The sequence below is a fragment of the Streptomyces sp. NPDC045431 genome, assembly GCF_040646655.1.
Classification (GTDB): domain Bacteria; phylum Actinomycetota; class Actinomycetes; order Streptomycetales; family Streptomycetaceae; genus Streptomyces.
Genome location: NZ_JBEZAQ010000006.1, coordinates 1 through 55,447 on the forward strand (window position 1 = coordinate 1; position 55,447 = coordinate 55,447).

General features: G+C 72.0%; 56 protein-coding genes and 3 pseudogenes (1 of these 59 cut by a window edge). 20 read left to right on the plus strand and 39 right to left on the minus strand.

Annotated features, from left to right (window positions below; genetic code table 11):
* Positions 1–43: 43 nt before the first annotated feature.
* A complete protein-coding gene (locus AB0A69_RS15395) occupies positions 44–1,414 on the minus strand; it encodes a hypothetical protein (RefSeq protein ID WP_361420827.1) in 1,371 nt (456 codons plus the stop codon).
* 261 nt (positions 1,415–1,675) lie between these two features.
* Here AB0A69_RS15395 and deoC point away from each other — a divergent pair, with 261 nt between their 5' ends.
* The 4 genes and pseudogenes from deoC to AB0A69_RS15415 all read left to right on the plus strand — a co-directional run.
* A complete protein-coding gene (gene deoC, locus AB0A69_RS15400) occupies positions 1,676–2,626 on the plus strand; it encodes a deoxyribose-phosphate aldolase (RefSeq protein WP_361421637.1) in 951 nt (316 codons plus the stop codon).
* Positions 2,626–4,065 (plus strand): aldehyde dehydrogenase family protein, encoded by a 1,440-nt coding sequence (locus AB0A69_RS15405; RefSeq protein WP_361420830.1) that lies wholly within the window; start codon positions 2,626–2,628, stop codon positions 4,063–4,065. The genes deoC and AB0A69_RS15405 overlap by 1 nt, the downstream gene beginning before the upstream one ends.
* Positions 4,058–4,966: an aldehyde dehydrogenase family protein gene (locus AB0A69_RS15410; protein WP_361420833.1), complete on the plus strand. Its 909-nt coding sequence runs from the start codon at positions 4,058–4,060 to the stop codon at positions 4,964–4,966. Before AB0A69_RS15405 ends, AB0A69_RS15410 begins: the two co-directional genes overlap by 8 nt.
* Before the next feature lie 134 nt (positions 4,967–5,100).
* A pseudogene (locus AB0A69_RS15415) lies at positions 5,101–5,322 on the plus strand (transposase); the annotation flags it as partial.
* Between the two features lie 252 nt (positions 5,323–5,574).
* Here the strand turns inward: AB0A69_RS15415 and AB0A69_RS15420 are convergent.
* The 4 genes and pseudogenes from AB0A69_RS15420 to AB0A69_RS15435 form a co-directional block, all read right to left on the minus strand.
* Positions 5,575–7,692 carry a GAF domain-containing SpoIIE family protein phosphatase gene (locus AB0A69_RS15420; protein ID WP_361420836.1) on the minus strand — a complete coding sequence of 706 codons (2,118 nt, stop codon included), beginning with the start codon at positions 7,690–7,692 and terminating at the stop codon, positions 5,575–5,577.
* 221 nt (positions 7,693–7,913) lie between these two features.
* Positions 7,914–8,126 (minus strand): annotated as a pseudogene (locus tag AB0A69_RS15425) (IS5/IS1182 family transposase); the annotation flags it as partial.
* Positions 8,111–8,318, minus strand: a pseudogene (locus AB0A69_RS15430) (transposase); the annotation flags it as partial. The pseudogenes AB0A69_RS15430 and AB0A69_RS15425, both read right to left, overlap by 16 nt.
* 275 nt (positions 8,319–8,593) lie before the next feature.
* On the minus strand, positions 8,594–8,941 hold the full coding sequence (locus AB0A69_RS15435) for a hypothetical protein (RefSeq protein WP_361420839.1): 348 nt from the start codon (positions 8,939–8,941) through the stop codon (positions 8,594–8,596).
* Positions 8,942–9,007: 66 nt separating this feature from the next.
* On the opposite strand from AB0A69_RS15435, the gene AB0A69_RS15440 reads away from it, so the two are divergent.
* On the plus strand, positions 9,008–9,712 hold the full coding sequence (locus AB0A69_RS15440) for a uridine kinase (RefSeq protein WP_361420841.1): 705 nt from the start codon (positions 9,008–9,010) through the stop codon (positions 9,710–9,712).
* A gap of 155 nt (positions 9,713–9,867) precedes the next feature.
* On the opposite strand, the gene AB0A69_RS15445 is transcribed toward AB0A69_RS15440, so the two are convergent.
* Complete coding sequence (locus AB0A69_RS15445; protein ID WP_361420844.1) at positions 9,868–10,611, minus strand: SigE family RNA polymerase sigma factor; 744 nt, start codon at positions 10,609–10,611, stop codon at positions 9,868–9,870.
* A 169-nt stretch (positions 10,612–10,780) separates the two neighbouring features.
* On the opposite strand from AB0A69_RS15445, the gene afsQ1 reads away from it, so the two are divergent.
* The 5 genes from afsQ1 (at position 10,781) to AB0A69_RS15470 (ending at position 14,531) form a co-directional block, all read left to right on the plus strand.
* Positions 10,781–11,458, plus strand: coding sequence for a two-component system response regulator AfsQ1 (gene afsQ1 / locus AB0A69_RS15450; protein WP_361420847.1), 678 nt, complete (start codon positions 10,781–10,783; stop codon positions 11,456–11,458).
* Positions 11,459–11,490: 32 nt separating this feature from the next.
* On the plus strand, positions 11,491–12,969 hold the full coding sequence (locus AB0A69_RS15455) for a HAMP domain-containing sensor histidine kinase (RefSeq protein ID WP_361421640.1): 1,479 nt from the start codon (positions 11,491–11,493) through the stop codon (positions 12,967–12,969).
* On the plus strand, positions 12,956–13,618 hold the full coding sequence (locus tag AB0A69_RS15460) for a hypothetical protein (RefSeq protein ID WP_361420850.1): 663 nt from the start codon (positions 12,956–12,958) through the stop codon (positions 13,616–13,618). The genes AB0A69_RS15455 and AB0A69_RS15460 overlap by 14 nt, the downstream gene beginning before the upstream one ends.
* A gap of 80 nt (positions 13,619–13,698) precedes the next feature.
* The gene (locus AB0A69_RS15465; RefSeq protein ID WP_361420853.1) at positions 13,699–14,253 is read left to right on the plus strand and encodes a VanZ family protein; all 555 of its coding nucleotides are present in this window, start codon (positions 13,699–13,701) and stop codon (positions 14,251–14,253) included.
* Positions 14,254–14,330: 77 nt separating this feature from the next.
* Entirely contained in the window at positions 14,331–14,531 is a 201-nt protein-coding gene (locus AB0A69_RS15470; RefSeq protein WP_361420856.1) for a PspC domain-containing protein, read from the plus strand.
* Positions 14,532–14,637: 106 nt separating this feature from the next.
* Here the strand turns inward: AB0A69_RS15470 and AB0A69_RS15475 are convergent, their stop codons facing one another.
* Both AB0A69_RS15475 and AB0A69_RS15480 read right to left on the minus strand, forming a co-directional pair.
* Positions 14,638–14,967, minus strand: a complete 330-nt coding sequence (locus AB0A69_RS15475; RefSeq protein WP_361420859.1) for an ATP-binding protein — start codon at positions 14,965–14,967, stop codon at positions 14,638–14,640.
* Positions 14,968–15,104: 137 nt separating this feature from the next.
* Complete coding sequence (locus tag AB0A69_RS15480) at positions 15,105–16,250, minus strand: adenosine deaminase (RefSeq protein WP_361420861.1); 1,146 nt, start codon at positions 16,248–16,250, stop codon at positions 15,105–15,107.
* A 110-nt stretch (positions 16,251–16,360) separates the two neighbouring features.
* Between AB0A69_RS15480 and AB0A69_RS15485 the strand changes: the two genes are divergently transcribed.
* The gene (locus AB0A69_RS15485) at positions 16,361–17,131 is read left to right on the plus strand and encodes an alpha/beta hydrolase (RefSeq protein ID WP_361420864.1); all 771 of its coding nucleotides are present in this window, start codon (positions 16,361–16,363) and stop codon (positions 17,129–17,131) included.
* Between the two features lie 54 nt (positions 17,132–17,185).
* Here the strand turns inward: AB0A69_RS15485 and AB0A69_RS15490 are convergent, their stop codons facing one another.
* Complete coding sequence (locus AB0A69_RS15490) at positions 17,186–18,145, minus strand: LysR family transcriptional regulator (protein ID WP_361420867.1); 960 nt, start codon at positions 18,143–18,145, stop codon at positions 17,186–17,188.
* A 62-nt stretch (positions 18,146–18,207) separates the two neighbouring features.
* Between AB0A69_RS15490 and AB0A69_RS15495 the strand changes: the two genes are divergently transcribed.
* The 3 genes from AB0A69_RS15495 (at position 18,208) to AB0A69_RS15505 (ending at position 21,266) form a co-directional block, all read left to right on the plus strand.
* Positions 18,208–19,497, plus strand: coding sequence for an MFS transporter (locus AB0A69_RS15495; protein WP_361420870.1), 1,290 nt, complete (start codon positions 18,208–18,210; stop codon positions 19,495–19,497).
* An 87-nt stretch (positions 19,498–19,584) separates the two neighbouring features.
* Entirely contained in the window at positions 19,585–20,232 is a 648-nt protein-coding gene (locus tag AB0A69_RS15500; RefSeq protein ID WP_361421643.1) for a L,D-transpeptidase family protein, read from the plus strand.
* A gap of 68 nt (positions 20,233–20,300) precedes the next feature.
* Positions 20,301–21,266 (plus strand): sigma-70 family RNA polymerase sigma factor, encoded by a 966-nt coding sequence (locus AB0A69_RS15505; protein WP_361420873.1) that lies wholly within the window; start codon positions 20,301–20,303, stop codon positions 21,264–21,266.
* Here the strand turns inward: AB0A69_RS15505 and AB0A69_RS15510 are convergent.
* On the minus strand, positions 21,199–21,546 hold the full coding sequence (locus tag AB0A69_RS15510) for an STAS domain-containing protein (protein ID WP_361420876.1): 348 nt from the start codon (positions 21,544–21,546) through the stop codon (positions 21,199–21,201). The two genes, AB0A69_RS15505 and AB0A69_RS15510, sit on opposite strands and share 68 nt — an antisense overlap.
* 57 nt (positions 21,547–21,603) lie before the next feature.
* Between AB0A69_RS15510 and AB0A69_RS15515 the strand changes: the two genes are divergently transcribed.
* Positions 21,604–22,263: an HAD family hydrolase gene (locus AB0A69_RS15515; RefSeq protein WP_361420879.1), complete on the plus strand. Its 660-nt coding sequence runs from the start codon at positions 21,604–21,606 to the stop codon at positions 22,261–22,263.
* 81 nt (positions 22,264–22,344) lie between these two features.
* Here AB0A69_RS15515 and AB0A69_RS15520 read toward each other — a convergent pair whose 3' ends face one another.
* The 14 genes from AB0A69_RS15520 to AB0A69_RS15585 all read right to left on the minus strand — a co-directional run bounded on the left by AB0A69_RS15520 (position 22,345) and on the right by AB0A69_RS15585 (position 36,764).
* Positions 22,345–22,641 carry a hypothetical protein gene (locus AB0A69_RS15520; RefSeq protein WP_361421694.1) on the minus strand — a complete coding sequence of 99 codons (297 nt, stop codon included), beginning with the start codon at positions 22,639–22,641 and terminating at the stop codon, positions 22,345–22,347.
* On the minus strand, positions 22,584–22,913 hold the full coding sequence (locus tag AB0A69_RS15525) for a hypothetical protein (RefSeq protein ID WP_361420882.1): 330 nt from the start codon (positions 22,911–22,913) through the stop codon (positions 22,584–22,586). The genes AB0A69_RS15520 and AB0A69_RS15525 overlap by 58 nt, the downstream gene beginning before the upstream one ends.
* 155 nt (positions 22,914–23,068) lie before the next feature.
* Positions 23,069–23,560, minus strand: coding sequence for a Uma2 family endonuclease (locus AB0A69_RS15530; protein WP_361420885.1), 492 nt, complete (start codon positions 23,558–23,560; stop codon positions 23,069–23,071).
* A 159-nt stretch (positions 23,561–23,719) separates the two neighbouring features.
* Positions 23,720–24,997, minus strand: a complete 1,278-nt coding sequence (locus AB0A69_RS15535; protein WP_361420888.1) for a thymidine phosphorylase — start codon at positions 24,995–24,997, stop codon at positions 23,720–23,722.
* Between the two features lie 80 nt (positions 24,998–25,077).
* Positions 25,078–25,470, minus strand: a complete 393-nt coding sequence (locus tag AB0A69_RS15540; RefSeq protein ID WP_361420891.1) for a cytidine deaminase — start codon at positions 25,468–25,470, stop codon at positions 25,078–25,080.
* The gene (locus tag AB0A69_RS15545) at positions 25,467–26,738 is read right to left on the minus strand and encodes an ABC transporter permease (protein WP_361420894.1); all 1,272 of its coding nucleotides are present in this window, start codon (positions 26,736–26,738) and stop codon (positions 25,467–25,469) included. The genes AB0A69_RS15540 and AB0A69_RS15545 overlap by 4 nt, the downstream gene beginning before the upstream one ends.
* Positions 26,735–27,844, minus strand: a complete 1,110-nt coding sequence (locus AB0A69_RS15550; protein WP_361420897.1) for an ABC transporter permease — start codon at positions 27,842–27,844, stop codon at positions 26,735–26,737. Before AB0A69_RS15550 ends, AB0A69_RS15545 begins: the two co-directional genes overlap by 4 nt.
* On the minus strand, positions 27,841–29,433 hold the full coding sequence (locus tag AB0A69_RS15555) for an ABC transporter ATP-binding protein (protein ID WP_361421646.1): 1,593 nt from the start codon (positions 29,431–29,433) through the stop codon (positions 27,841–27,843). Before AB0A69_RS15555 ends, AB0A69_RS15550 begins: the two co-directional genes overlap by 4 nt.
* Before the next feature lie 193 nt (positions 29,434–29,626).
* On the minus strand, positions 29,627–30,670 hold the full coding sequence (locus AB0A69_RS15560; protein WP_361420899.1) for a BMP family ABC transporter substrate-binding protein: 1,044 nt from the start codon (positions 30,668–30,670) through the stop codon (positions 29,627–29,629).
* Positions 30,671–30,942: 272 nt separating this feature from the next.
* On the minus strand, positions 30,943–32,169 hold the full coding sequence (locus AB0A69_RS15565) for an amidohydrolase (protein ID WP_361421649.1): 1,227 nt from the start codon (positions 32,167–32,169) through the stop codon (positions 30,943–30,945).
* 171 nt (positions 32,170–32,340) lie between these two features.
* Positions 32,341–33,387, minus strand: a complete 1,047-nt coding sequence (locus tag AB0A69_RS15570; RefSeq protein ID WP_361420902.1) for a hypothetical protein — start codon at positions 33,385–33,387, stop codon at positions 32,341–32,343.
* Entirely contained in the window at positions 33,384–34,271 is an 888-nt protein-coding gene (locus AB0A69_RS15575; RefSeq protein WP_361420905.1) for an N-acetylneuraminate synthase family protein, read from the minus strand. The genes AB0A69_RS15570 and AB0A69_RS15575 overlap by 4 nt, the downstream gene beginning before the upstream one ends.
* A 13-nt stretch (positions 34,272–34,284) precedes the next feature.
* Positions 34,285–35,478, minus strand: a complete 1,194-nt coding sequence (locus AB0A69_RS15580) for an acylneuraminate cytidylyltransferase (protein ID WP_361420908.1) — start codon at positions 35,476–35,478, stop codon at positions 34,285–34,287.
* Entirely contained in the window at positions 35,475–36,764 is a 1,290-nt protein-coding gene (locus tag AB0A69_RS15585; protein ID WP_361420911.1) for a DUF6716 putative glycosyltransferase, read from the minus strand. Before AB0A69_RS15585 ends, AB0A69_RS15580 begins: the two co-directional genes overlap by 4 nt.
* A 176-nt stretch (positions 36,765–36,940) precedes the next feature.
* Between AB0A69_RS15585 and AB0A69_RS15590 the strand changes: the two genes are divergently transcribed.
* Positions 36,941–37,924, plus strand: coding sequence for a glycosyltransferase family 2 protein (locus AB0A69_RS15590; protein WP_361420914.1), 984 nt, complete (start codon positions 36,941–36,943; stop codon positions 37,922–37,924).
* A complete protein-coding gene (locus AB0A69_RS15595; RefSeq protein WP_361420917.1) occupies positions 37,921–39,246 on the plus strand; it encodes a polysialyltransferase family glycosyltransferase in 1,326 nt (441 codons plus the stop codon). The genes AB0A69_RS15590 and AB0A69_RS15595 overlap by 4 nt, the downstream gene beginning before the upstream one ends.
* 37 nt (positions 39,247–39,283) lie before the next feature.
* Here AB0A69_RS15595 and AB0A69_RS15600 read toward each other — a convergent pair whose 3' ends face one another.
* Together AB0A69_RS15600 and AB0A69_RS15605 are read right to left on the minus strand one after the other, a co-directional pair.
* Complete coding sequence (locus tag AB0A69_RS15600; protein ID WP_361420920.1) at positions 39,284–39,982, minus strand: DUF2637 domain-containing protein; 699 nt, start codon at positions 39,980–39,982, stop codon at positions 39,284–39,286.
* 663 nt (positions 39,983–40,645) lie between these two features.
* Positions 40,646–42,226, minus strand: a complete 1,581-nt coding sequence (locus tag AB0A69_RS15605; RefSeq protein ID WP_361420923.1) for a methylmalonyl-CoA mutase family protein — start codon at positions 42,224–42,226, stop codon at positions 40,646–40,648.
* A gap of 187 nt (positions 42,227–42,413) precedes the next feature.
* On the opposite strand from AB0A69_RS15605, the gene AB0A69_RS15610 reads away from it, so the two are divergent.
* Positions 42,414–43,283, plus strand: coding sequence for a L,D-transpeptidase family protein (locus tag AB0A69_RS15610; RefSeq protein ID WP_361420926.1), 870 nt, complete (start codon positions 42,414–42,416; stop codon positions 43,281–43,283).
* A gap of 207 nt (positions 43,284–43,490) precedes the next feature.
* On the opposite strand, the gene AB0A69_RS15615 is transcribed toward AB0A69_RS15610, so the two are convergent.
* From AB0A69_RS15615 to AB0A69_RS15675, 13 genes are all read right to left on the minus strand, one after another.
* Positions 43,491–44,687 (minus strand): hypothetical protein, encoded by a 1,197-nt coding sequence (locus tag AB0A69_RS15615; protein ID WP_361420929.1) that lies wholly within the window; start codon positions 44,685–44,687, stop codon positions 43,491–43,493.
* Positions 44,687–45,349: an RNA polymerase sigma factor gene (locus AB0A69_RS15620; protein WP_361421652.1), complete on the minus strand. Its 663-nt coding sequence runs from the start codon at positions 45,347–45,349 to the stop codon at positions 44,687–44,689. Before AB0A69_RS15620 ends, AB0A69_RS15615 begins: the two co-directional genes overlap by 1 nt.
* Before the next feature lie 268 nt (positions 45,350–45,617).
* Positions 45,618–46,139 (minus strand): hypothetical protein, encoded by a 522-nt coding sequence (locus tag AB0A69_RS15625; protein ID WP_361420932.1) that lies wholly within the window; start codon positions 46,137–46,139, stop codon positions 45,618–45,620.
* 162 nt (positions 46,140–46,301) lie between these two features.
* On the minus strand, positions 46,302–47,066 hold the full coding sequence (locus tag AB0A69_RS15630) for a hypothetical protein (RefSeq protein ID WP_361420935.1): 765 nt from the start codon (positions 47,064–47,066) through the stop codon (positions 46,302–46,304).
* Complete coding sequence (locus tag AB0A69_RS15635) at positions 47,063–47,632, minus strand: RNA polymerase sigma factor (protein WP_361420937.1); 570 nt, start codon at positions 47,630–47,632, stop codon at positions 47,063–47,065. Before AB0A69_RS15635 ends, AB0A69_RS15630 begins: the two co-directional genes overlap by 4 nt.
* Positions 47,633–47,663: 31 nt before the next feature.
* Positions 47,664–48,131, minus strand: a complete 468-nt coding sequence (locus AB0A69_RS15640; RefSeq protein WP_361420940.1) for a hypothetical protein — start codon at positions 48,129–48,131, stop codon at positions 47,664–47,666.
* Positions 48,132–48,250: 119 nt separating this feature from the next.
* Complete coding sequence (locus tag AB0A69_RS15645; RefSeq protein WP_361420943.1) at positions 48,251–48,496, minus strand: DUF397 domain-containing protein; 246 nt, start codon at positions 48,494–48,496, stop codon at positions 48,251–48,253.
* The gene (locus AB0A69_RS15650; protein WP_361420946.1) at positions 48,493–49,317 is read right to left on the minus strand and encodes a helix-turn-helix transcriptional regulator; all 825 of its coding nucleotides are present in this window, start codon (positions 49,315–49,317) and stop codon (positions 48,493–48,495) included. Before AB0A69_RS15650 ends, AB0A69_RS15645 begins: the two co-directional genes overlap by 4 nt.
* Positions 49,318–49,433: 116 nt before the next feature.
* On the minus strand, positions 49,434–49,742 hold the full coding sequence (locus AB0A69_RS15655; RefSeq protein ID WP_361420949.1) for a hypothetical protein: 309 nt from the start codon (positions 49,740–49,742) through the stop codon (positions 49,434–49,436).
* A 67-nt stretch (positions 49,743–49,809) separates the two neighbouring features.
* Positions 49,810–50,877, minus strand: a complete 1,068-nt coding sequence (locus tag AB0A69_RS15660) for a hypothetical protein (protein WP_361420952.1) — start codon at positions 50,875–50,877, stop codon at positions 49,810–49,812.
* Positions 50,878–51,010: 133 nt separating this feature from the next.
* Positions 51,011–51,589, minus strand: a complete 579-nt coding sequence (locus AB0A69_RS15665) for a hypothetical protein (RefSeq protein WP_361420955.1) — start codon at positions 51,587–51,589, stop codon at positions 51,011–51,013.
* 102 nt (positions 51,590–51,691) lie between these two features.
* Positions 51,692–52,366: a DUF4328 domain-containing protein gene (locus AB0A69_RS15670; RefSeq protein WP_361420957.1), complete on the minus strand. Its 675-nt coding sequence runs from the start codon at positions 52,364–52,366 to the stop codon at positions 51,692–51,694.
* A 63-nt stretch (positions 52,367–52,429) separates the two neighbouring features.
* The gene (locus tag AB0A69_RS15675; RefSeq protein WP_361421655.1) at positions 52,430–54,022 is read right to left on the minus strand and encodes a glycoside hydrolase family 20 protein; all 1,593 of its coding nucleotides are present in this window, start codon (positions 54,020–54,022) and stop codon (positions 52,430–52,432) included.
* 376 nt (positions 54,023–54,398) lie between these two features.
* Here AB0A69_RS15675 and AB0A69_RS15680 point away from each other — a divergent pair, with 376 nt between their 5' ends.
* Entirely contained in the window at positions 54,399–54,956 is a 558-nt protein-coding gene (locus AB0A69_RS15680) for a 2-oxo-4-hydroxy-4-carboxy-5-ureidoimidazoline decarboxylase (RefSeq protein ID WP_361420960.1), read from the plus strand.
* A 146-nt stretch (positions 54,957–55,102) separates the two neighbouring features.
* Positions 55,103–55,447, plus strand: partial view of a succinate dehydrogenase, cytochrome b556 subunit gene (sdhC, locus tag AB0A69_RS15685; RefSeq protein WP_361420963.1) — the 5' portion only. It continues 36 nt past the right edge of the window; only the first 345 of its 381 coding nucleotides appear in the window; its start codon is at positions 55,103–55,105; its stop codon lies off the right edge, out of view.

Sequence of the window (55,447 nt, forward strand, 5' to 3'; positions counted from 1 at the left end):
GCCGCCGCGGGGTGCGGCGGCCCGCCCGGTGGGGGTGGGGTGGTCAGGCGCGGGTGCCGGCGCCGGTGCGGCGGCGCAGGGCGACGAAGCCGAGCCCGGCGGCGGTGACGGCGGCGGCGCCCGCACCGGCGACGACCAGCAGGTGCTCGCCCTCCTCGACCTCGGCGCCGGCGGCGACGCCGCCCCTGGGCACGATGGTGGTCTGGGTGGTGGCGGAGGTCTGCTGCGTGGACGCCTTGCCGGTGGTGCCGCCCTGCGGCTTGGCGCCGCCGGTGGTCTGGGCGGCGCCCTTGCCGAGGAAGACGGGCGCACCCTGCTTGCCGCCCTTGAGGTGGTAGGCCGCGATGCCGCCGTCCTGCTCCAGTACGAGGACGGAGGCGCCGTAGAAGAAGACCCGGCGGGCCTCGCCGTTGGTGTAGGTGAAGCCGCGGCCCTTGCCGTTCTCGACCAGCTGGAGGCCGTACATGCCGTCCTTCTTGCCGAGCTCCAGGACGGTGCCGTCGGCGAGCTGGTACTGGCCGGGCTTGCCGCCGGTGGTGAGGTTGCCGACCCAGTGGTGGGTGGTGCCGTCCGGGTTCAGGACGAAGAAGCTGCCGTTGTTGTTGCCGGCGGCCGAGCGGGCGTTGGCGTCGACGACGCCGATGGAACGGCCGTTGACGAAGGACTCGCCGCGGTAGTGCCGGACGGCCACCTTGTAGATCTTGACGAGGGTGCCGTCGGAGAGGGTCTCGTCGCGGACGAAGGTGCCCTTGGCGGCGTCGCCCTTGCCGTCCTCGCCCTTGCCGCTGTCGCCCTTGCCGCCCTCGTCGAGCAGGCTCCAGGTGAGGGTGCCGTCCCCCTTCAGGGTCACCTTGACGCCGTCGAAGACCTTCCAGTCCTGCGGCATGAGGAAGTCCGCCGTGCCGGCCTTGAGGGCGCCCACGGAGTCGGCGCCCTTGAGGATCTCCGCGGAGTAGACCTCCTCGTTGACCTTGTAGACGTGGGCGACCATCTCCTTGGGGAGGATGTGGGTCTTGATCAGCTCGCCCTGGGAGCCCGGGGTGGTCAGGAAGGCCGGCAGGTGGCCGTTCGGGCTGAGCTCGACGCCCACGTTGGCGAACCGGCCCCTGACGACCTTGTCGCCGCTGGTGAGGCTGCCGAGGAGCTTGCCGTCCTTGAAGAACTCGGCGACGAAGCGGCCGTCGCCCTTCTTGTAGACCTCGGCGACCACACCGGCCAGCAGCGGCTCGGTCCGCACGTGCACGCGGTCGGCGCCGGCGGTCTTGGTGTCACCCGTCTTGGTCTCGGCGGTCTTGGCGCCGGCGGCCGGCCCGGTGCCGTCCGCCGCGAAGGCGGCGCCGGCGGTAACGGCCGGGGTCAGAGCGATGCCGGCGAGGACGGCGGTGGCAAGGGCGGTGCGAAGGGCGGAACGCATAACGACTCCTGTGAACAGGTCGGTTTTCGGAGGGAAGAGCCGCATGCCTGCCTTGCCTCGTCGGTGTGGCCGTTGAGTGTGGGGCGGGGCTGCACGAACAAAGTTATGGATCTTGTGTGGGGGAGTCGTCCGCTCCCCGTCACAGGCGTGTGACAGCACTCACGCTCCCCGTGTCCACCACTGCCACCAGGGGTTTTCCACAGCCCCGGAAACGGGGGCTGTACAGGCCGCTACGCGCGTAGATATGCTCCAGTGGTGACCATGCCCACCACCCTCTCCGCATTCGCTGACGTGACCGCGTCCGACAGCACACTGCGCCGCTTCCTCCACGGGCTGCCCGGTGTGGACCCCGTCGGCCTCGAAGCGCGCGCCGCGTCACTCGGTACCCGTTCGATCAAGACCACGGCCAAGGCGTACGCCATCGACCTGGCCATCTCGATGATCGACCTGACGACGCTCGAAGGCGCGGACACCCCGGGCAAGGTCCGGGCGCTCGCCGCCAAGGCCGTCCACCCCGACCCGACCGACCGCACCACCCCGCGCACCGCCGCGGTGTGCGTGTACCCCGACATGGTGGCCACCGCCAAGGCCGTCCTGACCGGCACGGACGTCAAGGTCGCCTCCGTCGCGACCGCCTTCCCGGCCGGCCGCGCCGCCCTCGACGTCAAGCTCGCGGACACGCGGGACGCCGTCGAGGCCGGGGCGGACGAGATCGACATGGTGATCGACCGCGGCGCGTTCCTCGCGGGCGACTACCTGAAGGTCTACGAGGAGATCCGGGCCGTGAAGGAGGCCTGCGGCGAGCGGGCGCGCCTGAAGGTCATCTTCGAGACCGGCGAGCTGTCGACGTACGACAACATCCGCCGCGCCTCCTGGCTCGGCATGATCGCCGGGGCCGACTTCATCAAGACCTCGACGGGCAAGGTGGGCGTCAACGCCACCCCCGCCAACACGCTGCTCATGCTGGAGGCGGTGCGCGACTTCCGCGCGCAGACCGGGGTCCAGGTCGGGGTGAAGCCCGCGGGCGGCATCCGCACGACCAAGGACGCCATCAAGTTCCTGGTCCTGGTCAACGAGACCGTGGGCGAGGACTGGCTGGACAACCACTGGTTCCGGTTCGGCGCCTCGAGCCTGCTCAACGACCTGCTGATGCAGCGTCAGAAGCTGGCCACCGGACGTTACTCCGGTCCCGACTACGTGACGGTGGACTGATGACCATGACCAAGTTCGAGTACGCACCCGCACCCGAGTCCCGCTCGGTCGTCGACATCGCGCCGTCCTACGGCCTGTTCATCGACGGCGAGTTCACCGAGGCCGCGGACGGCAAGGTCTTCAAGACGATCTCGCCCTCCTCCGAGGAGGTCCTCTCCGAGGTCGCCCAGGCCGGGACCGAGGACGTCGACCGGGCCGTGAAGGCCGCCCGCAAGGCGTTCGAGAAGTGGTCGGCGCTGCCGGGCGCCGAGCGCGCGAAGTACCTCTTCCGCATCGCCCGGATCATCCAGGAGCGCAGCCGCGAGCTCGCCGTCCTGGAGACCCTGGACAACGGCAAGCCGATCAAGGAGACCCGCGACGCGGACCTCCCGCTGGTCGCCGCGCACTTCTTCTACTACGCGGGCTGGGCCGACAAGCTCGACCACGCGGGCTACGGCGCGAACCCGCGCCCCCTCGGCGTCGCGGGCCAGGTCATCCCGTGGAACTTCCCGCTGCTGATGCTCGCGTGGAAGATCGCCCCGGCGCTCGCCGCCGGCAACACGGTCGTCCTCAAGCCGGCCGAGACCACCCCGCTCTCCGCGCTCTTCTTCGCGGACATCTGCCGCCAGGCGGGCCTGCCGAAGGGTGTCGTCAACATCCTGCCGGGTTACGGGGACGCCGGCGCCGCGCTCGTCGAGCACCCGGACGTGAACAAGGTCGCCTTCACCGGCTCCACCGCCGTCGGCAAGGCCATCGCCCGCCAGGTCGCGGGCACCAGCAAGAAGCTCACCCTGGAGCTGGGCGGCAAGGGCGCCAACATCGTCTTCGACGACGCGCCCATCGACCAGGCCGTCGAGGGCATCGTCACCGGCATCTTCTTCAACCAGGGCCAGGTCTGCTGCGCGGGCTCCCGCCTCCTCGTCCAGGAGTCCATCCAGGACGAGCTGCTGGACGCCCTCAAGCGCCGGCTGTCCACGCTGCGCCTCGGCGACCCGCTGGACAAGAACACCGACATCGGCGCGATCAACTCCGCCGAGCAGCTGGCCCGCATCAAGGCCCTCGCCGACACCGGCGAGGCGGAGGGCGCCGAGCGCTGGTCGCCCGCCTGCGAGCTGCCCGCGCACGGCTACTGGTTCGCACCGACGCTCTTCACGGGCGTCACGCAGGCGCACACCATCGCCCGTGACGAGATCTTCGGCCCGGTCCTGTCGGTGCTGACCTTCCGCACCCCCGACGAGGCCGTCGCGAAGGCCAACAACAGCCAGTACGGCCTGTCCGCCGGCATCTGGACGGAGAAGGGCTCCCGCATCCTCGCGGTGGCGAACAAGCTCCGCGCGGGCGTCGTCTGGGCCAACACGTTCAACAAGTTCGACCCGACCTCGCCCTTCGGCGGCTACAAGGAGTCGGGCTTCGGCCGCGAGGGCGGCCGCCACGGCCTGGAGGCGTACCTCGATGTCTGACAAGACCGAACAGAACCGTCTGAGCGTCTTCAAGACCTACAAGCTGTACGTCGGGGGCAAGTTCCCCCGCAGCGAGAGCGGCCGGGTGTACGAAGTGCAGGACCACAAGGGCAAGTGGCTGGCCAACGCGCCGCTCTCCTCCCGCAAGGACGCGCGGGACGCGGTCGTCGCGGCGCGCAAGGCGTTCGGCGGCTGGTCGGGCGCGACGGCGTACAACCGTGGCCAGATCCTCTACCGCGTCGCCGAGATGCTGGAGGGCCGCAAGGGCCAGTTCGTCCGCGAGGTCGCGCACGCGGAGGGCCTGTCGAAGGCGCAGGCGGCCGAGGCCGTCGAGGCGGCCGTCGACCGCTGGGTCTGGTACGCGGGCTGGACGGACAAGATCGCGCAGATCGTGGGCGGGGCGAACCCGGTCGCGGGCCCGTTCTTCAACCTGTCGACGCCGGAGCCGACGGGCGTGGTCGCGGTCGTCGCCCCCCAGGAGTCGTCGTTCCTGGGCCTGGTGTCGGTCGTCGCGCCCGTCATCGCCACCGGGAACACCGCGGTCGTCATCGCCTCCGAGAAGGCCCCGCTGCCCGCCCTGTCGCTGGGCGAGGTCCTGGCCACCTCGGACCTGCCGGGCGGTGTCGTCAACGTCCTGTCGGGCCGTACGGCCGAGATCGCCGGGCCGCTCGCCGCGCACCAGGACGTCAACGCCATGGACCTGACGGGCGCGGACGCGGAGCTGGCGCGGGAGCTGGAGATCGCCGCCGCGGACAACCTCAAGCGGGTGCTGCGCCCCGCGGCCGTGGACGGCGAGGACTTCACGGCCGACCCGGGCACGCGCCGCCTGACCGCGTTCCTGGAGACCAAGACGGTCTGGCACCCCACGGGTTCGCTGGGCGCCTCGGGCTCCTCGTACTGACGGGTCCCCCTGTCCGACGGGTCCCCCTGTGCGAACGGCCCCGCCTCCCCTCCGTCCGGGGGAGCGCGGGGCCGTTCTCGTACGGAGGCGCCGTCCTAGGGGGGCGTCTTTCCGATCATCGGATCGTTGGTCCGGTGGTGAGGGATGGGGAGATTTCTGACGCTGCGTGGGCGGTGATCGAACCGCTGCTGCCGCCTGTGGGCCGTGCTCGTGGCCGGTGGCGGGATCACCGCCAGGTCCTTGAGGGCATCGTGTTCAAGTTCCGCACCGGACTGCGCTGGGGGGACCTGCCCGAGCGGTTCGGCCCGTGGCAGACCGTCCACGGACGTTTCGCCCGCTGGGCCGCCGACGGCACCCGCAATGACTGCACCCAGGCCGAAGTCGTCATGGTCCAGAAACTCCCGAGCGGGCCCGCAGCCCCCACCTGCTGAGCTGTCGAGCGACCACGTACCCGTAAGAGGCGTCTTGACCCATTGATCGGCCTCGTTTCTGCGTACTTGATCTGTTTCACGCCTCGCCAGGTTGGTCTGGATTCATGGGTGTGCGCGGAGCCCGAGCCGCACGGGCACGGTGGCCGGATGTGGCCGGCTGCTGCATGCCTCGGCAGCTCAGGTGATACGCAAGGCCAGGATGGCGAAGTCGTCGCCTGGCGGTGTCGAACCGTAGCCGAGGACTTCCTTCTCGAGCGCGGCGACGGTGGCGGCGGCGGAAGAGTGGCACGTACGGGCGAGAGTGCTGCGGACGCCGTCCTCGCCGAGCATGACGGAGCCCGAACGGCGTTCGGTGACACCATCGGTGTACAGCAGGAGCAGGTCCCCGGGCTGGAGGTCGTCTTCGGTGGTGTGCAGAGGGGGGTCGTTCATGACGCCAAGGAGGGTGCCTGCTCTGCCCAGGCGGGTGATCGTTCCGTCGGCCCGGCGCAGCAGCGGGTGCGGATGCCCACCAAGGGTCAGGCGCAGGCTGGCCGGTGATGCGTTGAGGTCGAGGTCGGCGTAGGCGGCCGTGCAGAAGCGGTGAGCAGGCCGGTCCGCGATGATGGCGCTGTTGACGGCCTTCAGCACCGTGTGCGGACCGGTCTCCAGGCGTCCAGCGGCGCGCGCCGTGTGGCGTACCAGGCCGGTCAGCGCGGCCGCTTCAGGGCCTTTGCCGCACACGTCACCGATGGTGAGGGCCCAGCTGCGGGGTCCCGTCGGGACGATGTCGTAGAAGTCGCCGCCGACCAGGCTGCCCCGGGCTCCGGGGTGATAGCACGCGGCGAGCTCCACCCCGGGAATGTCCGGCAGGCTGGCCGGCATCAGGCTTTTCTGCAGGGCGTTGGCGACCTGGCTCTGTTCCGTAAAGCGCCGTGCGTTGTCAACCGCCTGTGCGGCGCGTTGTGCGAGTTCTTGGGCGAAGGGGATGTCACGTTCGGTGAACAGGCTCTGCGCAGGGGCGGCCTGGATCAGGACCATGGCGCCGATGACGGCCCCGGTCTGCGTCATGGGAACCGCAAGCCAGGACGCCGCCGGTATGAGACCGCGCAGGGCTGATCGATGTTCCGGACTGCGTGCCAGGCGGTCCAGAGTGCGAGCGACATCGGTGATCAGTTCATAGCGGCCGGTACGGGCCACAGCTCCGACTCCGCCTTCGGCGTCCAGCCGCGGAGGGAAATCGCGCAACAGAGCGCGCAGGGATTGCTCTTGCGCGGGGTCGCGGTGGGCCAGAGCGACTAGGGCCGGCTGGCCGGCTTCGTCGATGACATGGATAAGGCATCCGTCGGCGAGTTGTGGCACCACAGTGGCTGCGATGTTGGCGAAGGTTGTCTCCGGGTCCAGGGATGTGGCCAGAACACGGCTGACGTCAGACAGAGCCTGGAGCTGGGCCTGTTTGTCAGCAGACTCGCGCAGCAGCCGGGCACGGTCTATGGCCTGAGCGCACTGCCCTACCAGAGCACGGAGGAAGCCACGCTCGGACTCGGCAAAGAGGTGGCGCACGGAGAAGTGAAAACTGACCGCGCCGAAGAGGCGTTCCTCCACGCGCATGGGCAGTACCGCCGTCGACTGGAATCGGTCAGTGAAGAAATGGGCGGCTTCGGGGAAGGCCTGCGCCCGCTCGGCCGGGTCGGCGAAGAACAGGGCCTGCCCGGTTCGGGCCGTGTGGGCCATGGGGTAGGGCGCGTGGACGCTGAATGGAGCGGGAGGCTTGAGCGTCTGATCGGCGTCATGGAGGTGCCGCACCGTGTAGCAGTCACTGCCCGGCTCGCTCAGGACGGCGCCACCGACCACGGCTCCGACGGCCGGCATGATACGCGTGGTGAGAACGGTCATGACAGCGGCGACGGTATCCGCCGCGGCCAGCGCTGCGGTGACCTCGGCCAGCAGCTCGGCTCTCAGCACACGTTCGCTGTTGTCGCGCAGCACCCACAGCAGATGATCCGGTCCGACCCGCACGGCCTGATACTCGTAGTCCGCCGCCCGATACGCATTCACCTGAGTCCAGGTGAACGCTCCCTGCGCAGGCTCGCCGGTGTCCAGGACGCGCATGCAAGCGGCGAAGGAGCCGTTGTCGACCATCTGCGGCCACAGCTCGCTGCACAATCCCCCGATGGGCGCCGCCTGGCCGGGCTGCCCGGCCCGAGCGGCTGCGTTCATGGATTCCAGCCGCATATCCACCGCACGCCCATCGCCATCCCGCACGGCAACGGAGACAGTGACAGCGTCCGGCAGACACTCGAACACCTCGGGCATGATCCCTGCTGGTAGACCAGTCGGGCGAGCCCCCTCCGAGGCCTCACCCGCTCCAGCGGCTGTCGCGGTCATCGCTGCACATCCCCCACTGTCCCTGCGCCGGCAGGCCAGCGGATACTTTGCCCGTGGTGTCCGCCCGTGAGCAACTTTTGCCTCATGACAAGTGTCGCCGATCCGGCTTGGGTGCCGAAAGAGACACGCGCAGTCTTTGCCCACTCGTGTTACTGGGCGACACAGCACCAAGTGATGGCGGGCTTGCCGTATCGGGTGGCAAGGCCGCGCCACTGCTTGAGCTTGTTGATGCGCCGCTCGACGGTGTTGCGCTGCTTGTATGCCTCGCGGTCGAAGGCAGGCGGGCGGCCGCCGGATCGGCCTCGCTTCTTGCGCTTGGCGACCTGATCGGAAGGCTGGGGGATCACCGCCGGAAGCGTTCGTAGACCGTCTTCCACGGCCCCGTAACGCTCCGGCAGGTCACGCCGGGCAGCCCCGGTGGACAGCTTCCACGAGATCCCGTTGACGACCTGGCGCCGGTCCCGCACGGGCCGGCCCATCCGGCCCGACGCCAGCAACGGAGCGATCAACGCCCACGACTCATCCGTCAGTTCATGTCGACGCACCACGAACAGAGCAACAAGCGATCGACTTTCCGGACACGGCCTAGAGGGGCGTCTTGCCGACCTTGCCGGGCTCGCGACGCCTGGCACCGCTCCCCCAGAGCTTCGCCTGGGAGTGCCCCCCACGCCGCGTTGTCGTCGGTCGCCAAGGGCCCCCGTAGCCCTTCGGGCACGGGGGAGGCTCCCTCCTCCGCCTTGCGATACGCCCCCTCGGCCCCATAGGGGCCTGGGGAGACCCCATGCACCAGACGCCGCTCTCTGATCCGGCCTGATTGACGACACACCCCCTAGCCCGGCAGCGCGCCGCCCAGCAGCGGCCCGGCCACCGGCAGGTTCGGGGCGCTGGTCAGCGAGCCCGTCATGCTGGTGGTGCTCACCGGCTGGAAGTCGCCGACCTGCGTGCCGACACCGTTGTTGAGCGGGTCGACACCGGTCTGGGCGAGCGGGTTGATCTTCAGGTTCTTGGCGGCGCCCACCACGTGCGGGGCGGCCGCCTGCACCCCCTGCATCGCGGACGCCGTGTCGAGCTCGCCCACCGGGGACGGGACCGCGTGCGCCGTGCCCCCACCGGCGCCCAGCGCGGCGCCGAGGGCGGAGAGGGTCAGCCCGGCCTGGAGAAGAGTGTGACGTGCCATGGGAGGGGCTCCTGCCGCGTGTATGTCGAGCGCAACCGAACGACCACGCAGCGTATGCGAGATGTGATGCTCGATACCAACGGGTGCCCGGCGGGGTCCCCCGCACGGGTGCATGCCTCAGACTGGTGTCCCGTGAGTTCCCATCCCCTTCAGGCCCGCGTCGTGCTGCTCGCGGGACCGTCCGGCTCCGGCAAGTCCTCCCTCGCGGCCCGGACCGGCCTTCCGGTGCTGCGCCTCGACGACTTCTACAAGGAGGCCGACGACCCGACGCTCCCGCTCGTCCCGGGCAGCCCCGACATCGACTGGGACTCCCCGTCGTCCTGGGACGCGGACGCCGCGGTGGCGGCGATCACGGAGCTGTGCGCCACCGGCCGTACGGACGTCCCGGTCTACGACATCGCCACCAGCGCGCGCGTCGGCCGCGACGTCCTCGACATCGCGCGCGCACCGCTGTTCGTGGCCGAGGGCATCTTCGCGGCGGACATCGTGGCGCGCTGCCGGGAGCTCGGCGTCCTGGCCGACGCGCTGTGCCTGCGCGGCCGCCCGTCCACGACGTTCCGCCGCCGGCTGGCGCGCGACCTGCGCGAGGGCCGCAAGTCGGTGCCGTTCCTGCTGCGCAGGGGCTGGCGGCTGATGCGCGCCGAGCGCTCCATCGTGGCCCGCCAGACGGCCCTGGGCGCGCACCCCTGCGACCAGCCCGAGGCCCTCGTACGCGTGACCGCCGCAGCGGCGGACCGCGCCCCCACCCCTACGCCCTCGGCGACGGCGTAGACACCGGCACGGGAACGCGCGTGGGGCCGGGCAGGGCTTCCGCCCCGTCCGGCCCCACGCTCCCCCGTACCCCCGTGTCCCCCTGTTGTGGGCACCCCCGTACCCATGACCCGCCGCGGCCTCCCCCGAGGCCGCGCGGCGGGCCCCCCGTTCCCTCAGGCCACGAGCTGGCCGAAGGACTCCTCCTGGTCACGGCCGAAGCCGAGGACGTCGTCCTCGCGCAGCCGGCGCAGGGAGCGCCAGATGCTCGACTTGACCGTGCCGACGCTGATGTCGAGGATCTCCGCGATCTCCGGGTCCGTACGGCCCTCGTAGTAGCGCAGGACCAGCATGGTGCGCTGCAGTTCGGGCAGCCGGGCCAGCGCCTGCCAGAGCACCGCGCGCAGTTCGGTGCCGCGCATCGCGTCGCTGTCGCCGGCGGACTCAGGCAGCTCCTCCGTCGGGTACTCGTCGATCTTCCGCCGCCGCCAGGCGCTGATGTGCAGGTTCGTCATGGTGCGGCGCAGGTAGCCGCCGACCGCCGCCTTGTCCGTGATGCGGTCCCAGGCGCGGTACGTCGAGAACAGCGCGCTCTGCAGCAGGTCCTCGGCCTCGAAACGGTCACCGGTGAGGTGGTAGGCCGTGGCGTACAGGGAGGCGCGGCGCTCGCGTACGTAGGCGGAGAACGCCGCTTCGGCGTCCGCAGCCTCCGTACGGTTCGACCGCTCCCCCGTGGCCTCCCTGTACGACCCTCCCCCGTCAGGCACGGCCGCCATGTACGGCGGCTTGTGCTGACGTCCGGCGCCGCGAACGCACCCCCGCCCGTTCACGGCACCGGACTTCTCGGTGCTCCGCGTGACGTCGTGGAGACGCGTGACAACTGCGTTCGAGGTGGTGCCGGTGCTGAGCACTGCGTTCATCTCACGCCCCCCGTCGGTTGGAGTCTGTTTCGGTCCGGTGCGAAAAAGCTTGCCCGGGCGACTTCATAGCGGTGTCCGTCGACTGTCACAGACGTGTCACAGCGGCCGGGGCCGGCCGCGGGGCGACGGGCGGTCGAACTGCCCCTCCACCATGGGACAGAATGACGGCGTGCCTTTCCTGTTGCTGATCGAGGACGACGACGCCATCCGCACGGCCCTCGAACTCTCGCTGTCACGCCAGGGCCACAAAGTGGCCACCGCGGCGACGGGCGAGGACGGCCTGAAACTGCTGCGCGAGCAGCGGCCGGACCTGATCGTGCTGGATGTGATGCTGCCCGGCATCGACGGCTTCGAGGTGTGCCGGCGCATCCGGCGCACCGACCAGCTGCCGATCATCCTGCTGACGGCGCGCAGCGACGACATCGACGTCGTGGTGGGCCTGGAGTCCGGTGCGGACGACTACGTCGTCAAGCCGGTGCAGGGCCGGGTGCTGGACGCCCGTATCCGGGCGGTGCTGCGGCGCGGTGAGCGCGAGTCGACGGACTCGGCGACGTTCGGGTCGCTGGTGATCGACCGGTCGGCGATGACCGTGACGAAGAACGGCGAGGACCTCCAGCTCACCCCGACCGAGCTGCGGCTGCTGCTGGAACTGAGCCGCCGGCCGGGCCAGGCGCTGTCGCGCCAGCAGCTGCTGCGGCTGGTGTGGGAGCACGACTACCTGGGCGACTCGCGGCTGGTGGACGCGTGTGTGCAGCGGCTGCGGGCGAAGGTCGAGGACGTGCCGTCGTCGCCGACCCTGATCCGCACGGTGCGGGGCGTGGGCTACCGGCTGGACGTACCTTCGTGAGACCTCTTCGCTGGACGAGCCTGCGGCTGCGCATGGTGGTCGTCTTCGCGCTCGTCGCGCTGACCGCCGCCGTGTCCGCGTCCGGCATCGCGTACTGGCTGAACCGCGAGGCCGTGCTGACGCGGACGCAGAACTCGGCGTTGAACGACTTCCGCCAGGAGATGCAGAACCGGGCCGCGTCGCTGCCGCTGCGGCCCACCGAGGAGGAGCTGCGGCGCACCGCCGAGGAGATGTCGTCCAACGGCGTCGGGTACGGCGTGGTGCTGCTGGCCGAGCGGGACGCGGGCAAGCCGATCGTCGGCGTCTCCGACCCGGACCGGTTCACGCTGGAGGACGTACCGCAGGCGCTGCGGGCGGCGGTGGACGAGCGGCACGAGGTCAACGACGGCAATCCGTACGCGTACCACCTGTTCTGGCAGCGCACGGAGCGCGGCCAGACGCCCTACCTGGTGGGCGGTACGCGGATCGTGGGCGGCGGGCCGACCGGGTACATGTTCAAGTCGCTGGATCCGGAGCGGCAGGACCTCAACTCGCTGGCCTGGTCGCTGGGTATAGCCACGCTGCTGGCGCTGCTGGGTTCCGCGCTGCTCGCGCAGGCGGCGGCCACGACCGTGCTGAAGCCGGTGCACCGGCTCGGGGAGGCGGCGCGGCGGCTCGGCGAGGGCAAGCTGGACACGCGGCTGCGGGTGTCGGGCACGGACGAACTGGCGGAGCTGTCGCGGACGTTCAACGCGGCCGCCGAGAGCCTGCAGAAGAAGGTCGCGGACATGAGCGCGCGGGAGGAGTCGAGCCGCCGCTTCGTCGCCGACATGTCGCACGAGCTGCGGACGCCGATGACCGCGCTGACCGCCGTGACCGAGGTCCTGGAGGAGGAGCAGGACGGCCTCGACCCGATGATCGCGCCGGCCGTGGCCCTGGTGGTCAGCGAGACGCGGCGGCTCAACACGCTGGTCGAGAACCTGATGGAGGTCACCCGCTTCGACGCCGGTACGGCCCGGCTCGTGCTGGACGACGTGGACGTGGCCGACCAGGTGACCGCCTGCATCGACACGCGCGCGTGGCTGGACGCGGTCGAGCTGGACGCCGAGCGCGGCCTCATGGCGCGGCTCGACCCGCGCCGCCTGGACGTGATCCTCGCGAACCTCATCGGCAACGCCCTCAAGCACGGCGGTTCGCCGGTGCGGGTGGCGGTGCGGACGGAGGGCGACGACCTCCTCATCGAGGTGCGCGACCACGGCCCCGGCATCCCCGAGGACGTGCTGCCGCACGTCTTCGACCGGTTCTACAAGGCGAGCGCCTCCCGGCCGCGCTCCGAGGGCAGCGGCCTCGGCCTGTCGATCGCGATGGAGAACGCGCTGATCCACGGCGGTGACATCACGGCGGCGAACTCTCCCGACGGCGACGGCGCGGTGTTCGTGCTGCGGCTGCCGCGCGACGCGTCGCGGACCCCCCTCGGCGAGGACGGACAGCAGAAGGGCGGCGGACATGGCGGCGGGCATGAGGACGCGTAAGCGGTGGCGGCGGGGCGCGGGCGTGCTCGCGGGTGCCGCCGCGGTCGCCGCCCTCGCCGCCGGCTGCGGGATCCGGCCGACGGTCCCGGTCGACGCGGGTGCCGCGCCCTCGCGGATGCCGTGCACCCTCTCCGAATCCGACTCCGGCTCCGGCTCCGGCTCCGGCTCCGGTTCCGACGCGGCCGGGGCCGAGGGGCGGCAGGGCCTGCCGGTGACGGTGTACCTGGTGTGCGCGTCCGGCCTGGAGCCGGTGCGGCGCACGGCCGACGAGCCGCCCGTCGTGAAGGGCCGCGACAGCCGTGTGGCGGTGGCCGGGGCGCTGCTGGCCCAGCTGTCGGCCGAGCCGTCGGCGAGCGAGCGGCAGGCGGGCTTCGTCACGTACGTGGAGCCGCCGCTGAGCGTCTCGGCGGGCCGGGAGGGTGATCCGGCGCGGGCGCTGCGGCTGAGCCGGCAGCCCGACGACCTGCCGCCGGCGGCGCTGTCGCAGCTGGTGTGCACGTACGCGGAGAACGCCGCGACCACCGCCGGGGACGACACAGTCGTCCTGGGCGGGCCCGGGGACCGTCCGGCGCGGCGGTACGCGTGTACGAAGGCGGTCAAGGAGCGTCCGGAGTCGGTGGAGCCGACGGCGGAGGCGCCCGCGTCCTGACGCGGCTGCTCGGACGGCTGCTCGGGTACGGCCGGGACGTGAGCGGAACCGATCCTGCCGGTGGGCGCGTCTTGGGGGGCGTGCAGCGTCAAGGTTCGGGCGGCAGTGCCGCCATCCGGTTCCGCATCGGCTTCCGCGCGGTGGGGTTCGTCCTGCTTCTCGCGCACCTGGTGCTGGTGGGATGGCTGACGCTCCGGCCACTGGACGTGATGTGGGTGAACGCCGACAACCTCGAGCCGTTCGCGGGCATCAAGGCGGACCTGGCGCTCGGAGCCGCCGAGGCCGCGCGCCGGATCGGCGAGGGCCTGCTGCTTCTCGCCCCGCTGGGTGTGCTGCTGCCGGTGGCGGGCGGCCGGCTGGACGTCTCGCCGTGGGCCTCGCTGGCCCGTACCGTCGCGGCGGGCGCGCTGGTGTCGCTGGCCATCGAGCTGCTGCAGACCGTGGTGCCGGGGCGGGTGGTGGACGTGGACGCACTGCTGCTGAACACGGTGGGGGTGGCGCTGGCGCACCTGGCCGTGGTGCCGGCCGCGCGGGCGCGGCTGCGGCGGGGGGCGGGCCGGGGGCGTCCGGTCCGCCGGGAGGAGACCTCTCAGGGTGCGACCCCGACGATTCCCAGGGTCGGAATCGCCCCGTAGTCCGACGCTTCGCCCCGCTTGGACGGGAGAGGATGGATCCGAGGACGACGACCCACCCCGTCACCAAGGAGCCCACCATGGCCGCACTTGTCCGCCCCAGCCAAGGCCGCATGATCGGCGGAGTGTGCGCTGCGCTGGCCCGGCGCTTCGGCACCTCCGCGACGACGATGCGGGTGATCTTCCTCGTGTCGTGCCTGCTGCCCGGCCCGCAGTTCCTGCTGTACCTGGCGCTGTGGATACTGCTGCCGTCGGAGAAGGCCGCCAAGCCGGCCTGGTGATCCGCCGCGGCGTACGGCGTGCGTACGGCGACGGGCGCGCACCCTCGTGGGGTGCGCGCCCGTTGGCGTGGGTGTGTCAGGCGTGGACGTGTCGGGCGTCCGTGTGTCAGGCGCCGACGCCGTTGCTGCCGAGCACGGTGCCGACCGGCAGGCCGCCGACGAGGCTGGTGACCGCGCCGAGCGTGCTGGGGTCGACGGGCAGGCCCTGGACGGCGCCGGTGAGGCCCTGGGCGGTGCCCACCGCCTCCGTGGCCTGGCCGGGGAGCTGCTCGATGGCGGCGCCCGCGAGGGGCATGGCCATCGGCAGCACCTTGTTCGTGGCCTCGAGGCCGGCGGAGGTGGGGCCGACGACCGCGGACGCGCTTCCGGCGGCGGTGGCGGCGAAAGCGGCACCGAGAGCGGCGACACCGAGGGTCTTGGCGGCGGACTGCTTCATCGAAAATCGTCCTCGGGGGAATTCGGGGGAAGATGAGCGGCTCTGCAAGCTAGTCAGCCGACGCCGATCTCCGCAAACACCGGAAACGGCCGGGTCGTGCGTTTCCCGACCGTTTCCGGTATCTCCCGTGAGGGTGCTCAGGACATGGAACCGCTGGTCGCAGCGGTTTGCGTGAACAGCCATTCGGACTTGAGCTCGGCGTAACCGGGCTTGATCACCTCATTGATCATGGCCAGGCGTTCGTCGAAAGGAATGAATGCTGATTTCATCGCATTGACTGTGAACCACTGCATGTCGTCGAGCGTGTAGCCGAACGTCTCGACCAGCCGCTCGAATTCCCGACTCATGCTCGTGCCGGACATGAGGCGGTTGTCCGTATTGACGGTCACCCGGAAATGCAGCCGGCGCAGCAGGCCGATCGGGTGCTCGGCGTACGAGGCGGCGGCGCCGGTCTGGAGGTTGGACGTCGGGCACATCTCCAGCGGGATGCGCTTGTCGCGCACGTACGCGGCGAGGCGCCCGAGCACGACGGTGCCGTCGTCGGCGACCTCGATGTCGTCGATGATCCGCACCCCGTGGCCGAGGCGGTCGGCGCCGCACCACTGGAGCGCCTGCCAGATGGACGGCAGGCCGAACGCCTCGCCCGCGTGGATGGTGAAGTGGTTGTTCTCGCGCTTGAGGTACTCGAAGGCGTCGAGGTGGCGGGTGGGCGGGAAGCCCGCCTCGGCGCCCGCGATGTCGAAGCCGACGACGCCGCGGTCGCGGTAGCGGTTGGCCAGCTCGGCGATCTCCAGGGCCCGGGCGGCGTGCCGCATGGCGGTCAGCAGGGCGCCGACGCGGATGCGGTGTCCGGCCGCCCGGGCGCGCTGCTCGCCGAGGCGGAAGCCCTCGTTGACGGCTTCGACGACCTGCTCCAGGCTCAGGCCCTGGTCCAGGTGCTGCTCGGGCGCGTACCGCACCTCGGCGTAGACGACGCCGTCCGCGGCGAGGTCCTCGGCGCACTCGGCGGCGACGCGGACGAGGGCCTCGCGGGTCTGCATGACGGCGCAGGTGTGCGCGAAGGTCTCCAGGTAGCGCTCCAGGGAGCCGGAGTCGGCGGCTTCGCGGAACCAGACGCCGAGCCTGTCGGCGTCGGTCTCGGGAAGCGCGCCGTACCCGGCGTCCCGGGCCAGTTCGACGACGGTGCCGGGCCGCAGTCCGCCGTCGAGGTGGTCGTGGAGGAGCACCTTGGGCGCGCGGCGGATCTGGTCGGTGGTCGGGAGGTTGGGGATGGAGCTCGTCATTTTCGAACTCTAGCCCCTACGCGCGTAGAAGGAGGGTTCTTCGGCGTCGATACGCAACAGTGACCGCCCGTACGGATGGAGTACATCTCGACTTCTGAGACTGTTCTGCCATGGCGAACCACGCACTCGTAGGAACGAGCGGCGCGCGTGCTCCTCGGTTGGGCCGGCCCGTCGGGGCCGGGGTACCGGCGGTGGGGGGTGTGGTGCTGCTCCTGCCGGACGGTGCGCCCGCGTCAGGGCGCGGGCCCTCGGCACTGGCGCGCGCGGCGTGTCTGCCGCTGGCGCGGCGGCTGGCGCGCGAGGGCCGGGCGGAGGGGCTGGTGGCGCATGTGGTGCGCTACCGGGGCCGCGGGTGGAACGGCGCCGACGCGCTGTTCGCGGCGGATGCCGCGTGGGCGGCCTCGGAGGTGGTGCGGCGGTACGGCGACGTGCCGGTCTGTCTGGTCGGCCACGGCATGGGCGGCCGGGCGGCGCTGCGCGCGGCGGGGCACACGGCCGTCAACTCCGTGCTGGCGCTGGCGCCGTGGCTGCCGGAGCAGGACGTGGCGGCCAGCCCCGAACCGGTGAAGCAGCTCGCGGGGCGGCACGTGATGATCGTGCACGGCACGAACGACGCGCGTACGGACCCCGAGTCGTCCTACCGCCTCGCCGACCGCGCGAAGAAGGTCAACCGCGACACGTGCCGCTTCGAGGTCCACTCGGACGGCCACGCCCTGCGCGAGCACCGCGGTGAGGTCCTCGCCCTGGCGGCCGACTTCGTCCTGGGCGCGCTGTTCTCGCGCCCGTACGCGCGCCCGGTCGCCGACGCGCTGGCGGCCCCGCCGCCGCTGGGGCTGCGGATGCCGCTGGCGTCGGGGTTCGGGCACGCGCTGAGGCGGTAGGCCCTTCGGGGTGCCGCTCCGCCGGGCTGCGGGTCGCCGGCCGCGCGCGCCCGCTCACGCCGATTCGTCGATCAAGCGGCCCCGCCGGGAGAGCAGGAAGCGCTTGAAGGCCGCCACCGGCGGGGTGTCCGGGTGGCCGTCGAGCCAGGCGACGCCGATCTCGCGGGCCGCGCGCGGGGCCGTCACCGTCAGTTCGACGACACCGGGGCGCGGGACCGCCGGGGGCGGCAGGAGGGCGACGCCGAGCCCGGCCGCGACCAGGCCGCGCAGGGTCTCGGCCTCCTCGCCCTCGAAGGCGACGCGCGGCGAGAAGCCCGCTTCGGCGCAGAGCGCGTCGGTGATGCGGCGCAGGCCGTAGCCGGGCTCCAGGGTGACGAAGGTTTCGTCGGCGGCCTCGGCGAGCCGGACGCGCTTGCGGCCGGCGAGGCGGTGGTCGTCGGGGACGACGAGCCGCAGCCGCTGCTCGTCGAGGCGCCGGGTGACCAGGTCCGGGGCGTCGGGGACGGGGGAGGTCAGGCACAGGTCCAGCTCCCCGGAGCGCAGGCGCTCGATCATGGCCTCGCCGTAGTTCTGGACGAGGGTGAACCGCACCTTGGGGTGGTCCACGCGGAAGGCACGGATCAGCTCGGGTACGGTCTCCGAACCCATGGTGTGCAGGAATCCGAAGGCGACCCGCCCGGCGGCGGGGTCCGCGTCGGCGCGTACGGTGTCGGCGGCCCGCTCCACCTCGGCCAGCGCGCGCTCGGCGGAGGCGAGGAAGGTGCGCCCGGCGGGGGTCAGCGAGACGGTGCGGCCCTTGCGCGCGAACAGCGTCACGCCCAGGTCCTCTTCGAGGCGGACCACGGCCCGCGACAACGTCGACTGCGGGACGCCGAGTTCGTGCGCGGCGCGCGTCACGTGCTCGTGGCGGGCGACCGCCGCGAAGTACGCGAGGCGCGGCGCGAGCAGCAGCCCCATGTCTTCTTCGTTACTGTTCGGTGACAGCCACTCCCGTGAGCTGTGTTGATGCGCCATGGGAACGATTAAAGCCGTTCCATGCATTGGACGCATGAAACGGGTGTGCCTACCGTCGTCGTATGCCTTCCGCCAGTACCAAGGCGGCCGCCACCGACGCGGTCGCCGACACTCGCCTTGCCCCCGGCCGCCCCGGTTACCGCCGGATGAGCTTCGCGCTCTTCGCCGCCGGAGTCGCCGCCTTCGCCCTCCTCTACTCGACCCAGGCCCTGCTCCCCGCCGTCTCCGCCGACTTCGGCGTGAGCGCCTCGGCGGCCAGCTGGACCGTCTCCGCCGCGACCGGCGCGCTCGCGCTGTGCGTGCTGCCGCTGAGCGCCCTGTCGGAGCGCTTCGGGCGCCGGACCCTGATGACCGCCTCCCTCGCGGTCGCGGTCGCCGTCGGCCTCCTCGTACCGTTCGCGCCGAGCCTGTCCTGGCTGGTGGCGCTGCGCGCCGTCCAGGGCGCCGCGCTCGCGGGGCTGCCCGCGTCGGCGATGGCGTACCTGGCGGAGGAGGTGCGGCCCAAGGCGCTGGTCGCCGCGATCGGCCTGTTCGTGGCGGGCAACTCCATCGGCGGCATGAGCGGCCGGATCGTCACCGGCTGGGCGGCCCAGCTGTGGGGCTGGCGCGCCGCGCTGGCCGCGGTCGGCGTGATGGCGCTGGTGTGCGCGGTGGTGTTCCGGCTGATGCTGCCGAAGGCGCGCCACTTCGCGCCGGGGTCGCTGCGCCCGCGTGCGCTGGCGAAGGCCGTGCGCGTCCACCTGGCGGACCCGCTGCTGATGCGCCTGTACGCGATCGGCGCCCTGTTCATGACGGTCTTCGGCGCCGTCTACACGGTGATCGGCTACCGGCTGGTCGAGGCGCCGTTCTCGCTCCCGCAGGGCGTGATCGGCTCGATCTTCCTGATCTACCTGGTGGGTACGGTGTCGTCGGCCGCGGCCGGCAAGCTGGTGGGACGGCTCGGGCGGCGCGGCGCGCTGTACCTGGCGGTGACCACGACCGCGGCGGGCCTGCTGCTCTCCCTGTCGGACGCGCTGGCCGCCGTCCTGGCCGGCCTGGTCCTCATCACGGCGGGCTTCTTCGCGGGCCACGCGGTCGCCTCGTCCTCCGTGAGCCGTACGGCGAAGACGGGCCGCGCGCAGGCGTCGGCGCTCTACCAGTCGGCGTACTACCTGGGCAGCAGCGCGGGCGGCACGCTCGGCGCGGTCGCCTTCCACGCGGGCGGCTGGGCGGGCACGGTCCTGCTGGGGCTCGTCGCCGTCCTCGGCGTCGTGTCCGTCACCCTGTACGGCACGCACAGCGCGCGCGTACAGGAGCGTGAATCGCGGCGTACGTACAACCGCACGGCTTCCCGGAGCGTCCTAAGGGCATAACAACCGCACCGAACCGGATGGGGGTTGGTGTACGTGGGTGGGAAGCGCATACGCAGAGGGGTGGGGGTCACCCTCGGACTCGCCGGGCTGGTCCTGCCGTTGACGGTCGCACTGGCCGCTCCCGCGCAGGCGGCGGCGTCCTGTACGACGCAGACGGGGCCGTACCAGAAGCAGGTGGAGAAGTTCCTCGGGCGGCCGGTGGACGGCAAGCAGTCGCCGGCCGACTGCAAGGCCATCCAGTCGTTCCAGAAGGCGCACGGGATAACGCCGTCGGTGGGGTACGCCGGGCCCCTGACGTGGCAGACCATGAACACGATGCTGGCGCAGCGGGCGGCCGGCAAGACGCCCAACAAGGCGGGCGCGTGCCCGACGAACAAGGGCCGGATCGCGTGCGTGGACCTCACGCGGCAGCTGAGCTGGATCCAGGACGGCGCGAAGCTGACGTACGGTCCGGTGCCGGTGCGCACGGGGCGGGACGGCGCGGAGACCCGGACCGGCGCCAAGCGGGTCTACCACCGCAACATCAAGCACTGGTCGACGATCTACAAGGTGTGGATGCCGTACGCGCAGTTCTTCGACGGCGGGCAGGCCTTCCACTCGGTCGAGAAGTCCATGTACAACCCGCCGGGTTCGGGCGGCTGCGTCAACCTGCGGCCGGCGGACGCGAAGGCGTACTGGAACCTGCTGCGCAACGGGGACGACGTGTACGTCTACGGGCGGAAGCCGGGAACCTGACCCCGGGTGTCAGTGGCCTCCTGTAGCTTCCGTGAGAGAGGCAGGGAAGCGCGACAGGGGTGGACGTCATGGGCGATGCGGCCGTGCAGGACCGGCTGGAGGAGTACCGGACCGAGCTGACCGGGTACTGCTACCGCATGCTGGGGTCGGCCTTCGAGGCCGAGGACGCGGTGCAGGACACGATGGTCCGGGCGTGGCGCTCCATCGACTCGTTCGAGGGGCGCTCGTCCCTGCGGTCGTGGCTGTACCGCATCGCGACGAACGTGTGCCTGGACGCGCTGAACGCCGGGAACCGCCGGGCCCGACCGATGGACCTGACGGCCCCGACGCCGGTGGCGCAGGCGCAGCTCAACGCCCGTCCGGAGCTCACCTGGCTGGAGCCGGTGCCGGACGGGCGGGTGCTGCCGTCGGTGGCGGACCCGGCGGAGACGGCCGTGTCGCGCGAGACCGTGCGGCTGGCGTTCGTGGCCGCGCTGCAGCACCTGCCGCCCAAGCAGCGGGCGGTGCTGATCCTGCGCGAGGTGCTGGCGTGGAAGGCGAGCGAGGTGGCGGAACTCCTCGGTACGTCGGTCGCCTCGGTCAACAGCGCGCTGCAGCGGGCGCGGGCGACGCTGGCGGAGTCGCCCCCGGCCGACACGGACCCGGCCGACCCGCTCGACGAGGAGCAGAAGCAGCTCCTCGAGCGCTACGTCGCGGCCTTCGAGGGGTACGACATGGAGGCCCTGACCGCCCTCCTCCACGAGGACGCGACGCTCTCCATGCCGCCCTACGACCTGTGGCTGCGGGGCCACGACGACATCGTGGGCTGGATGCTCGGCGTCGGCGAGGTCTGCCGCGGCTCGCGTCTGGTGCCGATCGTGGCGAACGGCACGCCGGCGTTCGCGCACTACCACCCGGACCCGGAGGGCGGTTTCAGCCCGTGGGCGCTCATGGTCATCGAGATCGTGGACGGGAAGGTCTCGGGCATCACGTCGTTCCTGGACGTGAAGCGCTGGTTCCCGTTGTTCGACCTCCCGGACCGCCTGGAGGCGTGAGGAGCGCCTCCAGCCCGACGAGCCGGAGCAGCGCCCGCAGCCCGGGCGCCGCTCCCCGGACGGTCAGGGGGTGGCCGAGCCGCTGCGCGGTGAGCCGCAGCCGCGCGAGTGCCTCGACGGCGTCAAGGCCGGGCCGGATGACCCCGACGACGTCGCAGTCGACGGGCACCCCGGCCCCCGCGCCGTCGAGCAGCTCGGCGAGCTCGGCGCAGAGCCGGGGCACGTCGTCGGGGCCGAGGGGGCCGGTGACGCGGAAGACGAGGGGCTCGGTGGTGTCCACATGGGGGGAGACCCGTTCCGCGCCGGGAACTCATCGGTGCCCCGTACGCTGCGGCGCATGACTCATGATCACGTACACCCCGTCGAACTGGTGATCTTCGACTGCGACGGGGTCCTGGTGGACAGCGAGCGGATCTGCGTGCGCGTCGACGCGGAGATCTTCGCCGATCTCGGGGTCTCGTTCACGGAGGAGGAGATCGTCGAGTACTTCGTGGGCTCGTCGTCGGAGACGTACCGGGCGATCGTGGAGGAGCGCCTGGGCAGGTCGCTGGAGCGGGGCTGGTTCGACACGTACAAGCACCTCTACCAGGAGGCGCTGGACGCGGAGCTGACGGTGGTCGACGGGATAACGGACGTGCTGGACGCCCTGTCGGTGCCGTACTGCCTGGCCTCCAACGGCGGCCACGCGTCCATCCGCCGCAACCTCACCACCACGGGCCTGCTCCCCCGCTTCGAGGGCCGCGTCTTCAGCGCGGCCGACGTCCCGCGCGGCAAGCCCGCCCCGGACCTCTTCCTCCACGCGGCGGCCACGATGGGCGTCCCGCCGTCCCGCTGCGCGGTCGTCGAGGACAGCCCGTACGGCGTCGCCGCCGCCCGCGCGGCGGGCATGCGCGCCTTCGGCTACTGCGGCGGCCTGACGCGGGCGGACCGGCTGGCGGGCGACGGGGTGGTGGTCTTCGACGACATGCGGGAGCTGGTGGGGTTGCTGGGGCGCTAGGCGGTGGGAAACGCACTCATGTCGATGGTGAGGTCGGAGAGGACGGGGAGGCGGTGGTGGCCGCCCTCCCTCCAGTTTCCGTCAGGCGTCGCGCTGGACCCTCATGGCAGCGAGTTCACGGGCGACGGTTTCGAGCCCGAGGGCGTTGGCCCCCTTGACGAGGACGACGTCGCCCGGCTGGAGATGGGTGTCGATCTGGTGTGCGAGGTCGTTGGCGGGATCGACGCCCGTGGCGTCGAGACCACTGTCGCGGATAGTGACGATCACCTGCTGTGTGTGGGGGCCGCCAATGCCAATGGTGTGGTGGACGCGGTGACTGATCACAGCGCGCGCAACCTTGTCATGCCACAGAGCAGCCTCGCCGCCCAGCTCGGCCATCTCGCCGAGGACGGCGATGCGGCGCCGGGTGGGACCGCTACGGCACGTGCGCGGGCTTGGTGAACGCGGTGTCCAACACGTGCACGATCAGCTCCTCGTAGGGCAATGTCAGCCGCCTTGGCCATGGTGGCAAGGTTGCCCAGCTCGGACAGTCCCGGCACGGTGTTGATCTCCAGCACCGGTGTCCGGCCGCCGGGCGCGATGAGGAAGTCGACACGGGAGACGCCGTGTGCGCCGACGAGCCGGTGCACCCGCAGCGCGACCTGGCTCATCCGCGTCACGACGTGTACGAGTGGGAGTCGCTCGCGCAGGTACCCCTCGGCTAACGCCTCGCGCTCGCCTTCCCCGACGCCGACGCCAGCGGCCGTCGGCTTCCGGGTGGAGTTCCGGCTGGACGAGGAGTGGCTGGCGAAGGGCGCCGGGGCGGTCAACTGACGGGGAACTCTCCCGTGTCGATGGTGAGGTCGAAGGGGGCGGGAAGGTGGATCGGGGCGCCGTACTCCACGATGCCGAGCACGCGGTACATCCCACTGTGGGGCTCTCCGTAGAGCGTGGCTGCAGGGCGGCCGGAGTGCCAGCTGTCCAGCAGGAGGTACAGCGGCACTCCCGCCGCCGCATAGCCGTGCAGCTTCTCGACCCGGTCGTGGTTTGCGTCGAACCTTGATGTGATCTCGATGGCCAACTCGGCAGCTGAGGCGGGGATGTAGGTTCCCGGTTGTTTCAAGGCCGGCTCAGGTGCCACGAGCAGGTCCGGCGTGTACATCCCGCAACGGGCCGGAACGGCGACAGCAAGGGTCTGGTAGATGCCCCGGTCTTCGGGGATGACGCGGTACAAGCCCCGGCACAGGGAGTCGGCGATGGACTGGTGGCTGCTGGCTCGCCTTCTCGACACAGTGATGACGCCCGCAACGATCTCCACCCTGCAGTCCTTGGGCGCCTCACCTGCTCCCAGAGGCTGACCAGGTCCTCCCACTCGGCATCCGGCTCACCCGGGGCCCGACGTTCGCTCATGGAGGGGATCCCAGCATGCCGAACGGGACCGACGGAGGTCCATCGGTCCCGTTCGGCCGTACGAGTGTCAGGCGATGCGCTCCAGCACCACCGGGCTCGGCTCGTACGCCGTGCCCTCGGCCGCGATGTCGTACGTGCCGGCCAGGGACTGCAGGGCGTAGTCGAACTTCTCCGGGGTGTCCGTGTGGAGGGTCAGCAGGGGCCGGCCCGCCGTGACGGTGTCGCCCGGCTTGGCGTGCAGCTCGATGCCCGCGCCCGCCTGGACCGGGTCCTCCTTGCGGGCGCGGCCCGCGCCGAGGCGCCAGGCGGCGACGCCGACGCCGTACGCGTCGAGGCGGGTGAGGACGCCCGAGGCGGGGGCCGTGACGACGTGCTGTTCGCGGGCGACCGGGAGCGGGGCGTCCGGGTCGCCGCCCTGGGCGGCGATCATGCGGCGCCAGACGTCCATCGCGGAGCCGTCCGCGAGGGCCTTCGCCGGGTCGGCGTCCTTGAGGCCGGCCGCGTCGAGCATCTCGCGGGCGAGCGCGAGGGTGAGCTCGACGACGTCGGCGGGGCCGCCGCCCGCGAGGACCTCCACGGACTCGCGGACCTCCAGGGCGTTGCCCGCCGTCAGGCCGAGCGGCGTCGCCATGTCGGTGAGGAGGGCGACCGTCTTCACACCGTGGTCGGTACCCAGGCCCACCATGGTGGAGGCCAGCTCGCGGGCGTCGTCGATGTTCTTCATGAAGGCGCCGGAGCCGACCTTGACGTCCAGGACCAGCGAGCCGGTGCCCTCGGCGATCTTCTTGGACATGATCGAGGAGGCGATCAGCGGAATCGCCTCGACCGTGCCCGTCACGTCGCGCAGCGCGTACAGCTTCTTGTCGGCGGGGGCGAGCCCGTCGCCGGCCGCGCAGATGACCGCGCCCGTGGTGTCGAGGACGTGGAGCATCTCCTCGTTGGAGAGCAGCGCCCACCAGCCGGGGATGGACTCCAGCTTGTCGAGCGTGCCGCCGGTGTGGCCGAGGCCCCGGCCGGAGAGCTGCGGCACGGCCGCGCCGCACGCGGCGACCAGCGGGGCGAGCGGCAGCGTGATCTTGTCGCCGACGCCGCCCGTGGAGTGCTTGTCGGCGGTCGGGCGGGAGAGGGACGAGAAGTCCATGCGCTCGCCGCTGGCGATCATCGCGGCGGTCCAGCGGGCGATCTCCGTACGGTTCATGCCGTTGAGCAGGATCGCCATCGCCAGCGCCGACATCTGCTCGTCCGCGACGACGCCGCGCGTGTACGCGTCGATGACCCAGTCGATCTGCTCGGGGCTCAGCTCGCCCCCGTCCCGCTTGGTGCGGATGACGGAAATCGCGTCCATGGGGTGGGTGTTTCCTTCCAGTGGCTTCTGCGGGGTGTCGTGTCGATCAGGCCGGCCCGGCATGACCGGCGAGACACCCCCTAGGCGAGGTGCTGGGGGCCGAAGGCCTGGGGGAGCATCTCGGCGAGGGTGAGGACCCCGGCGGGGGTGTCCAGCAGCAGCTCGTCGCCGCCGAACTCGTACAGCAGCTGACGGCACCGGCCGCACGGCACCAGCACCTGGCCGCGGCCGTCCACGCACACGAAGTGCGTGAGCCGGCCGCCGCCCGTGGCCTGGAGCTGCGAGACCAGGCCGCACTCGGCGCACAGGCCGATGCCGTACGAGGCGTTCTCCACGTTGCAGCCGGTGACCGTGCGGCCGTCGTCCGCGAGGGCGGCCGCGCCGACCGCGTATCCCGAGTAGGGGGCGTACGCGTGTGCCATGGCCTCCCTCGCGGCGTCGCGCAGGGACTCCCAGAGGCCGTCGGGCGTCACTTGCCCTGGCCCCTCTTGTACGGCATGCCGTCCGCCTTCGGCATGCGCAGCCGCTGTGCGGACAGGGCCAGCACCAGCAGGGTGGTGACGTAGGGCGCGGCGTCCACGAACTGGCTGGGCAGCTTGTCGGTGCCCGCGTACCAGACGAACAGCAGCGCGGCGACGACGGCCGAGATGGCGGCGGAGACGTACTTCTTCTTGTACAGCTGCCAGATGACCAGCGCGACGAGCAGGATCGCCAGCAGCAGGAGCATCGCGTGGACGTTCTCGGCGCCGCCGCGCAGCTTGAGGCTGTCGGTGAAGCCGAAGAGGCCGGCGCCGAGCGCGAGGCCGCCGGGCATCCAGTTGCCGAAGATCATCGCGGCGAGGCCGATGTAGCCGCGGCCGCCGGTCTGGCCCTCCTGGTAGATGCCGGTGGAGACGATGGCGAGGAAGGCGCCGCCGAGGCCCGCGAGGGCGCCGGAGACGATCACTGCGATGTACTTGTACTTGTAGACGTTGACGCCGAGGGACTCGGCGGCCACCGGGTTCTCACCGCAGGAGCGCAGCCGCAGGCCGAAGCCGGTGCGCCACAGGATCCACCAGCTGGCGGGGACGAGCAGCAGCGCGACGACGGTGAGCAGCGACAGGTTGGTGACCAGACCGCCGAGCAGGCCCGCGAGGTCGGAGACGAAGAACCAGTGCTTGGCCTGGAGGTCGGCCAGCCCGTCCGACAGCCCGGGGATGGTGATGTCGGTGACGCGGTCGATGCGCGGGGACTGCTTGGAGGAGCCGCCCGGGGTCTCGGCGAAGGTGAAGTTCGACAGGTAGCGGGTGGCGCCGGTGGCCAGGATGGTGATGGCCACGCCGGAGACGATGTGGTTGACGTTGAAGGTGACCGTCATGACCGCGTGCAGGACGCCGCCGAGCGCGCCGCCCAGGATGCCGAGGGCGACACCGGTCCACGGGCCCCACTGGTAGCCGGCCCAGGCGCCGAACCAGGTACCCATGATCATCATGCCTTCGAGGCCGATGTTGACCACGCCGGCCCGCTCGGACCACAGGCCGCCGAGGCCGGCCAGACCGATGGGGACGGCCAGCTGGAGGGCGCCGGAGATCTGGCCCACGGACGTGAGGTCGTCGGCGCCGCTGATGACGCGGACCAGCGAGAACAGCGCGAGGCCGCCCGCGATGATCAGCAGGATGACGGGAAGGGACAGCTTGCGGCGTCCGCCGCCCTTCTTGGGCGCCGCGGCAACGGCCGTGACAGTGCTCGTGGACTCGCTCATGCTGCCACGTCCTCCTTCTTCAGTCGGGCCTGGGCGGCGAGCTCCTCGCCCACCTTCTGCTGCTGTCGGCGCAGGCCGTACTGCCGGACCAGCTCGTACGCGACGACGACCGAGATCACGATCAGGCCCTGCATGATCATGGCGATCTCCTTCTCGAAGCCGTACTGGTCGAGGGAGGCCGACGCCTTGTCGAGGAAGGCGATGAGCAGTGCGGCGAAGAAGATGCCGACGGGGCTGTTGCGGCCCAGCAGCGCGATCGTGATGCCCGTGAAGCCGACACCGACCGGGAAGCTCAGGCTGTACGTGTGGGTCTGGCCGAGCAGCATCGGCATGCCGGCCAGGCCGGCGACCGCGCCGGAGATCAGCATGGCGGTGAGGACCATCCGCTTGGCGTCGACACCGCTCGCCTGGGCGGCGGAACCGCTCGCGCCGGTGGCGCGCAGGTCGAAGCCGAAGCGGGTGCGGCTGAGGACGAACCAGTAGACGACACCCAGCGCGAAGGCGACGAAGGTGAAGCCGTAGATGGTGCCGCCGTCCACGTCGAGGCCGGGCATCCAGCCGGACTCGGCGATCTCACCGGTGGTGAGGTCGTTGGAGCCGGGCGGCTGCACGCCGAGGTTGGCGGGCAGGATCAGCCAGGCGATCAGGCTGGTGGCGATGGCGTTCAGCATGATCGTGGAGACGACCTCGCTGACGCCGCGCGTGGTCTTCAGCACGCCCGCGATGCCGGCCCACAGCGCGCCGACGAGCATGGCGACGACCACGATCATCAGCACGTGCAGCGGCCCGGGCAGCTCCACGGCCGCACCGACGACGGCGGCGAGCATCACCGCGAGGCGGTACTGGCCGTCGACACCGATGTTGAACAGGTTCATCCGGAAGCCGATGGCGACCGCCAGCGCGGCGAGGTAGTACGTGCCGGTCTGGTTGAGGATCAGGACCTGGATGTCGGTGAACTCCAGGCTCTGGAACATGATCCGGTACGGCTCGATCGGGTCACGGTCCGAGACCAGCAGCACCACGGAGGTGAGCAGGAAGGCCACGACCAGCGCGAGCGCCGGGCCGGCCAGGCCCAGGATCAGCCGGTCCTTCTGGAACTTCTTCATCGGCCCTCACCGTTCGGGGTCTCGTCGTGGTGCTCCAGGTGGCCGGTCGCGGCGCCGGTCATGGCCGAGCCCAGCTCCTCCGGGGTGATCGTGGCGGGGTCGGCGTCCGCGACCAGCCGGCCGCGGTACATCACCCGCAGGGTGTCGGAGAGCCCGATGAGCTCGTCCAGGTCGGCGGAGATCAGCAGCACCGCCAGGCCCTCGCGGCGCGCCGCGCGGATCTGGTCCCAGATCTGCGCCTGGGCGCCGACGTCCACACCGCGGGTGGGGTGGGCGGCGATGAGGAACTTGGGGTTGTGGCTCATCTCGCGGCCGACGATCAGCTTCTGCTGGTTGCCGCCGGAGAGGGAGGCCGCGGTGACCTCGATGCCGGGGGTGCGGACGTCGTACTCGCGCACGATCCGCTCGGTGTCCTTGCGGGCGGCCTTGAGGTCGAGGATGCCGCGCTTGCTGTTGGGCTCCTCGGTGACGTGGCCGAGGATGCGGTTCTCCCACAGCGGGGACTCCAGCAGCAGGCCGTGGCGGTGGCGGTCCTCGGGGATGTACCCGATGCCGTCCTCGCGGCGCTTGCGGGTCGGCGCGTGGGAGATGTCGGTGCCGTCGAGCGTGATGACGCCGCCGTCGGGGTCGCGCAGGCCGATCAGGGCCTCGATGAGCTCGGTCTGGCCGTTGCCCTCGACGCCGGCGATGCCCATGACCTCGCCCTTGTGGATGGTGAAGTCGATGCCCGCCAGGACCTCGCGGACGATGCCGTCCGGGTCGGTCTCCGCCAGCCGCAGGTCCTGCACGCGCAGCATCGGCACGTCCGTGACCGTCGACTCGCGGGTCTCCGGCGACGGCAGCTCGGCGCCGACCATCAGCTCGGCGAGCTGCTTGGTGGTGGCGGTGCGCGGGTCGGCCGTGCCCACCGTCGTACCGCGCCGGATGACGGTGATGTCGTCGGCGACGGAGAGTACCTCGCCCAGCTTGTGCGAGATGAAGATGACGGTGAGGCCCTCCGCCTTGAGCTCCCGCAGGTTGGCGAAGAGCGCGTCGACCTCCTGCGGGACGAGCACGGCGGTCGGCTCGTCGAGGATGAGGGTGCGGGCGCCGCGGTAGAGGACCTTCAGGATCTCCACGCGCTGGCGGTCGGCGACGCCCAGCTGCTCGACGAGCACGTCCGGGCGGATGTTCAGCCCGTACGCCTCCGAGATCTCCATGATCTTCTTACGGGCCTTGCCCCCGATGCCGTACAGCTTCTCGCTGCCGAGGACGACGTTCTCCAGCACCGTGAGGTTGTCGGCCAGCATGAAGTGCTGGTGGACCATGCCGATGCCGATGGCGATGGCGTCGGCGGGGCTGGAGAAGGAGACCCGCTTGCCGTCGATGGTGATGGTGCCCTCGTCCGGCTTCTGCATGCCGTAGAGGATCTTCATCAGGGTCGACTTGCCGGCCCCGTTCTCACCGATCAGGGCGTGGACGGTGCCCTTGCGGATGGTGATGTCGATGTCGTGGTTGGCCACGACGCCGGGGAAGCGCTTGGTGATGCCGCGCAGCTCTACGGCGGCGGCCGACGCAGCCGGCGGCGATGACGGACTGGACGCGTTGATGACGCACTCTCCTTGGCGGGAAAGGAGCGGAGGGCAGGGGGGATGGCCTTCGAAGCTATCGCGACACGCGGGGCTCTACGCGCGTAGCGATCCCGAATGGAAAAAACCGGGGGCGGGACATGGCCCGGGTCCGGAGAGGCGGCTCGCGCCGCACTCTCCGGACCCGCGGAACCAGGCTGTTCCGGCCGCGCCGTTACGGGGCGGTCTTGACCGTGATCTTCTTGGCGATGATGTCGGCCTTGGCCTTGTCCACCGCGGCGACCACGTCGGTCATCTTGGTGTAGGCCGGGTTCGACGTGGACAGGCCGACGCCGTCCTTGTCCAGGCCGTAGCGGATCTCACCGGACTGCGGCTTGCCGTCCTTGACCGACTTGATCAGGTTGAAGACGGAGTCGGAGACGTCCTTGGTCACCGAGGTGAGGATGTACTCCTTGTAGGCGGCGAGGCCCTTCTGGTTGTACTGGTCGGAGTCGACGCCGATGGCCCACTTCTTGGCCTTGGCGGCGGCCTCGATGGAGCCCGAACCGGCGAGACCCGCGGCGGCGTACACCACGTCGGCGCCCGCGTCGATCTGGCCCTGCGCGGCGGCCTTGCCGAGGTCCGGCTTCGAGAAGCCACCGAAGTCCGGCGGCTGCGTCAGGTACTGGACCTTGACGTTGACGTCCTTGTTGGTGTCCTTGACGCCCTGGACGAAGCCCGCCTCGAACTTCTTGATCAGCGGGGTCTCGACACCGCCGATGAAGCCGACCGTCTTGGACTTGGTCACCTTGGCGGCGGCGACGCCGGCCAGGTAGGAGCCCTGCTCCTCGTTGAAGACCAGGTTGGCGATGTTCTTGCCGGTCTTGGACGTGTCGTCGATGAGGCCGAAGGTGGTCTTCGGGAACTTCGGCGCGACCTCGGCGATGGCCGGCGCGTAGGCGAAGCCGACGCCGATGACCGGGTTGTTGCCGGCGCGGGCCAGCTCGGTGAGGCGCTGGACCTTGTCCGGGTCACCCTCGCCCTCGCTGGGCTCCGCCTCGGTGCCCTTGATGCCGAGGTCCTTCTCGGCCCGCTCCAGGCCGGCGAAGGCTGCGTCGTTGAAGGACTGGTCACCGCGGCCGCCGACGTCGTACGCGATGGCCGCCTTCGGGTCGCCGCCGGAAGCGGTGTCCGACGACTTTCCGCCACACGCGGTGGCGCTGAGCGCGAGTGCCGCGGAGGCAACACTGACTGTTGCGATCCTGGTGATCCGGCGCAAGGGGGGCTCCTTCGACCTGACCGAAGCGCCACTTCCGGCGCTGGTTTCGCGGCGATCGTAACGCGCGTAGATGTCAGGTAAAGGCCTGTTCGGTAGCCGTTACCAGATCGACGCGAACAGCCCACGTCGTTGGCGTAGCGGCGGGCGGTACGGCGCCTTTCGGCCGCGCGGCGCGGCGTAGTGACGCGACGACACCCCGTATCGAAGCGGCCGCCCCTCCGGGGGTGTTCAGCCGCGCCCGGAGGGGCCCGCCCGCGCCCCGAAGGGCTGCCCTAGGCCAAGCGCTCGGCGTCGAGCAGCGCCGCCGCCGTGAAGAGTTCGACGCCCACCTTGATGGCGGACTCGTCCACGTCGAAGTCGCCGCGGTGGAGGTCGTGCTTGGCGGGGTCGCCGGGGCGGCGGACGCCCAGGCGGGCCATGGCGCCCGGGACGTGTTCGAGGTACCAGGAGAAGTCCTCGCCGCCGAGGCTCTGCTCGGTGTCCTCGATGGTGTACGCGCCGTAGCGCCGGGTCATCGCGTCCTGCAGCAGGCCCGCCACGGTCGCGTCGTTGACGACCGGCGGGACGCCGCGCACGTACTCGATCTGGCACTTCGCGCCGTGCAGCGTCGCCACCTCGTCGATCGCGGCGTACACCTGGTCCGGGGCGTCGCGCCAGGCCGCCAGGTCCAGGCAGCGCACGGTGCCGCCGAGCTCGGCGTGTTGCGGGATGACGTTCGGCGCGTGGCCGCACTCGATGCGGCCCCACGTGAGGGCCAGCCCGGCACGGGCGTCGATGCGGCGGGCGAGGACGGCGGGCGCGTCGGTCGCCACGCGGGCGGCCGCGGTGACGAGGTCCGTCGTCAGGTGGGGGCGCGCGGTGTGGCCGCCGGGACCCCCGAGGGTCACCTCCAGACGGTCGCACGCCGAGGTGATGGCCCCGGTGCGCAGTCCGATGCGCCCGGCGTCGACGCGCGGGTCGCAGTGCACGGCGATGATCCGGCCCACGCCGTCCAGCGCGCCGGCGTCGATCGCCTCGACCGCGCCGCCGGGCAGCACCTCCTCGGCGGGCTGGAAGATCAGCCGCACGGGCTGGGGCAGCAGCCCCTGCCGGTCGAGGTCCGCCAGGACGAGCCCGGCGCCCAGGACCACCGTCGTGTGGACGTCGTGGCCGCAGGCGTGCGCACGGTCCGGCACGGTGGAGCGGTACGGCACGTCCGTCTTGGTGTCGGGGATGGGCAGCGCGTCGATGTCCGCGCGGATGGCGAGCATGGGACGTGCGCCGTCCCCTCTGCCGATGTCACACGTCAGCCCCGTACCGCCGGGCAGCACCCGCGGGCGCAGCCCGGCCGCCTCCAGGCGGGTCTTGAGCGCGGCCGTCGTACGGAATTCCTGGAAACCGAGCTCGGGGTGCATGTGCACATCCCGGCGGAAGGCGATCAGCTCGGCGCGCAGCGCGTCGGGCAGCGCTCCGAGCAGAGGTGTTTCGCCGGGAACGTCGGTTTCGAGGTCGCGGGACATCAACTTGTTCACCCATGACAGGGTAGGCGCGTTCCCCCCTCAACTAACGTGTGATCTACAAAACTTCAGCCCGTTAGGGGAAAGAAACCTGGTTGGGCGGGCTTGAGCGGCGAGCGAAGTGGGTAAGCTCACGCGTTTTCGACCTTGTTTCGATCGCCGCTCGATCGCCGCTCACGCGACCGTGAGGCCCGGTCCGTGTGCCGTGCGTGCCGACTCCGTCACCGCCGCAAGGAACCCGCGCGCCCGCGGCGACGCGCCCGCCCGCAGCCACTCCGGCGCCACCTCGCACACCGCGATCCGGACCCCGGTGCCGGCCAGCGCCAGCGGGAGGGTGTGGACGACCGTGGAGGGGAAGCTCAGCACGGTACGGCCGATCGGGCCGCGCCGGGCGATCAGCTCCAGCGGGAGCTCCGGGCGCACGATCTCCAGGCCGGTCCCGGCGGCGATGCGGTGCAGCTTCTCGACGCTCTCGCGGCGGTGCGCGAAGTACCGGGTCGCGCCGTGCGCCGCGGCGAGGGAGGCGACGGCCGCCACGTACGGCTCCGGCTCCACCACGCCCGTCTCGACGAGCGAGGTGCCGACCAGGTCCGCGCCCCCGCTCACCCGCGGCGGCCCGAAGCGCTCGCGGGTCCAGGCGAAGCGGTTCGGCGTGACGGTGGCGCCCGGCGGCGCCTCGACCGGCAGGGCGGTGAAGACCTCCACGGCCCGCCGCCGCCCGGGGGCGAGCCTGCGGCGGGCGAGGGCGGTCACCGGCGCCAGGGCCAGCTCGCGCGGGGTGAGGCCGTGGCCGCGCCGGTGCCAGCGGACGAGCCGTTCGCCGCGCGCCAGCCGCTCCGCGAACTCCATCGTCGCCGTGCCGTCGTCCACGACGGTGACGGCGCGCGGCCCGAAGAGCGTCAGCAGCAGCTGCACGTACCGCGAGAACGGGTCGCCGACGAGCACGCGCTCCGCGCCGCGCAGCAGCGGTGCCAGCTCCCGCAGGGTGCGCGGCAGGGCGCCGCGCCCGAGGCGGGCCTCCTGCCAGCGGACGGTGACGCCCTCGTCCCGGGCGAGGCCGGCCATGCGGCGCAGCTGGCCGCGTGACATGGGGTCGGTGGGCGGCAGGACGACGATGGTGAGGCGCGGCCGCCCGGTGTGGTGGGCCCACTCCAGGACGTTGAGCAGCTGGACCGGGCTCTCCACGAAAGCCAGGCAGGGGGCCGGGTGTTCGGCGGTCATACCGTGGCCGGGACGCGGCGGAGCTTCTTCATGGGGGCGAGCTCGGACTCGTAGACCTTCTTGATCCCGTCGCCGAGGGCGGCCTCGATGGTGCGGATGTCGCGGACGAGGCGGGTGAGGCCGCCGGGCTCGACGGAGGCGGCCTGGTCGGAGCCCCACATGGCGCGGTCCAGGGTGATGTGGCGCTCGACGAAGCAGGCGCCGAGGGCGACGGCGGCGAGGGTGGTCTGGAGGCCGGTCTCGTGGCCGCTGTAGCCGATGGGGATGTTGGGGTAGTCGCGCATGAGGGACCGGATCACGCGCAGGTTCAGCTCCTCGGCCTTCGCGGGGTACGTGGAGGTGGCGTGGCACAGCAGGATGGTGTCGCTGCCGAGGACCTCCACGGCGTGGCGTATCTGGCGCGGGGTGGACATGCCGGTGGAGAGGATGACGGTCCGGCCGGTGGCGCGCAGGGCGCGCAGCAGCTCGTCGTCGGTGAGGGACGCGGAGGCGACCTTGTGGGCGGGCGGGTCGAACTTCTCCAGGAACGCGACGGCCTCGGTGTCCCACGGGGAGGCGAACCAGTCGATGTCGCGCGCGCGGCAGTGCTCGTCGATGGCGCGGTACTCGTCCTCGCCGAACTCGACGCGGTGGCGGTAGTCGATGTACGTCATGCGGCCCCAGGGCGTGTCGCGCTCGACGTCCCACTGGTCGCGGGGGGTGCAGATCTCGGGGGTGCGCTTCTGGAACTTCACGGCGTCGCAGCCCGCGTCGGCGGCGGCGTCGATGAGGGCGAGCGCCTTGTCGAGGTCGCCGTTGTGGTTGATGCCGATCTCGCCGGTGACGTAGACGGGCTGGTCGGGGCCGACGGTCGTGCGTCCGATGGTGCGCAGGCGGGAGGTCACGTTCGTGGTTCCTTTACGTGGCGGGGAGGGCGTGCAGGGTGGGGCCGAGGAGCCAGGCGGCGATCTCGCGGACCGCGCCGGCGCCGCCGGGGGTCTCGGTGACGGCACGGGCGGCGGCCCGCACGGCGTCGTGGGCGCTCGCGACGGCGACGGGCCAGCCGACGAGCCCGAAGCAGGGCAGGTCGTTGACGTCGTTGCCGGCGTAGAGCACCCGTCGGGGGTCGAGGGCGTGGTCGTCGCACCACTGCTTCAGCGCGAGGTCCTTGCGGTCGACGCCGTGCAGGACGGGGACGCCGAGCTTGCGGGCGCGGGCGGCGACGACGGGGTTGCGCTCGGTGGACAGGATCAGCAGCCGGATGCCCGAGCGGCGCAGGGCGGCGACGCCGAGCCCGTCGCCCCGGTGGACGGCGACGAGCTCGCGGCCGTCGGAGTCGATGAGCACCCGGTCGTCGGTCTGGGTGCCGTCGAAGTCGAGGACCACGGCGTCGACGTCGTCGGCGGTCGGCCTGACCGGTTCGTCGAGGAGCGGGGCGAGGGCGCGGGCGCGGGCGAGGTCGTGCGGGTCGTCGACCTCCAGTACGCGTGCGGGGTCGGTGACGACGAGCGCGGTCCGCCCGAAGAACCGGTGCCGGTGCGCGCGGAACCCGCGCGCGTCCATGCCGTACGCGGCGCCCGTCTCCAGGTACTCGGGCTCGCGGTCCTGGCGCCGGGGGCGGTGGGCCTTGTCGTGGTTGACGCCGTGGGCGGTGCCCTCGGCCGCCTTCCACAGGAAGCCGTGCGTCGGGGCGACGGTCAGGGCGGTGTCGGCGCCGCGCTCCTGGATCTCGGCGGCCACGCCGTCGACGTCGTACGCCGTGAGGAAGGGGCTCGTGCACTGGACCAGGAGCACCACGTCGACGCGGCGGCCGTGCAGCTCCTCGAAGGCGTCCAGCGCGTGGAGGACCGCCGCCTCGCTGGTGGCGGTGTCGCCGGAGAGGGCGGCCGGGCGCTCGACGGCCCGGGCGCCGGCCGCGCGGGCCGCGGCGGCGATGGCGGGGTCGTCGGTGGAGACGACGACGTCGGTCACCCGGGGGGCGGCGAGGCAGGCGCGTACCGCGCGGGCGACCAGCGGGACGCCGCCCACCGGGGCGAGGTTCTTGCCGGGGACGCCCCGGGAGCCGCCCCGGGCGGGGATGACGGCCAGCACCGTGGCCGGACGCGCGGTCACAGCTCCCCCAGGCGGCGGATCACCGGGGCCACCCGCTGCACCCCGTGGCGGTACAGCCCGCGCGCCGCGTCCCGCAGCACGCGCCGGACGGCGGACGCCGCCGGTGCCGCCGCCTCGGCGTCGAGGCGGTGGCGGCCGAGGACGCCGGGCAGGTAGCCGGGGGCGGTCCGTTGCGTGTAGTACGGCGCGAGGGGCGGCGGCACCGGCCGGTCCAGCAGCTCCCGCACGCGGGCGCGGGCGGCGTCGAAGGCCGTGGCGTACGAGCCGTCCGGGGCGACTCCCTGCGCGGCGAGCCAGGACGGGTCGGGCGTGGGGCGGTGGCCGGCGTCGAGGGCGTCCCAGGAGGTGAGCAGGCCGGAGCCGAGGAAGTGGTGGTTGCCGAGCGCCTCGCGCACGCCCAGGTCGGTCAGGACGGCCGTCGGGACACGCCGGTGCAGGGCCTCCAGCGCGGCCGTGGACGAGACCGTGACCAACAGGTCGGTACGGTCGAGCACCTCGCCCATGTGGCCGTGGACCAGGCGGAGGTTGGGCGGCAGCGGGCCGCGCGCCAGCTTCTGGTACGGGTGCTCCTCCAGGTGCGTGGTGTGCTCGCCCGGCTTGGAGCGCAGCTTCAGCAGCACCTCGCGGTCCGGGTGCAGCCGGGCGTGCTCGGCCAGCCGGCGCAGCAGGTACGCGCGCTCCTCGCGGGTCGCGGGCACGGACGGCTGCGCGGCGAAGACCACCGTGTCGCGGCCGGGCTCCGGCGCGTACGGCGCCCCGCCGAGGAACGGCAGCGCGGCCTCCACCACCGCCGACGCGTCCGCGCCGACGCCTTCGTACACCGCGCGGAAGCGCTCGGCGTCGTGGCGCGAGTTGGCGAGGACGACGTCGGCGCCGTGCCGCAGCAGCAGCCCGTCGGCGAGCTTCTCGTACACGACGCCGACGTAGCCGGTGACGACGACCGGGCGGCGGGGCAGCACCATCCCGGCCAGGCCGTGCAGCAGCGCCTGGACCGTGCCGCCGACGAGCGCGAGGACGACGACGTCGTACGCCTCCTCCCGTATCGCGCGCAGGAATTCGGCGCCGGTCACCTCGCGGGGTACGCCGATGCCGGCGCCGACCTCGGCGAGCTGACGGGCGGTCGGGGTGGCCCGGCCGCGCAGCACGTAGCCGCTGATCTCGGGAGCCGGTCCGGGCGGGGTGAGGCGGCGCGCGGTGAGGGCGCCCCACTTCCAGCGGGTGTCGGAATCCGCGAGGACCGCGATCCGCACCGCTGCGCTGCTGCTGCCGGTACGTGTGGAAGGCACGCCGAGGACGTTAGGAAGGCATTCCGCTTCGCGGCCCAACAGGGCCGCAACAAAGGGTGAACAGCACTGGGCGGCATTCGGCCGGCGATCCGGTTAAGGAGCGCGCCGCTCAGCGTTCACCGCGCATCCCTTCACCCGTCAGGGCGAATGCCGGGGCCGCGCCTAGCGTCGGGCGGGTGGTCAAGCTCTCCGTCGTCGTGCCGTTCTACAACGTGCAGACATACGCCCCGGAAACCCTGGAAAGTCTGCGGGCCAACGCCCGCGACGACTTCGAATTCCTGCTCGTCGACGACTGTTCGACGGACGCGACGCACGACATCCTGCGGCGGGCCGCCCGCACGCTCCCGGGGGCGGTGCTGCTGCGGCACGAGCGCAACGCCGGACTCGCCACCGCCCGCAACACCGGCATCGACGCGGCGCGCGGCGAGTACCTCGCCTTCCTCGACGGCGACGACTGGCTGGCGCCCGGCCAGCTGGCCCGACTCCTGGCCGCGATCGAGGAGTTGGGGTGCGACTTCGTCCGTACGGACCACGTGCAGTGCAAGGGGAAGGCGCGGACGGTGCACCGCGTACCGGTGGGGCGGCGCGGGGAGGTGCTGCGGCCGCGCGACGCGATCCTGCCGGCCGAGCGGTCCACGTCGGTGGACTATCCGTACGCGTGGGCCGGCATGTACCACCGGCGGCTCGTCGACCGGGGGCTGCTGCATTTCACCGACGGCCTGCGCACCGCCGAGGACCGGCCGTGGATTTGGCGGCTGCACCGGGAGGCGGATTCCTTCGCGGCGGTGAGCACACTCGGTGTTTTCTACCGGCGGGGAGTTTCCTCCTCCCTCACCCAGATCGGCGACGCGCGGCAGCTGGATTTCCTCCGGGCTTTCGACCTCGTCATCGAGGAAACGGCCGCTGATCCGGATTCCGCTCGGCTCCTGCCGAAAGCGGTGCGCACGTACTGCGCGATCATCGCGCACCATGTGGGTTCGATCGACCGCTTCGAACGGCCGGTCGCGCGCGCCCTGCGCGGCCGGAGCGCGGCGGCGCTGCGCCGCCTGCCGCAGGACGTGCTGAGGGACGCCCTCGACACGATGGACGACGAGCGGGCGTCGTTGCTGCGCAGGCTCCGCCGGCGCCCGGCCGGCCTCCGGGCGGGGGTGGCGGCGTGACCACGCGCATCTTCCTCGCGTCGACGCTGTACGGGGCCGTGACGCTCGCCGCCGGGCTCGACAGCGGCTGCTTCGCGGGGGCGCCGGCGGACCGGCGGCTGCTGCTGGTCGCCAACAACGCGGCCGCGCCCGAGACGGCCGTCCCGCTCGACCGGATGCCCGGCTTCGAGCGGCTGCGCCCCCGCTTCGACGCCGTCCTGTCGTGGAACGAGGCCATCGCGCCCTTCCACCCGGGCGGCTGGTCGCCGCGCCCCGACGACGTACCGCTGTGGGAGCGGTACCTGCGGCTGCTGTGGGGGCTCGGGGAGGGCGAGCGGGTGGAGCTGGTCGTCGAGTCCCTCCAGGTCGCGCCCGCGCTCACGCTCGCGCAGCTGTTCCCGGACGCCCCTGTCGACGTGTACGCGGACGGGCTGATGAGCTACGGCCCGACCCGTGTGAAGCTGGACCCCCTGGTCGGCGAGCGGGTGCGGCGGCTGCTGCACCTGGAGCTGGTGGAGGGCCTGCGGCCGCTGCTGCTGGCGGAGTTCGGGGCCGTGCCCGAGGCCATACCGGCGGAGGCGTTCCGCAAGGTGGTCGACGAGCTGACGGCGGAGGAGCTCGCGGGCGGGGGGCTTCCGGAGGGCGGGGCGTTGCTGCTCGGGCAGTACCTGTCGGCGCTCGGGATCCTCTCCCCCGCCGAGGAGGAGGCCCTGCACCTGCGGATGGTGCGCGGCGCGGTGGCGCGCGGGCACCGCAGGCTCGTCTTCAAGCCGCACCCCGTGGCGCCCGCCTCCTGGCTGCAGGCCCTGGAGCGGGAGGCGGCGGCGCTGGGCGCCCAACTGACCGTCTGCGACCGGCCCGTCCTCGCGGAGGTGCTCTTCCGGCTGCGGCCCGCGCTGGTGGTGGCCTGCTTCTCGACCGCGCTGTTCACGGCGGACCGCTTCTACGGCATCCCGGTCGCCCGCCTGGGCACGGAGCCGCTGCTGGACCGGCTCACCCCGTACCAGAACAGCAACCGGGTGCCCGTGACGCTGGCGGACGCGCTGCTGCCGGACCTGGAGACCGGCGAGACCCACGACGTGGACGACCTCACCGGCCTCGTCCACGCCGTGGGCTTCGCGATGCGCCCCCAGGTCCGCCCGGACCTCCGCCCGGCGGCGGAGCGGTACCTCGCCGCCCACCTGGACACCCGGACCCGCCGCTACTTCAAGCGCCGCCGCCTGACCGTCCTCGGCCTCCCCGGCGGCGTACCGGGCGGCCTGCGCGTGCCGCGCAACGCACTGACCCGGCGCCTGGCCCGACGGGCGCGGCGGCTCCGGCGCGCGCTCGTCAGGACGCCCTGACGACCGGCTCCTGGATCTCCGTCACCCACGCGGTCTGTCACCCGCCGGCGGCGCTGCGGTGCCGGGGCGCCCGTTGGCGGGGTGGCCGCGTCAGGGTGATCTGGCGGACCAGCTGCTGGAAGCAGGCGAGCGCGGCGACCGACGGCAGGGCGGCCGTCGCGATGTCCGGCACGGTTCTGGGGGCCTGGGCGACGCACAGCAGTATGGCGATGGTCGAGAAGAGCAGGACCACGCACCAGGAGTGGGCCGCGCGGCGCCGGTGGAGGGCGGTGCGCAGGATGCACAGGGAGGCGACCATCCAGGGCCCGTAGACCAGCAGCGGCCACCAGCCCACCGCCCCGTGCGCCGCGTGGGGTTCGGCGATGTGACGCAGGGGGTCGTAGGCGACCATTCCGCTGTAGACGCTGACCATCGCCACGATGACGGCCGCGAGCGCGGCGGTGAGGATGCTGGCGGTCCGCACCAGGGTGACCGTGCGCCGCTTCGCGGGGACGCGGCGGTGGCTCGCCTGGGGAGGCCGCACCGGTGGCAACTCGGCGGTGATCTGCTCCAGGCGCTCCATGGGCCGGTCGGCGGCGCCGGGGACGGGAGCGGGCCCGGAAACCGGGGGGGAAGCCGGGCCCGGGGCCGGGCCGGGAAACGGGGTGGGGCCCGGAGCGGTCCGGGGGTCCGGTGCCGCGGACTCCTGGAGGAGGCAGGCGAGTTCCTCCGCCGGGTCCCATGCCAGGTCCGCCATGTCGAGCGTGCCGAGCGGCGCAAGGGGCCGACGTGCGTCCCGACCGTAATGCTCATACATGACGGCCCTGGCCCGTCCGTTCCCGAGCGGGGACCGTGAACTCGTCACGGCCCTGCGCCAGACGGTCGAACTCCGCCTGGATTCCGCTCATCGTCCGCAGGAATTCCTCCAGTACCGCCGAGGAATACCGCAGGTCGATACATCGGCTCCCGTCGTGCAAAGTGGCGCTTTCCCGACCGGTGGAGGGGGTGAAGTGAGGCGTGTACGTCCACTTGCCCGCACGAGTGGGTCGAACGGTTCCGCGCCCGGAGAACGGGGCGGACACATGCGCTGTTGTCATATTCGCCCTAACGCCATGGATCTTGATCCAGGTGCGCGGCGGCTGGGTGACACCCCTAGGGCATATGGGTGTTTCTGCGGTGCTTTTATCGCCCCTGTGGCGGGTCTCGGACAGACCGGTGACCCAAGGCGGTCTCACTCGTGCACGCCTCGGAACGGAAAGCGCGGAAAGGGAATCCGGAAGGAAAACAATTTCATTCACACGACCGGATCACACGACCGGATCACACGACCGGATCACATGACCGGCTCACATGACCGGCTCACTCGGCCGGGCCGGGCCGCCTGCTATTCCCTTTCCGCGCGGCAGCGCGTCGGGCGGGCTCAGAAGGCGTCGGACGGGACGTACGTCCCCCACACCTCGCGCAGCGCGTTGCACACCTCGCCCACCGTCGCCCGCGCCTTCAGCGCGTCCTTCATCGGGTAGAGGACGTTGTCCGTGCCCTCGGCCGCCTTCTTCAGCTCGGCGAGCGCCGCGTCGACGGCCGCCTGGTCGCGCTCGGCGCGGAGCTTGGCGAGACGTTCCGCCTGCTGGGCCTCGATGGCCGGGTCGACGCGGAGGGGCTCGTACGGCTCCTCCTCGTCGAGCTGGAAGCGGTTCACGCCGACCACGACCCGCTCGCCGGAGTCGGTCTCCTGGGCGATGCGGTACGCCGAACGCTCGATCTCGTTCTTCTGGAAGCCGTGCTCGATGGCGCTGACCGCGCCGCCGAGGTCCTCGACCTTCCGCATCAGCTCCAGCGTCGCCGCCTCGACCTCGTCGGTCATCTTCTCGATGACGTACGACCCGGCGAAGGGGTCGACGGTGGCGGTCACATCGGTCTCGTACGCCAGGACCTGCTGCGTCCGCAGCGCGAGGCGGGCCGACTTGTCCGTCGGCAGGGCGATCGCCTCGTCGAAGGAGTTGGTGTGCAGCGACTGCGTACCGCCGAGGACCGCCGCCAGGCCCTGCACCGCCACGCGGACCAGGTTCACCTCCGGCTGCTGCGCGGTCAGCTGCACCCCGGCCGTCTGCGTGTGGAAGCGCAGCATCATCGACTTGGGGTTCTTCGCGCCGAACTCCTCGCGCATCACCCGCGCCCAGATCCGGCGGGCGGCGCGGAACTTCGCCACCTCTTCGAGGATGGTCGTCCGCGCGACGAAGAAGAACGACAGGCGCGGCGCGAAGTCGTCCACGTCCATCCCGGCGGCGACGGCGGTACGGACGTACTCGATGCCGTCGGCGAGGGTGAAGGCGATCTCCTGCGCGGGCGAGGCACCCGCCTCCGCCATGTGGTAGCCGGAGATCGAGATCGTGTTCCACTTCGGGATCTCGGCCTTGCAGTACTTGAAGATGTCCGCGATCAGCCGCAGCGACGGCTTCGGCGGGAAGATGTACGTGCCCCGGGCGATGTATTCCTTGAGCACGTCGTTCTGGATCGTGCCCGTCAGCTTGTCCGCCGGAACACCCTGCTCCTCACCGACGAGTTGGTAGAGGAGCAGCAGCAGGGCGGCCGGGGCGTTGATCGTCATCGACGTGGACACCTTGTCCAGCGGGATCCCGCCGAACAGCACCCGCATGTCGTCGATCGAGTCGATCGCCACGCCCACCTTGCCGACCTCGCCGTGCGCGATCGCCGCGTCCGAGTCGTGCCCCATCTGCGTCGGCAGGTCGAACGCCACCGACAGCCCCATGGTGCCGTTGGCGATCAGCTGCTTGTACCGGGCGTTGGACTCGACCGCCGTACCGAAACCCGCGTACTGCCGCATCGTCCACGGCCGGCCCGTGTACATCGTCGGATACACACCGCGCGTGAAGGGGTACGACCCCGGCTCCCCCAGCTTCTCCGCCGGGTCCCAGCCCTCCAGCGCATCCGGCCCGTACACCGGCTCGATGGGCAGTCCCGACTCCGACTCGCGCGCCATGTGCTGTGCCTTCCGATAGACCTACTCGCAGGTAAACCGACCCTCGCGACGGACTGTAGCGGCGGGCGTGCGGCCGGTGGAGAGCCCCACGCTGGGACCTTGCTCACAGCATGCGCCGCGGTGCACAACCAAGCACGCCCGGGAAGCATCAAGTAGGTGCCACGTCTGTTCTTCCCGGGGGGCTTTCATGCACCGTACGTCCGTCATACGCAGAGTGCTGCCGTCTCTGGCCGCCGTCGCCGCCGTCACGCTGGCCGCCGCGGGGTGCACGGCGCAGGCGGTGGGGGCCGCCGCGCCGTCGTCCTCGCCGTCGCCCACAGCGCCGTCCGCACCGTCCACACCGTCCGCGAGCTCCACGCCCTCGCCGTCCACGCCGTCCACGCCGGCGTCACCGTCCGCCTCACCGGCGACACAGGCACCGAAGCCCAAGGTGATCATGGCGAAGGGGGCGGAGAGCGAGCAGGTCCGCGAGCTCCAGGCGCGTCTGCGCCAGGCCGGGCACTTCGACCGGAGCCCCACCTCCTTCTACGGCTCGATGACCGTCAAGGCGGTCTCGTCGTTCCAGCACAAGCGCGGTCTGCCCGCCACCGGCTCGGTCGACGAGGCGACCTGGAACAAGCTGGTCGCCCAGACCCACAAGCCGACGGCCGACGAGCTGCGCCCGCCGACCACGAACGAGCTGGACACGCCGGACGCGCGCTGCATGACCGGCCGGGTGCTGTGCATCAGCAAGGAGAGCCGGACCCTCGCCTGGATGATCGACGGCAAGGTCGTCTCGGCGATGGACGTCCGCTTCGGCTCGGAGAACACGCCGACCCGCGAGGGCACCTTCAGCGTCGGCTGGAAGGCGAAGGACTGGGAGTCGACGATCTACCACACGCCGATGCCGTACGCGATGTTCTTCAGCGGCGGCCAGGCGGTGCACTACTCCTCGGATTTCGCGGCGCGCGGCTACAACGGGGCCTCGCACGGCTGCGTCAACGTCCGGGACAAGGGGAAGATCGCGGCGCTCTTCGACCAGGTGAAGGTCGGCGACAAGGTCGTCGTCCACTGGTGAGCGGGACCGGGCCCGGGAGGGTCTGAGGGAGAGAGGGCGCGGGCGGGACCGGGGGAACGTGTCCCGCCCGCGCCATATGCGCTGAGCCGTAGGTACGGGGGGAACCCCGGCTCTTCTAGCGCTGCCGATGACCAGTCGGCTCACTTAGTACTGCGCCGGGCGGCTCGAAAACGTCACACCCTCGCCGAAATTTTTTTAAAGCGCAGGTCAGAGCGTGGAAGTCGGCGCCGCTACGGGGATGAGCGGGACCGCCGGGAGGGGCGTGCCGGGTGCGGCCGCGCGGCCCTTGCCACCACCCTTGCCGGCGCCTTTGCCGCCGCCCTTGCCGACACCGTCACCCTTGCCGGCACCGCCCTTGCCACCACCGTGACCGCCGCTGCCCTTGCCACCGCCGTGACCGCCGCCGGTCCCGCCGTCGCCGGCGTCCTCGTCGCCGCCGCCCGCCGTCCCGCCCTCGCGGCCGCGCGTGTCGGTGCCCAGCACCTTGTCGCAGAACGTCTTGACGCTCTCGCCCTTGGCCGCGAGCTCCAGATACCGGCGCTTGTCGTTGTCGAGCCGGCCCTGGCGGTAGTCGTGGCACGCCTCTGCGGTGCGCGCGTACCAGGTGCCCTTCTCGCCGGTACCGGCCGTACCGCCGACGTCGGGGACGCCGGTGCCCGGCCCGGCGCCGCCGGTGCCGGACGCGTCGCCGCTGCCCGCGGAAACGTTGTCGCCGCCCGCGCCGGGCCCCTCCGGTGCCGGAGACCCCGGCAGGGACGGCGGGGGCGTCTCGCCCGTGGACGGCGGCATTGCGCCCTCATCGCCGGGTGCGCTGGGTGAGGCCGAGCCCGGCCCCGCGCTCGTACCGCCGTCCTCCGACGCGTCGGAGGGGGTCAGCGGCCCGGGCGTCGCCGCCGAGGCGGACGACGAGGCGGGCAGCGGCTTGCGGTCGTCGCCGAGGACGGGCAGGACGCCGGTGCTCGCGGCGACGGCCACACCGCCGACGGCCAGCCCGGCCACCGACGCGGCCAGCCCCCAGCGCAGCGGCCGCGTCCAGCGGCCCCGCACCTGGTTGCGCGGCGCCGGCGCCCTGAGCCGTACGGCCCCGAGGTCGGCGCCGGCGGCCCTGGCGGACGGGGAGGACGGGGAGGACGGGGAGGACGGGGAGGAGAACGCGGCGGACGTGCCGGCGGACTTCGCCATCCGCTCCACCCGGGCCTCTCGGAAGGCGGCGAGCGCCGCCTCCTCCCCCGGGATCGGCGCCGGGGGCGCCGGAGCCACCGTCTCGGCCCGTATCGCTTCCAGTGCCTCGGTCAGCCGTCGGACCTGCTCGCGCGCGTGATCGTCGACAGGGTCGACCGGTTCGCCACGCAGCAGCCGCTCCGCCGCATCCTGATCGAGCCACTCATCCCGCTCGTCGGCCATCACATGTCCTTCTGCGTCCACGAGCGCCAATGCGTCACACCCGTACGCGCCACCGACCCGCGGTGCGGCCCCGGTTGGGGCGGTACGGCCCCCAGCGGCGCAGCCGCGTCCGCGTCCGCGCCCATCAGCTCCGCCAGTCGCTTGAGCCCGCGGTGGGCGGCGGTGCGGACGGCGCCGGGGCGCTTGCCGAGGGTCTTGGCCGCGCTCTTGGCGTCCAGTCCGACGACGACACGCAGGATGACGGCCTCGGCCTGGTCCTGCGGGAGTTGGGAGATCAGGTTCATGGTGTGGCCCGTGGCCAGGGATTCCATGGCCTCATCCGCCGTGTCGGACTCGGCCGGTTTGTCGGTGAGTTCCGTTTCGTCGCCGCCGACGGCGGGGCGCCGCCCCCGCATCCGCAGGTGGTCGAGCGCGCGGTTGCGGGCGATACGCGCCGCCCAGCCGCGGAAGCGGTCGGCGTCGCCGCTGAACCGGTCGAGGTCACGCGCGATCTGGAGCCAGGACTCGGAGGCCACATCCTCCGCGTCCGCGTCTCCGACCAGCGTGCGTATATAGCCGAGCAGCCGCGGGTGCACGGCGCGGTACACAGTCCGGAAGGCGTCTTCGTCCCCGTCCTGCGCCGCGAGCACCGCGGCGGTCAGCTCCGCGTCGTCCCCCAGCACTCCCACAACCCGTTCGTCTTCGCGGTCGGCCACCACCGCCGCTCCGCCCAGCGCGCAGCAGCACGCTACGTGGTCCTGCGGCTTTACGTCCATGTCTTGTACAGCCTGCAACATCACACTGACAGACCGGGGTGTGACAGAAACCGCACGCGTGGCGCTGATAGGAGTACGGGGCCGTACCGCGGACCCGTGGACGGCGACCGGGGCCTCTCCTGTGGGGGGTGGCGGCCCCGGTCGTCGCTCCGTCTTTCCGGCTCTCAGGCCCTTCCTAGTCCTGCAGGGCGGAGCGCATGTGGCGATGGTCACCGAGAGACCGGCGGCGCATCCAGGGGACCCAGCAGCAGAACGCGATCACGCTGACCGCGAAGACCAGCGGCAACGCCCATGAACCGCCGACCGCGCCGAGAACCAGCAGGCCCACCGCGACCAGCCCCATGAAGCCCAGCCAGTACGGTAGCCACCTGCCCGCGCGCTCCAGCCGTCCGAGTTGCTGGTCGACCAGACGGCGCATGGCCGCCCGCTCCCCGGGGTCGGTCGGCACCTCACGGTGCCTGACCTTGCGGTTGAGCTCGGCGAGTCGGTCCGGGTCGGTGCCGACCGCGCGGGCGGTCTTGCGCCGCTGCGCGGCGATGACCGCGACCGCGACCGCGGTGTACAGCACGCCCTGAACCACCCACCAGACCGGATGCTCTTCCCGGTCGACCGCGGCCCGGACTCCCAGCACCACCAGAAAGATCAATAACGCCTGCGCGATCAGGCTTCGGTCGAGCCAGCGCTTGAAGGCGTGCACGGCACCTACCTCCTCAGGGATGAGCGGCTTACCGCCGCCACTCCCCAATACCCCGGCGAACGCGGCCTATTGGCGGTGCTCGCGTGTGCCGTACGGCCGCGAGAGGGCCCGCGGCCCGCGGCGCGGCGCTCATCCGCCGCACCGCACCCTGCGTGTCCTCCGTCAGGGCCGCTTGTCGCCGCCCGCCGGCTTCCCGCCGCTCCGGCCCTCGCCGCCGGTGTCGCCGCCGCTGTCGCCGCCGGTGGCCGTACCCTCGCCGCCGCTCGCCGCGCCCTTGGCGGGCTTCGCCGCAGGCCCGGTATCGGCTCCGGACCCGGACCCGGCCGCAGCCCCGGACCCGGACCCGGACCCGGAGCCGGATCCGGTCTGCGGCTGCCCCGCCTTCCGCTCGTCGTCGCCCGTCGCCGGCCGGTCCCCGTCCTCCCCGGCCTCCTGGGTCTCGCCGGGGCGCGTCGCCTCCGGCGTACCCATCGACGGTGTGGGCGACGCGCCCGACCGCCCGGGCTCCTGCTCCGTGAGCGGCGGCGCGGGCACCTCGCGCGGGGCCGTCGGCACCGACGAGGGCCGGGGCACCGAGCCGCCACGGCCGCCGTCCCCGTCCCCGTCGCCGAACGGCGTGCGGATCGCACCCGTCTGCGCGGCCACCGCGACCCCGCCCAGCAGCACCGTCGCCGCCAGGCCCATGGCCGCCGCCCGCAGCGAACGGCGGCGCCGCACCTCGGTGCGGCCCGGCCGCCAGTCATCACGCCGCCGGGCCCCGCGGACGCCGTGGGCGTGTGCGTGTGCGTGGCCACCCGCGGCACGCGCGGCACGGAAGGCCGCGAGCGCCTGCTCCTCGCGGACCGGATCGACGGCGTCGTCGCCTCTCATGGCGGCCGCCCACAGCGCTGCCGCCGCCTCCGGCGGCTCGTCCGGTTCCCGTCTCATCGCCTTGCTCCGCCCTGCGCCAGTCGCCCGGCGAGTCTCCGCAGTCCTCGGTACGCGGCGGTGCGCACCGCTCCCGGCCGTTTGCCCAGGACCCGCGCGGTGGCGGGCCCGTCGAGCCCCACGACGACCCGCAGCAGGACCGCTTCGGCCTGGTCGCGCGGCAAGCCGCGGATCAGCGCGAGCGCCTGCTCGGTCGACAGGGTCTCCAGCGCCGAGGCGGCCGTGTCCTGGCCGCCCGGCATGTCCAGTACGTCCTGCTCGATCAGCGTCGTGCGAGGGCTGCGCCGCTGCTTGCGCAGGTGGTCGAGCGCCCGGTGACGGGCGATCGTCGCGGTCCAGCCCCGGAAACCGGCTCCGTCGCCACGGAACCGCCCGAGGTCGCGGGCGATCTCCAGCCACGCCTCGGCGGCCACGTCCTCGGCGTCGTCGCCGACGAGCCCGCGCACGTAACCGAGCAGTCCCGGATGGACCAGCCGGTACGCCCGGGCGAAGGCGTCCTCGTCGCCGCGCTGGGCGCGCTCGACGGCAGCACCGAGCTCCGCGTCGTACGCGTCGTACGCCCCCACACTTCCCTCTTCGTGCCGACCGTTCCCCCTCCTAGCTCTGCGTGCGCGCGCCCGGAAGTGTCACAGCGGCCACCTTCCGGCCCGCCCGGCGGCCGTGCAGCATCAGGTAGAACCGCTGCACGGACTCCTCCGGCCCCGCCTCGAACCGGTTCACCACCTTGCCGAGCGGGTTCCAGACCCGCCCGTCGGGCATGCGGATGCCGAGGGGCTGCCCGAAGTACGCGCGCTGGTGCTCGTCGAAGTCCACCCACCGCGCCCCCGCCCGGCGCACGATGACCTCGCCGGTGTACGCCCCGAGCCCCCGCAGCACCGCCTCGACCCGCTCCCGCTCCGGCCGGTCGCGCCGCAGCCCGTCCACCATGAAGTCGACGAGCCGCAGGCTGGCGACGCTGTAGTCGAGCGGCAGCTGCCGGTTGCGCGCGGTCAACCGCGCGACGAAGCCCGCCACGTGGGCGCGGACGTCCTGGGCGCCGGGCAGTGTGCTGAAGTCTCCCTGCATGTGAGACCAAGCGACGGCGGGGGCGGAAGCGTCACACGGGCAGCACGCAGCACCGCCGCCCACCTGGCGGGTGGACGGCGGTGAATGGCGCTGAACAGCGCTGTGCGGCGGGCCGGACGTCAGCGCGCGGTCGCGTACGAGACGAAGGAGGACCAGGCGCCGGGCGCCAGGGCGAGCTGGGGGCCGGAGGGAACCTTGGAGTCGCGGACGTGGATGGTGGAGGGGCAGGCGGCGACCTCGACGCAGTCGTCGCCGTTACCGCCGCTGTAGCTGGACTTGTGCCAGGAGAGGGCGACCTCGACGCAGCTGTCACCCGATCCGCCGCTGTAGCTGCTCTTGAACCAGACCAGTTCGTTGGTGCTCATAGCGCTCCTCGCAGTCGCGTCAGCAGGCCCCTGGAATCCTCAGGGGTGAGGGCCTGCGACCGCAGTTTCCCATAGCGCATCTGCAGCACGCTGATCGTTTTGGAATCGGCGATGAACTGCCCGTGCTCCTGCCCCTCCAGGTACGCGAGCCACTGGTGATCCGGCGTCTCCGCCATCTGCATCGGCCCATCCAGCCCCGCGTGATGTCCCCGCGCCAGCGGCAGCACCTGCAAGTCCACGTTCCGGAGCTCCGTCACCTCCAGCACATGGTCCAGCAGCCCCCGCGTGACCTCCACGCCGCCCACCTCGTGGCGGAAGAGGTGCTCCTCGATGATGAAGCTGTACGCCGTGTTCGGCCGGTCCCGCAGCAGGGCCTGGCGCTCCTGCCGGGCCGCGAGCTGCGCCTCGATCTGTTCGTCGCTCAGCGGCGGCAACTGCCCGCGGAACAGCACCCGCGCATACGCCTCCGTCTGCAACAGCCCCGGCACGACCCTCGGTTCGTACGTGTCCAGGCTCAGCGCCGACGCCTCCAGCAGCGCCCACTTGCGGAACCAGACCGCGAGGCCCGGCTTCCGGGTGAGGTGCCGGTACGCCTTGCGCAGCGCGCCGAAGGCTTCGAGGACCTCCTCGGCCTTGTCCACGAACTGCCGGGTCGGGAAGCGTCTGCCCTGCTCGACGGAGGCCAGGTAGTGCGCCGAGTAGCCCAGGAGGGGCGCCAGCGACTCCTGGGTGTGGCCCCTGTTCTCGCGGAAGGCCTGGAGTACGGCGCCGAAGGTCTTGAGACTCTCGGACGGTTCGGGTTCGGTGGTGCTCTCTGTCATCCGGTGACCCCCGGGTCGTTCGCGCGGTGTCCACCCCCGTGGCGAGTCACCCATGTTCACAGACCGTGACGCGGACCGTCCACTCTTCGCGCTCGTACAGTCACGGACTGTACGGGTCAGTCGTCGCCCCGTACGGGCTCGGCCCACGCCGCGTACCCCAGCACCGGCTGCTCCCCTTCGGCGAGGTCCACGCGCACCCTCAGCCCGTAGTGGATGCGGTAGGCGAGGCCCTCCACGTCGACGAGGCCGCACTCCGTGCCGCCGTCGTGCGGCTCGCGGAAGCCGGTGGACTCGGCCACGTCCCAGCCGGCTTCGCGGGCGCGGTACACCCACTCCTGGTACGCCTCTTCGTTCCCGCCCGTGTCGGGGTCGGTGTCGCCGACCCGGACGACGATCTCCACGGGGTCCAGCCGCCGCCGCGCCATGCGCGTCGCACCTCCCGCCGTACAGGGCCTGTCCCACCTGTACGACGGGTCCCCCGCATCAGCGGGCCTACGCGGTGCCGCCCTCGGGCAGCTCCTCCGCCGTGAAGCCCTCCTCCGGGAAGTCCTCCTCCGAGAACTCCTCGTCCTGCATCATGGCGCCGGCGAAGCCGCTCATCACCTCGTCGAGGTTCAGCTCGGTGGCTCCGGCCGGGGCGGTCGGCTTCTCGCCCGAGCTCATCTTGAGGACCAGGCCGAACTTCTTGACCTTGGCGTTCTCCGCGAGCTTGGCGAGGTCGACGTACACCTCGGTCAGCTCGCCGTTCTTGAGCGTGAAGTCGGCCGAGGCCTTCTCGTTGGGGAGCTCCTTGAGCTCCTTCTCCGTCGGCAGCTCCTGCATGCCCGGCGGCAGGTCCTTCTCGAACTTGCGGACCTGGTTGATCAGGTCGGTGACCAGCGTGCGGAAGGGCGCCACGGCGGTGATGTGCTCGGTGCCGTCCTTGTCGCCGGCGGTCTTGAAGTCCACGTCGCGGGCGAAGACGCCGCGCAGGGCCTCCAGGAGCTTCTTCTCCGTCTTGGCGTCGAGGGAGGGCTCCGGAGAGGGCTTTCCGGCCGTGTCCGGGTTCAGCTCGGACTGCGCCTCCTCCATCTCCTTGGTGCTGATCTTCACCCACTTCCCTTCGAGCGCCTGCTTGAGCGCCCCGGCCTCCGGGGGCAGCTCGTCAGCGGTCGGCAGGGGCGCGCCGAAGGCCTTCGAGAGGGCCTTCGTGTCGCTGCGGAAGTAGGCGTAATCGCCGACGAGCCGGTACTCGATGAGGTCGCCGTCCGGGTTGCTCACCTTCATGGCCATGCCGACGAGGTCCTTCTCGTCGGCGGATTCGGCCAGCGGCTTCTTCGACTCCACGGTGAAGGAGACCTTCGCGCCGCTGAGCAGGTTCGCCGCCTCGTCGGGCAGGGGCTCCTCGCCGGGCTCGCGGTCGGAGGACTCGTCCAGCGCCTTCAGGGTGGCGGCGTCGGCGTCCAGGTCGAGTTCGAACGAGAGCGACTTCTCCTTGCCGAGCTTCTCGAAGGCCTTGTCGAGCTTCTGTCCGGCGGAGAGCTGCTCCACCGTCCCGCAGGCGGTCACGCCCGCCAGCACGGCGGTGGCGATGGCGGTGGCGGTCAGGGACTTGCGTATGGCTGAAATGATGGTCTCCTCGTCAGTGCGATCACCCTGTGATCACCCAGAAGACTCACCATGCGGCCAAAGAGTTGCCTCCCTCAAGTGATTTCTACGCGGTACGCGCGCGGCGGGAGACGACCGCGCGCAGTACCCGCTGCCCCTCGGCGGAGAGGTCCCGGGCCAGGCGCAGCCCGCCCGGGCCGCCGGTGACGAGGAGCTCCAGAACCCGGATCTGGCGCCGCAGTTCGCCGCTCACCAGGGGCCCGGCGCCGTCGGTCACGCCCGCCCGGTAGCGCTCCGGCGCGCCGGTGGAGGCGGGCTCCAGGTCCTGGTGGAGGGCGAGCGCCGTGCGGGAGCAGGCGTCGGCCCACGCGTGGAGCGGTGTCCGGGCCCACGCCGAGGGCGCGTCGTCGAGCATCGTCCGTACGAGCGCGCCGGTCGCGTCGGTCGGGGTGCCGCCCTCCGCCACGGCCTGCCGGGCCTCGGCGAGCCGGTGGTCCCAGCCGTCCTCACCGCGCGCGACGGCGGCCCACAGGGAGCGGAGGACCTCGGCGGCGGGCGCCGGGGCGAGGAGGGGGAGGCAGCGGTCGAGGCAGGCCAGCGCGGACCCGGCGAGCGCGCGCTCGTCGGCCCGCGCCATCAGCTCCACCAAGGAGGGGGTCGTGCTCGTGCTCGGGTGAGTACTCATGGGGGTCGTCTCCCGTCGCGGTCGCGGTACTCCCCTTACTGCGCCGCCCGTCCAGAAATCGTCACTCGCGGTGTACGCGAAAGATCGTTTCCGCAACCGCGCTCACACGGCGGCCGGCGCGAGCACGGGTCCGTACTGCGCCTTCGCGTCCTGCATCGCCGTCAGGCGGCGTACGACGACGATGGCGAGGACCGCCGCCACGGCGTCCGCGACCTCGGAGACGGCCAGCGCCTCGCACGCGGTCACGAACTCCGACGCCCGGTCGGCGTCGTCGTACGCCCTGGTCGCGAGGGCGTCGACGAACCCCGAGAACAGCCACACCAGCCACCACCCCATGACGAGGGTGGGCCGCTCGCCCTTCCCGTACGCGGCGTACGGGTCGCGACGGCTCGCCCGCCAGGTCTGGCGGGCGATCTTGCAGGGGATGACGACGTTGGCGATGGGGATGAACCAGGCACCGATCGCCCAGCCGGGGCCGCTGCCGAACATGTCCGGCGCGAACACGCCGGCGTTCACCCGCACCCGGTGGAACCAGAGGATGAAGACCACGGCGGTGGCGAGGAAGGACAGCGACTCCAGCACACCGGCCCCGCTCATCAGGACGTCGGCCCCCACGCCTTCCACGGTGGCGCGCGGTTGCCCGGCGGCCACCTGCCCCTGCATCAGGCGGCGCACTTCGAGATCGGCGTAGAGGGCGTAACAGTCGACGGCGATGACGACACCGAGCAGCGCGACCACGGCGCGACTCAGGCCGATGGGCGAACGAAGGACGGACACGCGGACCCCCCGGGGTACGGAACGCGCCCCCGATCCGAGGGCGCACCGCACCTTAAGCGTCCGTCAGCCGAGCCTGCCCGCCAGGGTCCTGAACGCCTCCCAGGTCAGCGGGGGTTTGTCGGGGTCCCAGAGCTTCTGGGCGGTCGCGCGCAGCGGCATGCGGATGCCGGCCGCCACCTGGTCGGCGGTCTGCGCGTTCGCGAGGTCGCACCAGATGGCGAAGCTGCCGCCGAGGATCTGGCCGGCGTAGCGCGCCGGGACGGGGGTGGTGCCGCGGACGACCAGCGGGGTCCACTCCTGGTAGATGCGGCTGCCGGTGGGGTACGTGAACTGGTTCGGCTCGCCGAGGACGTAATAGAGGTACTCGTCGTTGTAGTTGATCAGCCGGCGGCCCTCCTGGAGGTACTCGACCGGCGGGCGTGCGCCGATCTCCTTGCCCGTCCAGTAGGCGACGTCGACGTCCTTGGCGGGCGTCACCACGCCGCCGGGGAAGAACCCGTCGTTCCAGGCGCGCATCCGCTTGCCGGTGGGCCGCACCACCGCCGCCCGGTCGTTGAGCCAGCCGGTGGCGAGGTCCTGCACGCGGGCGTTCGCGCCGTACTTGCGGCGGGCCTCGGCGGCGAGGCCCGGGTACGACGCCTCGGGGTTCCGCGCCATCAGCGCCACGTACTCGTCGGCGCCGAGGTGCCAGTACGCGCCCGGGAACAGCCCCGCGTACTCGCGCAGCAGCTCGTCGACGATGCGGGCGGCGGCCGGGTTGGCGATGTCGACCGCGCCGCGCGGCGTCGAGCCCTGCGCGCTGCGCAGCTGGAGCGAGGGGTGGGCGGCGATGACCGCGCCGAGGTGGCCGGGCGAGTCGATCTCGGGCACGACCTCGATGTGCAGGCTCCGGGCGAGCGAAACGATCCGCCGCACCTCGGCCTTGGTGAGGTGCTCGCGGGCGACCACCTCGGGGTGCGAGGACGACTCGATGCGGAACGCCTGGTCGTCGGAGAAGTGCAGGCCCAACTGGTTCAGCTTGAGGTCGGCCATCTCGCGCAGCCGCGCCTCGATCCACGCGGCGCTGAAGTGCTTGCGGGCGATGTCGACCATGAGGCCGCGCTGCGGCTTGCCGGGCCGGTCGCGGATGACGCCCTCCGGCACGGCGCCGCCGGAACGCAGCGCCTGCTTCAGGGTCCGCGTGCCGTAGAAGACACCCGCCTCGTCGGGTCCGCTGATCCGTACGCGGTCGTCGCGGGCGGTGAGCGTGTACGACTCGGCGCCGCCGCTCTGCCCGGTCCGCAGCGCCAGCTCGACGTCCCCGGCGCGGGCCGCCGCCTCGCCCCGGTACGCCACCTTGAGCTCGCCGGCGAGGAGCCGCGCCTCGTCGGCGAGGACGCCGCTGCCGCGCGCGACGACGACGGCGCTCCCGGCCCGGGGCTTCCAGCCGGGGCCGCGCGCGGGCTCGTGGTCGCGTACGGCGGGGATGGTGCGGGGCTCGGAGGAGAGCGGGTAGCTCCGCGTGGGGGTGGGTGAGGGCGACGGGGTCCTCGACTTCGGGGGTGTCGGGGTCCCGGGCTGCGCCCGGGTGGCCCCGGTGGTGCCGGCGGCCCCGCCGTCGCCGTCCGCGCACCCCCCGAGGGCGAGCGCCACGACGACCACCCCGACCAGCCCCACCCCCCAGCGCGGCACCCGCCCGTTACGGCGCGCGCCACGCCCGAGGGCCGTACCGGGAGTACCGGGACCGCCGGAAGGATCGGAGCGTCGGGACGCGCCCGCGTCGGCGGGCGGGCCGGCGGGCAGAGGCCGGGTCCCGCCCCCGCCGGCGGGGGCCGTCAGGTCAGCGGCCGCACCGCCGCCGGAAGCGTCCGTCGAGGGCCACGTCAGGTGCCGAGTCACGCCGCTCACGCGACCATCTCCTGTCGCATTCGTCCAGCATCTCCACGGAAACTCTCCCGTCCGGGTGAAGTTCTTGCATCTCTCGGACACCTCCCGCTCACCCTGTGTAACGTTGTGACCACCCCTCACACCTGTCCCGTTCGAGGAGCCCACGATGGCCGCCGAATCCACCGCAGGCACCCCGAAACGGCCGCTCGCCATACCCGGCGCACGCCCCGCGGCCGACGGGCTCGCCCGGTTCAACGCCGCCCCGCGCCGGGACGCCGAGGCCGCGCTGCTCGCCTGCTGCGGCAGCCCCCGCTGGGGGCGGCGGGTCGCGGCGCACCGGCCGTACCCCACGCTCGACGCGCTGCTCGCCGCCGCGGACGAGGCGGGGTACGACCTGTCGGCCGCCGACCTGGTCGAGGCGCTCGCCGACGAGGCCCCGCCCGTGCTGCCGCCCGGCACGCCCGCGGCCGCGCACACCGCGCTGGAGGCCGCCCACGCCGCGTACCAGCAGCGTTTCGGGCACGCCTTCGTGATCTGCCTGGACGGCTACCGCCCCGAGGAGCACGTCGACCAGGTGCTGGCCGGAATCCGCTGCCGGCTGGGCCACGCACCCGACGAGGAGCGTGCCGTCGCCGCCGACGAGCTGCGCCGTCTGGCTCGCGCCAGATTGTCCCGCCTTGTGGCGGATTGTGGGCGCCCGGGTAGCCCGTACGTGCTCGTTTGATTGCCTGTTTGATCACACTGGCGGACCCCGCGCGAGCGAACCGACAAAGCGTCGCTACGATGACCGGGGCCGGTGGACCGTACCCGGCCGGGCCAGACCGACAGAGAAGCCGGCCGGCCCCAATCCCGCTCCCGGAGGGTTTTTCCGTGCCGGCTGGAACGCTGTACCGCGGCCGGGAAGGCATGTGGTCGTGGGTGGCTCATCGAGTCACCGGCGTCCTCATCTTCTTCTTCCTGTTCGTACACGTACTGGACACCGCTCTCGTCCGCGTCTCGCCCGAGGCCTACGACGATGTCGTCGCCACGTACAAGACGCCGCTCGTCGCGCTGCTGGAGTACGGCCTCGTCGCGGCCATCCTCTTCCACGCGCTCAATGGTCTCCGTGTCATCGCCGTGGACTTCTGGTCCAAGGGCACCCGCTACCAGAAGCACATGCTCTGGACCGTGATGGTCGTCTGGGTGGTGCTGATGGCGGGCGCCATCTACCCCGTC

Bases quoted from the DNA above. Each gene is read 5' to 3' on its own strand.
- AB0A69_RS15395 (WP_361420827.1), bottom strand. From the start codon at position 1,414: ATGCGTTCCGCCCTTCGCACCGCCCTTGCCACCGCCGTCCTCGCCGGC.
- deoC (WP_361421637.1), top strand. From the start codon at position 1,676: ATGCCCACCACCCTCTCCGCATTCGCTGACGTGACCGCGTCCGACAGC.
- AB0A69_RS15405 (WP_361420830.1), top strand. From the start codon at position 2,626: ATGACCATGACCAAGTTCGAGTACGCACCCGCACCCGAGTCCCGCTCG.
- AB0A69_RS15410 (WP_361420833.1), top strand. From the start codon at position 4,058: ATGTCTGACAAGACCGAACAGAACCGTCTGAGCGTCTTCAAGACCTAC.
- AB0A69_RS15420 (WP_361420836.1), bottom strand. From the start codon at position 7,692: ATGCCCGAGGTGTTCGAGTGTCTGCCGGACGCTGTCACTGTCTCCGTT.
- AB0A69_RS15435 (WP_361420839.1), bottom strand. From the start codon at position 8,941: ATGGCACGTCACACTCTTCTCCAGGCCGGGCTGACCCTCTCCGCCCTC.
- AB0A69_RS15440 (WP_361420841.1), top strand. From the start codon at position 9,008: ATGCTCGATACCAACGGGTGCCCGGCGGGGTCCCCCGCACGGGTGCAT.
- AB0A69_RS15445 (WP_361420844.1), bottom strand. From the start codon at position 10,611: ATGAACGCAGTGCTCAGCACCGGCACCACCTCGAACGCAGTTGTCACG.
- AB0A69_RS15455 (WP_361421640.1), top strand. From the start codon at position 11,491: ATGGTGGTCGTCTTCGCGCTCGTCGCGCTGACCGCCGCCGTGTCCGCG.
- AB0A69_RS15460 (WP_361420850.1), top strand. From the start codon at position 12,956: ATGAGGACGCGTAAGCGGTGGCGGCGGGGCGCGGGCGTGCTCGCGGGT.
- AB0A69_RS15470 (WP_361420856.1), top strand. From the start codon at position 14,331: ATGGCCGCACTTGTCCGCCCCAGCCAAGGCCGCATGATCGGCGGAGTG.
- AB0A69_RS15475 (WP_361420859.1), bottom strand. From the start codon at position 14,967: ATGAAGCAGTCCGCCGCCAAGACCCTCGGTGTCGCCGCTCTCGGTGCC.
- AB0A69_RS15480 (WP_361420861.1), bottom strand. From the start codon at position 16,250: ATGACGAGCTCCATCCCCAACCTCCCGACCACCGACCAGATCCGCCGC.
- AB0A69_RS15485 (WP_361420864.1), top strand. From the start codon at position 16,361: ATGGCGAACCACGCACTCGTAGGAACGAGCGGCGCGCGTGCTCCTCGG.
- AB0A69_RS15490 (WP_361420867.1), bottom strand. From the start codon at position 18,145: ATGGCGCATCAACACAGCTCACGGGAGTGGCTGTCACCGAACAGTAAC.
- AB0A69_RS15495 (WP_361420870.1), top strand. From the start codon at position 18,208: ATGCCTTCCGCCAGTACCAAGGCGGCCGCCACCGACGCGGTCGCCGAC.
- AB0A69_RS15505 (WP_361420873.1), top strand. From the start codon at position 20,301: ATGGGCGATGCGGCCGTGCAGGACCGGCTGGAGGAGTACCGGACCGAG.
- AB0A69_RS15515 (WP_361420879.1), top strand. From the start codon at position 21,604: ATGACTCATGATCACGTACACCCCGTCGAACTGGTGATCTTCGACTGC.
- AB0A69_RS15520 (WP_361421694.1), bottom strand. From the start codon at position 22,641: ATGGCCGAGCTGGGCGGCGAGGCTGCTCTGTGGCATGACAAGGTTGCG.
- AB0A69_RS15525 (WP_361420882.1), bottom strand. From the start codon at position 22,913: ATGAGCCAGGTCGCGCTGCGGGTGCACCGGCTCGTCGGCGCACACGGC.
- AB0A69_RS15535 (WP_361420888.1), bottom strand. From the start codon at position 24,997: ATGGACGCGATTTCCGTCATCCGCACCAAGCGGGACGGGGGCGAGCTG.
- AB0A69_RS15545 (WP_361420894.1), bottom strand. From the start codon at position 26,738: ATGAGCGAGTCCACGAGCACTGTCACGGCCGTTGCCGCGGCGCCCAAG.
- AB0A69_RS15550 (WP_361420897.1), bottom strand. From the start codon at position 27,844: ATGAAGAAGTTCCAGAAGGACCGGCTGATCCTGGGCCTGGCCGGCCCG.
- AB0A69_RS15565 (WP_361421649.1), bottom strand. From the start codon at position 32,169: ATGTCCCGCGACCTCGAAACCGACGTTCCCGGCGAAACACCTCTGCTC.
- AB0A69_RS15570 (WP_361420902.1), bottom strand. From the start codon at position 33,387: ATGACCGCCGAACACCCGGCCCCCTGCCTGGCTTTCGTGGAGAGCCCG.
- AB0A69_RS15600 (WP_361420920.1), bottom strand. From the start codon at position 39,982: ATGGCGGACCTGGCATGGGACCCGGCGGAGGAACTCGCCTGCCTCCTC.
- AB0A69_RS15605 (WP_361420923.1), bottom strand. From the start codon at position 42,226: ATGGCGCGCGAGTCGGAGTCGGGACTGCCCATCGAGCCGGTGTACGGG.
- AB0A69_RS15610 (WP_361420926.1), top strand. From the start codon at position 42,414: ATGCACCGTACGTCCGTCATACGCAGAGTGCTGCCGTCTCTGGCCGCC.
- AB0A69_RS15615 (WP_361420929.1), bottom strand. From the start codon at position 44,687: ATGGCCGACGAGCGGGATGAGTGGCTCGATCAGGATGCGGCGGAGCGG.
- AB0A69_RS15630 (WP_361420935.1), bottom strand. From the start codon at position 47,066: ATGAGACGGGAACCGGACGAGCCGCCGGAGGCGGCGGCAGCGCTGTGG.
- AB0A69_RS15640 (WP_361420940.1), bottom strand. From the start codon at position 48,131: ATGCAGGGAGACTTCAGCACACTGCCCGGCGCCCAGGACGTCCGCGCC.
- AB0A69_RS15645 (WP_361420943.1), bottom strand. From the start codon at position 48,496: ATGAGCACCAACGAACTGGTCTGGTTCAAGAGCAGCTACAGCGGCGGA.
- AB0A69_RS15650 (WP_361420946.1), bottom strand. From the start codon at position 49,317: ATGACAGAGAGCACCACCGAACCCGAACCGTCCGAGAGTCTCAAGACC.
- AB0A69_RS15655 (WP_361420949.1), bottom strand. From the start codon at position 49,742: ATGGCGCGGCGGCGGCTGGACCCCGTGGAGATCGTCGTCCGGGTCGGC.
- AB0A69_RS15665 (WP_361420955.1), bottom strand. From the start codon at position 51,589: ATGAGTACTCACCCGAGCACGAGCACGACCCCCTCCTTGGTGGAGCTG.
- AB0A69_RS15680 (WP_361420960.1), top strand. From the start codon at position 54,399: ATGGCCGCCGAATCCACCGCAGGCACCCCGAAACGGCCGCTCGCCATA.